This is a genomic window from Brevibacillus formosus, assembly GCF_003013405.1.
Classification (GTDB): Bacteria; Bacillota; Bacilli; order Brevibacillales; family Brevibacillaceae; genus Brevibacillus; species Brevibacillus formosus.
In genome coordinates this window covers 1-41,060 of sequence record NZ_PXZL01000015.1, presented here as the reverse complement: position 1 = coordinate 41,060, position 41,060 = coordinate 1, and the positions used below count along the sequence as shown (strand labels likewise).

At 47.4% G+C, this 41,060-nt stretch carries 37 protein-coding genes and 1 pseudogene; 19 read left to right on the top strand and 19 right to left on the bottom strand.

Annotation, left to right across the window (positions count from 1 at the left end; genetic code table 11):
• Positions 1 to 38 precede the first annotated feature (38 nt).
• The 3 genes from pcrB to C7R91_RS16410 form a co-directional block, all read right to left on the bottom strand.
• The gene (gene pcrB, locus C7R91_RS16420) at positions 39 to 734 is read right to left on the bottom strand and encodes a heptaprenylglyceryl phosphate synthase (RefSeq protein WP_047072252.1); all 696 of its coding nucleotides are present in this window, start codon (positions 732 to 734) and stop codon (positions 39 to 41) included.
• 17 nt (positions 735 to 751) lie between these two features.
• The gene (locus C7R91_RS16415) at positions 752 to 1,042 is read right to left on the bottom strand and encodes a YerC/YecD family TrpR-related protein (protein WP_047072253.1); all 291 of its coding nucleotides are present in this window, start codon (positions 1,040 to 1,042) and stop codon (positions 752 to 754) included.
• Between the two features lie 119 nt (positions 1,043 to 1,161).
• The gene (locus C7R91_RS16410; protein WP_047072466.1) at positions 1,162 to 2,217 is read right to left on the bottom strand and encodes a DUF3048 domain-containing protein; all 1,056 of its coding nucleotides are present in this window, start codon (positions 2,215 to 2,217) and stop codon (positions 1,162 to 1,164) included.
• Between the two features lie 179 nt (positions 2,218 to 2,396).
• On the opposite strand from C7R91_RS16410, the gene C7R91_RS16405 reads away from it, so the two are divergent.
• Both C7R91_RS16405 and C7R91_RS16400 read left to right on the top strand, forming a co-directional pair.
• Complete coding sequence (locus C7R91_RS16405; protein ID WP_047072254.1) at positions 2,397 to 3,098, top strand: response regulator transcription factor; 702 nt, start codon at positions 2,397 to 2,399, stop codon at positions 3,096 to 3,098.
• Positions 3,095 to 4,510 (top strand): HAMP domain-containing sensor histidine kinase, encoded by a 1,416-nt coding sequence (locus C7R91_RS16400; RefSeq protein WP_047072255.1) that lies wholly within the window; start codon positions 3,095 to 3,097, stop codon positions 4,508 to 4,510. Before C7R91_RS16405 ends, C7R91_RS16400 begins: the two co-directional genes overlap by 4 nt.
• Before the next feature lie 213 nt (positions 4,511 to 4,723).
• Here C7R91_RS16400 and C7R91_RS16395 read toward each other — a convergent pair whose 3' ends face one another.
• A complete protein-coding gene (locus C7R91_RS16395) occupies positions 4,724 to 5,518 on the bottom strand; it encodes a GNAT family N-acetyltransferase (RefSeq protein WP_236697943.1) in 795 nt (264 codons plus the stop codon).
• A 117-nt stretch (positions 5,519 to 5,635) separates the two neighbouring features.
• Here C7R91_RS16395 and C7R91_RS16390 point away from each other — a divergent pair, with 117 nt between their 5' ends.
• Positions 5,636 to 7,135, top strand: a complete 1,500-nt coding sequence (locus tag C7R91_RS16390) for an IMP dehydrogenase (protein WP_047072257.1) — start codon at positions 5,636 to 5,638, stop codon at positions 7,133 to 7,135.
• Between the two features lie 42 nt (positions 7,136 to 7,177).
• Here C7R91_RS16390 and C7R91_RS16385 read toward each other — a convergent pair whose 3' ends face one another.
• From C7R91_RS16385 to C7R91_RS16325, 14 genes are all read right to left on the bottom strand, one after another.
• Positions 7,178 to 8,326, bottom strand: coding sequence for a GerAB/ArcD/ProY family transporter (locus tag C7R91_RS16385; RefSeq protein WP_236697934.1), 1,149 nt, complete (start codon positions 8,324 to 8,326; stop codon positions 7,178 to 7,180).
• The gene (locus C7R91_RS16380; protein ID WP_047072258.1) at positions 8,310 to 8,543 is read right to left on the bottom strand and encodes a hypothetical protein; all 234 of its coding nucleotides are present in this window, start codon (positions 8,541 to 8,543) and stop codon (positions 8,310 to 8,312) included. Before C7R91_RS16380 ends, C7R91_RS16385 begins: the two co-directional genes overlap by 17 nt.
• Positions 8,544 to 8,611: 68 nt before the next feature.
• On the bottom strand, positions 8,612 to 9,814 hold the full coding sequence (locus C7R91_RS16375) for a Ger(x)C family spore germination protein (RefSeq protein WP_047072259.1): 1,203 nt from the start codon (positions 9,812 to 9,814) through the stop codon (positions 8,612 to 8,614).
• A 52-nt stretch (positions 9,815 to 9,866) separates the two neighbouring features.
• Entirely contained in the window at positions 9,867 to 11,378 is a 1,512-nt protein-coding gene (locus C7R91_RS16370; RefSeq protein ID WP_047072260.1) for a spore germination protein, read from the bottom strand.
• A 134-nt stretch (positions 11,379 to 11,512) separates the two neighbouring features.
• Positions 11,513 to 12,487 (bottom strand): aldo/keto reductase, encoded by a 975-nt coding sequence (locus C7R91_RS16365; RefSeq protein ID WP_047072261.1) that lies wholly within the window; start codon positions 12,485 to 12,487, stop codon positions 11,513 to 11,515.
• Positions 12,488 to 12,562: 75 nt separating this feature from the next.
• Positions 12,563 to 13,369: a sigma-70 family RNA polymerase sigma factor gene (locus C7R91_RS16360; protein WP_047072262.1), complete on the bottom strand. Its 807-nt coding sequence runs from the start codon at positions 13,367 to 13,369 to the stop codon at positions 12,563 to 12,565.
• Positions 13,370 to 13,391: 22 nt separating this feature from the next.
• On the bottom strand, positions 13,392 to 13,973 hold the full coding sequence (locus C7R91_RS16355) for a lytic transglycosylase domain-containing protein (protein ID WP_047072263.1): 582 nt from the start codon (positions 13,971 to 13,973) through the stop codon (positions 13,392 to 13,394).
• Positions 13,967 to 14,542 carry a dTMP kinase gene (locus C7R91_RS16350; protein ID WP_047072264.1) on the bottom strand — a complete coding sequence of 192 codons (576 nt, stop codon included), beginning with the start codon at positions 14,540 to 14,542 and terminating at the stop codon, positions 13,967 to 13,969. Before C7R91_RS16350 ends, C7R91_RS16355 begins: the two co-directional genes overlap by 7 nt.
• Before the next feature lie 4 nt (positions 14,543 to 14,546).
• Positions 14,547 to 14,966 carry a hypothetical protein gene (locus C7R91_RS16345; RefSeq protein ID WP_047072265.1) on the bottom strand — a complete coding sequence of 140 codons (420 nt, stop codon included), beginning with the start codon at positions 14,964 to 14,966 and terminating at the stop codon, positions 14,547 to 14,549.
• 37 nt (positions 14,967 to 15,003) lie between these two features.
• Complete coding sequence (locus C7R91_RS16340) at positions 15,004 to 15,558, bottom strand: RNA polymerase sigma factor (protein ID WP_047072266.1); 555 nt, start codon at positions 15,556 to 15,558, stop codon at positions 15,004 to 15,006.
• A 69-nt stretch (positions 15,559 to 15,627) separates the two neighbouring features.
• Positions 15,628 to 15,876 carry a hypothetical protein gene (locus C7R91_RS16335; RefSeq protein WP_047072267.1) on the bottom strand — a complete coding sequence of 83 codons (249 nt, stop codon included), beginning with the start codon at positions 15,874 to 15,876 and terminating at the stop codon, positions 15,628 to 15,630.
• A 1-nt stretch (position 15,877) separates the two neighbouring features.
• Entirely contained in the window at positions 15,878 to 16,045 is a 168-nt protein-coding gene (locus tag C7R91_RS29395; RefSeq protein ID WP_017249762.1) for a hypothetical protein, read from the bottom strand.
• A gap of 90 nt (positions 16,046 to 16,135) precedes the next feature.
• A complete protein-coding gene (locus C7R91_RS16330; protein WP_047072268.1) occupies positions 16,136 to 16,396 on the bottom strand; it encodes a hypothetical protein in 261 nt (86 codons plus the stop codon).
• Between the two features lie 93 nt (positions 16,397 to 16,489).
• Entirely contained in the window at positions 16,490 to 16,744 is a 255-nt protein-coding gene (locus C7R91_RS16325) for a hypothetical protein (RefSeq protein WP_047072269.1), read from the bottom strand.
• 134 nt (positions 16,745 to 16,878) lie between these two features.
• On the opposite strand from C7R91_RS16325, the gene C7R91_RS16320 reads away from it, so the two are divergent.
• The 13 genes from C7R91_RS16320 (at position 16,879) to C7R91_RS16260 (ending at position 34,726) form a co-directional block, all read left to right on the top strand.
• Positions 16,879 to 17,310: a hypothetical protein gene (locus C7R91_RS16320; protein WP_047072270.1), complete on the top strand. Its 432-nt coding sequence runs from the start codon at positions 16,879 to 16,881 to the stop codon at positions 17,308 to 17,310.
• A 104-nt stretch (positions 17,311 to 17,414) separates the two neighbouring features.
• A complete protein-coding gene (locus C7R91_RS16315) occupies positions 17,415 to 18,266 on the top strand; it encodes a YomU family phage tail tube protein (protein WP_047072271.1) in 852 nt (283 codons plus the stop codon).
• A gap of 167 nt (positions 18,267 to 18,433) precedes the next feature.
• A complete protein-coding gene (locus tag C7R91_RS16310) occupies positions 18,434 to 18,838 on the top strand; it encodes a hypothetical protein (protein WP_047072272.1) in 405 nt (134 codons plus the stop codon).
• A gap of 98 nt (positions 18,839 to 18,936) precedes the next feature.
• Positions 18,937 to 19,167, top strand: a complete 231-nt coding sequence (locus C7R91_RS16305; protein WP_236697935.1) for a hypothetical protein — start codon at positions 18,937 to 18,939, stop codon at positions 19,165 to 19,167.
• A 59-nt stretch (positions 19,168 to 19,226) separates the two neighbouring features.
• Positions 19,227 to 22,484: a hypothetical protein gene (locus C7R91_RS16300; protein ID WP_047072274.1), complete on the top strand. Its 3,258-nt coding sequence runs from the start codon at positions 19,227 to 19,229 to the stop codon at positions 22,482 to 22,484.
• Positions 22,485 to 22,496: 12 nt separating this feature from the next.
• Positions 22,497 to 23,108, top strand: coding sequence for an S-layer homology domain-containing protein (locus C7R91_RS16295; protein ID WP_047072275.1), 612 nt, complete (start codon positions 22,497 to 22,499; stop codon positions 23,106 to 23,108).
• Between the two features lie 48 nt (positions 23,109 to 23,156).
• A complete protein-coding gene (locus C7R91_RS16290; protein ID WP_047072276.1) occupies positions 23,157 to 24,572 on the top strand; it encodes a hypothetical protein in 1,416 nt (471 codons plus the stop codon).
• Positions 24,573 to 24,583: 11 nt separating this feature from the next.
• Complete coding sequence (locus C7R91_RS16285; RefSeq protein ID WP_047072278.1) at positions 24,584 to 27,619, top strand: M23 family metallopeptidase; 3,036 nt, start codon at positions 24,584 to 24,586, stop codon at positions 27,617 to 27,619.
• Entirely contained in the window at positions 27,619 to 28,038 is a 420-nt protein-coding gene (locus C7R91_RS16280) for a hypothetical protein (protein WP_047072280.1), read from the top strand. Before C7R91_RS16285 ends, C7R91_RS16280 begins: the two co-directional genes overlap by 1 nt.
• Positions 28,039 to 28,044: 6 nt before the next feature.
• Positions 28,045 to 28,464 (top strand): DUF8551 domain-containing protein, encoded by a 420-nt coding sequence (locus C7R91_RS16275; RefSeq protein ID WP_047072281.1) that lies wholly within the window; start codon positions 28,045 to 28,047, stop codon positions 28,462 to 28,464.
• A 13-nt stretch (positions 28,465 to 28,477) separates the two neighbouring features.
• Complete coding sequence (locus tag C7R91_RS16270; RefSeq protein ID WP_047072283.1) at positions 28,478 to 30,283, top strand: hypothetical protein; 1,806 nt, start codon at positions 28,478 to 28,480, stop codon at positions 30,281 to 30,283.
• Between the two features lie 14 nt (positions 30,284 to 30,297).
• Complete coding sequence (locus C7R91_RS16265; RefSeq protein ID WP_047072285.1) at positions 30,298 to 31,386, top strand: hypothetical protein; 1,089 nt, start codon at positions 30,298 to 30,300, stop codon at positions 31,384 to 31,386.
• A gap of 82 nt (positions 31,387 to 31,468) precedes the next feature.
• Positions 31,469 to 34,726 (top strand): 3-keto-alpha-glucoside-1,2-lyase-like domain-containing protein, encoded by a 3,258-nt coding sequence (locus C7R91_RS16260; protein ID WP_236697936.1) that lies wholly within the window; start codon positions 31,469 to 31,471, stop codon positions 34,724 to 34,726.
• A gap of 80 nt (positions 34,727 to 34,806) precedes the next feature.
• On the opposite strand, the gene C7R91_RS29715 is transcribed toward C7R91_RS16260, so the two are convergent.
• Positions 34,807 to 35,379 carry a hypothetical protein gene (locus tag C7R91_RS29715; protein WP_236697937.1) on the bottom strand — a complete coding sequence of 191 codons (573 nt, stop codon included), beginning with the start codon at positions 35,377 to 35,379 and terminating at the stop codon, positions 34,807 to 34,809.
• Positions 35,380 to 35,418: 39 nt separating this feature from the next.
• Here C7R91_RS29715 and C7R91_RS16255 point away from each other — a divergent pair, with 39 nt between their 5' ends.
• The 3 genes and pseudogenes from C7R91_RS16255 to C7R91_RS16245 all read left to right on the top strand — a co-directional run.
• A complete protein-coding gene (locus tag C7R91_RS16255) occupies positions 35,419 to 39,378 on the top strand; it encodes a hypothetical protein (RefSeq protein ID WP_236697938.1) in 3,960 nt (1,319 codons plus the stop codon).
• Between the two features lie 12 nt (positions 39,379 to 39,390).
• Entirely contained in the window at positions 39,391 to 40,539 is a 1,149-nt protein-coding gene (locus tag C7R91_RS16250) for a beta-xylosidase family glycoside hydrolase (RefSeq protein ID WP_047072291.1), read from the top strand.
• Between the two features lie 20 nt (positions 40,540 to 40,559).
• A pseudogene (locus C7R91_RS16245) lies at positions 40,560 to 41,060 on the top strand (discoidin domain-containing protein); the annotation flags it as partial.

The following is a 41,060-nucleotide window of genomic DNA, read 5'->3' as shown; positions in this document are numbered from 1 at the left end:
ACTAAACGGGGCCTTGACCAGTTGGGGAGGTGGCTTTTTTAGTTGCTTGTTCCCTTAACGGCCTTCACAGTAGCCAATGCAGCAGCGAGATCATCATAAATGACATTCCCTACAACAACCGTATCAGCAATCGCAGCCATTTCTGCCGCTTGCTCCGGGTTACGAATTCCGCCGCCATAAAAGAGGTGGGCTTCGCCCGCGCCTGCCTTGGCAGCCTTCACGATTGCCGGATCGCCGTATGTACCGCTGTACTCCATGTAGACAATCGGCAAGCGGCAAATGTTCGTCGCTACCTGCGCGTACGCTTTGGCCTGCGAGGCATCCGCAATCGGACGTGCTTTCGTCAGCTGTGCTACGCCCGCTTCCGGATTGGCGATGATATAGCCTTCTGTAATAATCTCATCCCAATGAATATAAGCGCCAAACGCTTGAAGCCCCGATACATGCGGAGCAAAAATCCAGTCTGGATCGCCAGCGTTCAATACGAGCGGGATCAAGTACGAATCAAATCCCGGCACGACCGCATCCAGCGAGGAAATCTCCAAGACAGCCGGTACTGCGTAACGACGCAATCGCGACATCAATTCGAGCGTATTGTCATAGGTCACACCGTACGTGCCGCCTACAATGATCGCATCTGTTCCGGACTCGCAAATCGCCTCCAAGGCCTCGTCATCGATTGTTTTATCCGGGTCTAGTTTAAATGTATGGCGCCAGCCACGATAGTCAATCAACGTTGCCTGCCTCCTAGCTATTTTCCGATCCGCTCAAGCGCCATCTGGTATCCGTCATTTCCATAGTTCAAACAGCGTTTGACGCGAGAAATAGTCGCCGTACTTGCGCCGGTCTCTGCTTCAATCTGATTGTAAGTAAAGCCTTTGCGGAGCATTCTCGCCACTTCCAGACGCTGTGCGAGCGACTGCATTTCGTTCACTGTGCACAGATCGTCAAAAAATTGATAGCACTCTTCCATCGTTTCCAGGGAAAGAATAGCTTCAAACAACTGCTCGAGCCCTTTTCCTTTTAATTTTTCCAATTGCATGTCTGTCACCTCTGTTATATAGTCCGTCTTTCGAGCGGTTTCTCACTGTACAATTTTTAAGCACTAAAGCTTCAACAATTATCTTAGAAGAAACCGCCTTCATCCGCAAGCCCTAATCCTTACTGGAACTGGAGGGACTTCGACAGACCCGGTGAGTTCGGCAATATGGACACCCAGGTATTTCCAGGCAGAAGCTGCACTTCTTGCGTCAAAGCCGCGTCCTCATAGGCACGGATGACTCCATTGCTTCGCTTCCATTTGATCTTGCGCGCTTTTCCTTGCTGGAACAAATAACCGTCCCCCGGACCGATTACATCGACAGATAGACGCCCTTCTTTATCCAGCACGCGGTGTTTGGCGGAGATGACCAACAGATTAGTCGTGGACAACTGTTTCTTGTCGCTCAAGTCCAAATGCGGCTTGCCTGCCGTAAAGCGCATGTATTTCTTTTGCTCGGCATCATATGTAAAAGCAGCTTTATTCAATGAGTGGAAAGTCAGATCTACCTGTGTTGCAGGCACGCCTTCCTTGATCTCGGCATTCTCCGGCAGGAACGTAAAGTGAGGCACCTCTGCCGTTTGACGCATCCCTTTATCCTGCATCGCTTTTTCCAAGAGCTCTGGCTTGGTGTACAGGTTATGTGGCATCTTGCGGAATTTTTCTCTCCAAAAGTATTGACCGTTCGGGATTTCATCCAGATGACTGAGGTCTTTTCGCGCCAAGGCTTCCAGCGCATCCGGACTTCCCCCCGCGTGAACGAGGACCGCATCAAAACCAGTCCCGATCTGGATAAAATAAGGACGGATACTGCGGACAGGTCCGATTACTTCCGGTTTTTGGCTTTGGAATATCGCTAGAAAGCGGGTCATTTCCCCTTCTGACAATACCTCATAAATCATGTCCGCTTTGTTGATGCCTGTTTGTGGACGTGCGGGCGGAGCGTTGTTGATCATCACCATGATCGGTCGTTTGCTCCCCAGGTTTTCGTGACTGCCAAGTCCTGTCATCGGTGCCTTATACGCGTATTCGATGGGCTGATTCGTTTCCGGTGGCGTTTGCACAATCGGCTCAGGTATCTGCGGACTCGGTTGGGTGTCCACCGGCTTTTGACCGCAGGCCGTCGTTAAGAGCATGAAGGCTAGTACCATGAGAGACGATTTGACTGTTCGTTTCATATGAATCGCTCCTTTCCATCTCTCGTTGTCTTTTTTTCCCTGTTTCTTTTTCCAGAAGGATACAGGGGAATCCTGCTTCCACACGTTTTCCACGATTCTCATACGTCCGTGCCACACATCTCGTTTTTGGCTATGCTACAATACTGATATAAAACAGATGCAAAGCGAGGCCAAAATCTATGAATACCCCCTACCTCGTCTATCTGGTGGACGATGAAACGAACCTGTTGGAGCTCTTGCAATCGTATTTGCAAAGTGCTGGATTGCAGGTGAAAGCGTTTTCCAGCGGCAAGGACGTCTTGCCGTTACTTGATGAAGAAACACAGCCACATTTATGGATATTGGACATCATGATGCCCGACATCGACGGCTATGAGCTCTTGCGTCTTATCCGCGAAAAGTCGAATGTTCCCATCATCTTCATCTCCGCTCGCGATCAGGATGTCGATAAAATCATCGGACTGGAACTAGGCAGCGACGACTACTTGGCGAAGCCATTTCTCCCTCGCGAACTGGTCATACGTGCGAAAAAGCTGCTCCAGCGCACCTATGAGAAGCCTGGTGCCGCTGCTTCCTCTACCCAAACCTTCCAAGACTGGGTAACGGTCGATCCTTATATGATCTCAGAAAAAGGCAGACAAGTAAAAGAAGGCGACGAACTCATTGATTTAACCACCAAAGAATTCGAGCTCATCGTCTACCTTTTGCACAATCAAGGTCTGGCCTTGAATCGTGAGCAGATTCTGACCTCTATCTGGGGAGAAGACTACATCGGCTCAGACAGAGCTGTCGATGACTTGGTGAAGCGCATCCGCAAGAAAATGCCCAAGTTTCCATTGGAGACGGTCTATGGCTTCGGCTACCGAATGACGCGTATATGAGCAAATTCCGACTAAAAAACCTGCCGATTTCCAGGCAAATCCTCATTTTGTTCATGATCCTGACAAGCGTCCTCGGGGTCGGCCTTGGCATCGGGTATCCGATGGCTGTCAAACAGTATCTGGTATCCAACACTTACTCGCTCTTGGAAGAAGAGTTTTACACCCTATCTGAGCATATCTCCTTCAACGAGCATAATGAGCTGCTGCCTGTCCCGGCTGCGGCCCCTTACTTTTTACAGCTCTTGCTCCAACGCTATGAGTACTCATTTGATATGATCGTCTATGCAGAGAACGGTCAGGAGCTGGGGCGCCGGAGCAATAGCAATGGCCGCATTCCGTATGAGGATTCCAAGGAGCTGTTCCTAAAAGCAGCCACATACCCAAGCCAAAAGCTGCAGCATGGCTCGCTGGATCGTGGAGACGAGAGCTATTTGTTCGTCAGCAAAAAAATGGATTACCACGGCTTCCCCTATTACATGGTACTGTTCTCCAAGGAACAGGAGCTCAACCAGATCAATTCGATTTTGACTCGTCAGTTTTTGCTCGTGTTTGGTCTGCTGCTGCTCGTCAGCTGGCTTTTGGCCGTGTGGTTTAGTGGATATTTGAGCAGACCGCTGCGAACACTGGAAGAGCTGTGTAAAAAAATCGCTCGTCGTCAGTTCGATATCCCGCTTGCGATGGATCGCGGAGATGAGATCGGACAGCTCGCCCGCTCATTCGATATGATGAAGAACCAACTGAAGGAATACGATGAGTCACAGCAGCATTTTGTCCAAAATATTTCCCATGAACTCAAAACACCGATCATGGCGATTCAAGGATACACGCAAGGACTCATAGAAGGCGTCTTCCAGGGCCCTCAGGCTGAAAAAGGGCTATCCATCATCATGGAGGAGAGCAAGCGCCTCGAAAAGGTCGTCGGACAGCTCTTGTATATCACGAAGATCGAGTCTGTCTCTCAAATGATGCAAGTCGACCGCGTCGACCTGTCAGAGATGATGCACCTGTTGAAGCAGCGGCTCTCCGTGCTCAATCCGCAAATCGAGTGGGAGTTAAATCTGGCAGCCGACTTGATCGTGGAGGGAGACGGCGAGCAATTGAGCACTGCGTTCGTCAATATCATGGAGAATCAACTGCGCTACGCCAAAAGCCGACTTACCATCACAGGGAGGCACGCGGGAAAAAGCGTCGTCGTCGCGATTTCCAATGATGGGCCACCTATTGAGGAGGCGCTGCTGCCGAACTTGTTCCAGCGTTTCCGCAAAGGAAAGTCGGGCAAGCATGGGCTTGGACTCGCTATTGCCCGTGCCGTCTTGGAAGCACATAAAGGGACGATTGATGCCCGCAACGATCCAGATGGACCTTGCTTTACGATGATCGTACCTGTTGAATTCAAAGGCCGATTGAACTGATAAAAGGTTGTTCAAAAAGTCGTCTTTTGATCACGAAGTAGTCCAGAAAGCATAATCGACATCGAATATGGCGTTCACCTCCGAAGTCCGGTGCTCATGTAGTTGACCACACTCCGCTCCTCCTTCGTTCGGTTCTCGCCATCTTCTCGGTACTGAAAAGCCAACTTTTTGAACACGCATTAGGAGAGGACACTTGTCCTCTCTTTTTCTATTCTAAAGGAGAAATTCAATAAAAGCGTAAGAAGATACCGTGACAAATCCGAGCTTCTCATATACGTGCATCGCAGCGGGATTATCCGTAAAGACCATCAAATAAACATTCGCAGACTTCTCCAAGCCAATCCGGGAAATATCTGAGCTGATTTGCGTACCCAACCCTTTTTGTCGATGATGAACTGATGTTCCAATGTTCCCGATTTCTACGTAGGCTTCGTCATAGACATGAAAGCCTGCTACGGCCATTGGCTCGCCACCTTCTGAAAAGAGCGCGATGTGTGGCATTTCTGCTACTTCCTCCGCCCGGAAACTAATCATGCCGAGCTCTGCCGCCATATTCTCCACGATCTGTGCTTCGGATAACTCCAGTATTCGTGATTCTCCCGCAGGTAAAAGATGCTCTGGATCTGTTAGTTTCATCAGATGCATGGTACGTGTGTCGATTGTATTCGGAATCTGTACGCGCGTCAGGAGAGGCTCTGCTAGTGCTATCACGCCCTTTTGTCCATCTGACAGGCTGCCATTTAGCACTTCTTTCATATAGGAGAGCATCGGCTCCACCTCGTAATTTTCATCCCCCTCTACCACATGAAGAGAAAATGCATGAAACGGCATTCCTTTCAAGTAAGACCCGATGGCGGTTACTTCTCCTTGGACGCTGTCCGTTACGACGACGCTCCTCTCCGTTCGCAAGTACATATTCCCGTACAAAATATACGAATCTTCTAACGAAATTTGCTCCAAAAGCTGAAGTTGTTCATGACCTGTTCGCAATATTAACAAAGAAATCACTCCTTCTATCAATTCCCTATTGACGTTGTCGAACTTCACGGTTACCATGGTAAAAATTTCTCTAATAAAGAGGCAGTTCAAAAAATGGAGACCAACTTCACCTAGGAGGAGAGAATCGTGGCTTTTTATTACACAGAACCATCTCGGACGTTTAATGAGTTTTTGCTGTTGCCAAATCTCACCACAAAAGAATGCACACCGAACAATGTGGACTTATCCACTCCGATTACCAAGTATAAAAAAGGTGAAAAGCCTGCCATCACACTAAACATACCGTTCTCATCCGCAGTCATGCAAGCAGTTTCCGACCATCATATGGCGGTCGCATTGGCTAGATGTGGCGGTATTTCGTTTATTTTTGGCTCCCAGTCCGTTGAGAGCCAAGCAACCATGGTTCGCAAAGCAAAAGGCTACAAGGCTGGTTTCGTCGTTAGCCGCTCCAACCTCACACCAAGCCATACGCTGAAAGACATTTTGGAATTGAAAGAGGCGACAGGCCACTCCACCGTTGCCATTACGGAAGATGGTACGGCAAAAGGCAAGCTGCTCGGAATCGTAACAGGTCGCGATTATCGCATCAGCCGCGACTCTCAGGACAAACTCGTCAGCGACATCATGACACCATTCTCGAAGCTGATCTATGGCAAATCCGGCATCACGCTCTCCGAAGCCAACGACCTGATCTGGGAGCACAAGCTCAACTGCTTGCCAATCGTAGACGAAAATCAAAATCTCGACTTCCTCGTTTTCCGCAAGGACTACGATTCCCGCAAAAACAATCCGCTGTCCCTTTTGGACGCGAACAAGAGCTATATCGTAGGTGCCGGTATCAATACAAAGGACTACAAGGAGCGCGTCCCTGCGTTGGTGGAAGCAGGCGTTGACATTCTGGTCATCGACTCCTCTGACGGCTTCAGCGAATGGCAACGCGAGACGGTTCAATATGTAAAAGAAAACTTCAATGTTCCGATCGGTGCAGGTAACGTCGTCGATAAGGAAGGCTTCCGCTACCTTGTGGAATCTGGCGCAGATTTCATTAAAGTAGGGATTGGCGGCGGCTCCATCTGCATTACCCGCGAACAAAAAGGAATTGGACGCGGCCAAGCCTCTTCCCTCATTGAAGTGGCAGCAGCTCGCGACGAGTACTTCAAGGAAACAGGCATTTACGTCCCGCTCTGCTCCGACGGCGGAATCGTACACGACTACCATGTGACACTGGCTTTGGCTATGGGTGCAGACTTTGTCATGCTGGGACGTTACTTCGCCCGCTTCGACGAAAGCCCGACCAAAAAAGTGAAGATCGGCAACAACTTCGTGAAAGAATACTGGGGAGAAGGCTCGAACCGCGCTCGCAACTGGCAACGCTATGACACTGGCGGCAAAAGCAGTCTCGTCTTTGAAGAAGGCGTAGACTCCTACGTACCATACGCGGGAAGCCTTCGCGAGAACATGGACCGCACCTTGAGCAAAATCAAATCGACCATGTGCAATTGCGGTTCGCTCTCCATCTCAGAGCTTCAGCAAAAAGCGCGAATCACCGTCATCTCTGCTACTAGCCTGGTAGAAGGCGGCGCACATGACGTTATCTTGAAAGAAAGCAGCATGGCTGCTGAGTAAAACAATTCATTCGTAGTCAGAAAAAAACAGTCTGCCGCAGTTCTAGCAGACTGTTTTTTTTCTTCTTAGGGCCCCCACACTCAATAGGAGAACGGGCAAGAACAAACCGTACGTTAGGGAATAAGGCATCCAAATTTCTGAAACGAAAGTATCAAAATAAGGGCGGTTAGGCATCGTTGCCAATGCCACCACGATCATGATCATTCCCAGCGGAAATGTCAATTGGCGGTAATCCCGCAACCCCAGCGTATATGCGATTCCACGGCTCGTCGCATAAAAGCAAATGGTAATTTTGACAAAGAGCGTAATAAACCAGATAACGGCCATCAACACTTCGATTCGCTCAAAAAAATTACCGATACTGATTTTTTGCGCAAGTGTGTAGCTTGGGTAGGCAAGCAGTACGGTAATATCAGCACCCAGGACCAAGATTGCCACAGAGGTAATCATCGTCAGGAAGAAATTAGAAAAAAGGCTGCCCAAGATATAGGCTTTGGCGGCACGCGCTGGCCGCTTTACCAAGGGAAACATCACGATTAGAATGACTGTCTCCAGCAAATAACCCATGTACCGGAAGTTCCCCCCAAATATAGGCGCCATGCCATGCGCAAGGACAGGCTTCACATTTTCTATTTGAATCTGGGGGGAGATAAATACGATTAAGACAAAGAACAGCAACAGAAAATACGGAAACAACAGCTCACTTACCCGAGAAAAGACTTCTGCTCCACTGCGAACCCCCATGACGATGATCACTGTAAAAAGGACAAGAATAATTTCGATGGGGGTCTCCTGCATAATCTGTGTCGTGACAAAATCGCCAATCTCCATCAGCATAAGCGAAGCGTCGATGAAGAAATAAGTGATAAACAGAATAGCCACCACTTTCCCCATCCATTTTCCCAATATATCCTCGCTGTACTGAAAGATCGACTTGTTCGGGTAGCGCATGCTAAGCGAAATATACAGATAGGTCAAAAGAAAGCCTTCCCCCCACCCTATGAGGGCGGAGATCCACGCATCTTGCTTGGCAGCGGTAGCAGTAAGGGAGGGAACGTACAAAATCGCGTCGCCAATCGCAAAAAGCGTCACGAGTATCATGAATTGCCTTGCGCTAATATGACCGTTGTTAATCAATCCCTCTCGCTCCCCCGCCTCACTGCTGGCTACTGCTTCATTCCACAATTCCATAAATGAAGTCGCTGAATGGTTTATAGACAAATGTGATCCAGTCCAACGGGTTCGGAATATTGACCTCAAGCGATTCGGCTATGCCAAGTCCCGTCCCGACTACAAGCAAAATGAAGAAAACCAGCATTTCCTTCTTCATCGCGTTCCTTCTCAAATAAGGCACCTCAACGAGGGCAATCAGTAGGCTGATCAGCAAAATCATTATGATGGTCCACATGCTATGCGGCGCACCTACTTTTTCGCTGGAATACCTTTACCATTTCCCCAGATGGAAAAAGTTATGCTCTAATCCTTTTTGATGAAAGGAATAAACGAATTGCCCACCTTTCCAGTCCGCCTGAGCCTGACGTCCACTTTTATCTTCACGTTCAGGTCGGTGAATTCGGAATCCCAATCTTCCTTTACCTTCTCCCAGCCTTTAGGGTCATTGTGGTAGATCGACTGCCCAAATCCAAAAACATCGGAATGGTATTGCTTTTGCGCTTTATGGATGGCACTTACGATTTTCTCCCTGATTCTCTTTTCCACATCCGCCTCCAATTTGTAAATGGTTTGGGGATTGGACAAATCTTTCGGACACGCCACCTCGCCTACATTCCCTTCTGCCGACACACTGATTTCTATTTGCGGGTTGCCATTCTTCACCTTCCCGTTGACTGTTGTTTTGCTCCGAATGATCTCAATATCGATTTTATGTTTTTTGTCACAAGGAATTTCTTCTACTGTACTGTCCACTTTGTCTGTGATATAGCTGAATCCGATGCTCTCCTCTTCGTTCAACCAACCCAGCAGCTTATCTTTTTTGAAGACCCCAATGTCCTGGTACTTCAACAGATTGGGCTGGCTATCTTTTTGGGAGCTTATATCGGTTGTACCCGTTTGTACCCTCCCTTTCAGCGTAGCGCCTACCAGAACCGGCTCTACACCTTCCCGGAGCAAATCAGCAATAACTTCATCCAATCTCATGGAGACAATCGACCCCCAAGCTTTCTCTCCCGTTTCCAAGCTTTTATAGAGCTTCGTAGCGGGAATTTTTTCCAACGGGTCGATCATGCTGAGGATTTGAAGAGCTGTTGTATCCTTCGCCAGAATGACATAAAAATCGGGTCGAACCTCATGATCACGAAACAACAAGTCCAGCGCTTCTTTTATCCCTTCTCTTGCTACCTGCTCCCCCAAAACCAGCACCTGGATATGGGAAAAATACAGCCTTCTAGGCGTTTCCGTCGTCATTCTCCGGATTCCCTCAAAAATGCTCGATCCCCGCATACTGTAAGTGGCAACAGCTGATTGGCTTATCTTCCCACTGTTTGTTGACGCTACCGCTCCAGGATTGACGATTTGGGCGGAAATCACGTACTCTCCGTTAATCTTGTCGATACCTGTCCCCATGACGATCGCCAAGTCATTCAATTCTCTGCGGTTCCAGCAGCCTGTCAAAAAAACGAGAAGAGTCAGGGTAAGGAGTAACACACCTTTTCGTTTCATGCCGTCTCCACCTCGGCTAATAATTTATCATCACATCGGCACGATACTTGCGCTATATTTTACTTTTTCGTTCTCTGACGCTGTTTTTCTGGCGCAAAAAATGGGGACGCGTATGCATCATCCAGATCGGAATCCGAAGCAGTGTGTCCTTTTGATCAGCCAGATTCATAGGGGCAAGCGGAGCCATATACGGGACACCAAACGAGCGCAAGGTGCACAGGTGAATGCACAAGGCGATCATCCCCACAAATATGCCGATAAAACCAAAGCTGGCGGCAAGCGCTATCAAGCCGAACCGCAACAGGCGAATCGGAATGGACATGGAAAAGGAAGGGAAGACAAAGCTGGTGATAGCCGTAATGGAAACGACGATGACGGTAGCGGGTGAAACCAGTCCTGCCTGCACGGCAGCTTCCCCCAGCACGAGTGCTCCCACGATGGAAATCGCGGACCCGACCGCCCTCGGCATGCGTACCCCTGCCTCTCGCAGCATTTCAAAAGTAAACTCCATTAACATCGCCTCTACTGCAGCAGGGAATGGCACTCCTTCACGTTGGGCAGCAATGCTCATGATCAGATTCGTTTGCAGCATTTCCTGATGAAAGGTGGTAATGGCAACATAAATGGATGGACCAAGCAAAGCGACAAAGAAAGAAATAAGCCGCAAAATACGCAGGATCCCAAAATCTGCACGCATGTAATAGTCCTCTGGGGACTGGAAAAATTGGACAAAGACAGCTGGTACCAACAAAACAATCGGTGTACCGTCCACCAGAATGGCGACGCGCCCTTCCAATAGCCCAGCTGCAACCGAGTCTGGACGCTCTGTATTGTAAACCGTCGGAAACGGAGTAAAGGTATGATCCTGTATTAATTCCTCGATGTTACCGCTCTCCAAAATACCGTCGATCTTGATCTGCCCAAGCCGCTCTCTCACTTCTGTCACTACGCTGTCCTGCACGACTCCTTTTATATACATCATCGCGACTTTGGTTTGGGTCATCTCCCCAACCTGTACGGTCTCCAACCATAGATTGCGATTATTGATCCGTCGGCGCACCAATGCCGTATTGGTCCGGAGGTTTTCCGAAAACGCTTCTCTAGAGCCGCGGACCACTGTCTGCACGGAAGGCTCTTGTACCCCACGATCTTCCCACTGCTTCGTATTGATGATAAAGCCGTATGTATATCCCTCTACCAGCATGACGGTATCCCCGGTCAGTATCGCATCATACAAATGATCAAAGTCATATACCTCTTCCACTCCGCCCATCGTCAGCAGGAAATCCTTCATTAGCATCAACGGCTCTACTTCCCGCTCGGCCTCTGTAGGGATAACCGTTTTTCTTGCATGGATCATGAGAGACTCCAGGAAGCTGCTAATCATATTTTTATCGACCAGACCCTCGGTGTACAAAATCCCCACCAGTAACTGATCGACTGCTTCTAGACGGACTTGCCGCGTCACGAGATCCGTGCTGTTGCCCAGCTCTTTCTTCACCTTTTCCAGATTTTCGTCCAACGAGCAATGAAAAAGCGCAGGTTGTTTTTCTGTATCCATCATTTCGAATCACTCTTTTTCCAGTTCGGGATATGTTTACTATCCCTCATGGCTCCGGGGTCTATGCTGACGCAAAAAAGCCCCCTATTCAAGGAGGCTTTGGAACTGAACATGCTAGTCGACAACTGTTCCCATTGTTATGGCAAACGATATACGGCAAATGGTTCCCCGTATCGATACGTGTCACTCAATCGGTCCAGCTCTGCCAAGGTCGCTTCATCCAGTGTCACCGCTGCACTTTGCAAATTATCCGTAAGCTGCCCTACACTGGTCGCGCCCACGATCACCGAAGAGACAGCCGGTTTGTGCATGAGCCAAGCCAAGGACAGCACACTGGAGGATACACCAAGCTCCGCCGCTACCTGAGTGATCTTGCGTCCAAACTCCAGCTTGTCTTCACTTAACAACCGGACGAAGCGCGGCTCCTTGTCCGCCCGCGAACCAGCTGGAGTCTGTTCTGCGGAGGTATATTTGCCTGTCAAAATTCCGCCAGCAAGCGGGAAGTACGGAATAATCCCCACCCCCTGGTCAAGACAAAGCGGTACGAGTTCACGCTCCGGTGTCCGATCTGCCAACGAGTAGCTCACCTGCGTCGATACGTATCGATTCAGCCCTTCCCGCTGACTGATGCCAATTGCCTTCATCAATTCCCAAGCCGCATAGTTGGAAGCCCCGATGTAACGCACCTTCCCGGATCGAACCATGTCATCAAGTGCACGGAGTGTTTCTTCCAAAGGCGTCTCTGGATCAAACGTATGAATTTGATATAAGTCCACATAATCGGTGCGCAAACGCTTCAAGCTGTTCTCCAGCTCCAGCATCAGGTGATAGCGTGATGAGCCTCTCTGATTCGGTCCTTCGCCTTTTACCAAACCAGCCTTCGTCGCCAAAACGACCTCGTGCCGCTTCCCTTCCAGCGCCAGCCCGATAATTCGCTCCGATTCTGTTTGCGTGTAAATATTTGCCGTATCAATAAAGGTAATCCCGTTTTCGATTGCGGTATGAATGATGCTTACTGACGTTTGCTCATCCGCACGCCCTCCGAATGAGTTCGTGCCTAATCCCAATGCTGATACCTTCAATCCACTGCCACCGAGTCGGTAGTATTTCATATTGTGATCGACCTCTTTTCATAATAGGAGTGCTCCTACATTATCTCCTATTTGGGTGGGGATTGAAAAATAAGATTAGGAAAGTTTATTTTTCGAAATATTCTGGATTTTCTTCATAGTTCTTGATACACACATTTGGGATACATTTAAAAAATCTGCTGTTTGCGTCTGATTGTAGCCTGCCATCCTTAGTTGCAGGACTTGCCATTCTTTTGATGAGATTTGATTTTGCAGTTGCGCAAGCAAAGCAGTAACATATAGCTTGTCCAGCACGTACTCTTCCACGTCTCGTCCTTCGTCCTTCAAGACATCCATAGCAGTGGCTGCTTCATGGCTCGAAGTGGGTGCCTTCAAGTATGGCTCTTGTAAATACTTCACAGGTCTACCGACGTCCAACGCTTTTTTGATCTGTTCCACATTTTCACCCAACAGTACGGACAATTCTTCATTTGACGGAAGATATCCCAGGTCTGCCTCTATTTTACTGATGTGATGGAGAATTGTTGTTGCCGTTCTAGTCGGCCGTACAATATTTCCGCTATCTCGCAAAAAGCAGTTGATCTCCCTCACAATCGTTATGACTGCAAAGGACGAAAACTTCACGCCTCTTGCTATATCAAAGGCTTTGATTGCCTTGATGATTCCCATTCTCCCCAATTGCAAGATATCCGCTTTTTCCAAACAATATTGCTTCACTAATGTCTCCGGCTTTCCGATATATTTGTGCACGGAATGCCAAATGAGCTCTTCATTTGCGAGTATAACTTCCCCAAGATACTCACTGTCTTCCTTGCAGCGGCGAATATTTTCCATGTTATACAAGGAATATTGTTCTTTTTTCTTGCCCAATCTCTGTTTTACGAACACGGCATGTTCACTCATAATACCTCCTCCCAGCCTATCTTTATGATTCTCTTAATAAGCCGTTCATTTTTTTGTAATGGGTCATGACTTTTGTATAGTAGCCATCGTGATATCGTTTTCGGTCGACATTTCCCTCACCTTGGTTGTAGGCGATGATACTTAAACGAAGGTTTCCATATTTCTTTTGCAAGAGATCCAAATACTTGATACCTGTTTGTAGATTGATCACTGGATCAAACAGGTCATCAGGGTGAACTCCCAGCCAGCTTCCTGTGCGCGGCATGATTTGTAATAATCCTCTTGCCCCCTTGCCGGAGATCGCGTCGTGCTGAAAACGGCTTTCCTGCCAGATCATCGCCATGATTAAAACCGGATCTATTTCGTATTGCTTGGATAGTTTAAAAATCGTTTCTGTATATAGCTCGACTGTAGCTTTATCAAGTCTCGGTGCAACCTGTGTGATTACGTTTGAAAGCTCCTTTTTTCTATGCAACTGCCTATCGGTGTCCCTGGCCAGTTTCATCACAGGATGAGCTTCCGACAGTCCCTTTTCTACGGCTGGCAGTACAGCATTTGCGGGAATGAACACTGCGGCAACAATAGCGATTAATTTTGTTAGCACGTAACTCGCTTTTTCAGATGTAGCTGATGGACTGCTTGCAGAATGTTTTTCTGCATTCTCTCCACTCCAATTGCCGTATCCAGCGCATAAACCGATCGGCGCGAAGCATCAGCAAGGGAAAGATAGGCTTCCTGCACCTTTTGCAGCATGGCATGATTCGCATCTACTTCGGTTCGCAGAAAAAAGGTTGCATCAGGTCGCTTCGTCAAATCACTCATCGTGGCATACCAGGAAAGAGGAGTATCTTTTATATAGAAGAAGTAATAATTGGACAGTTCGTAATGATCAATGATGATAAAATCAACATTATCCTTCGAAATCCTCGCCATTTCTCGCTGGTAGTCCAGAAAATCCGCTTCAAAAAGCTTACCTACCGCTTTCTCATCCAGCTCAATTTCGCAGCGAAGCCACATGCCAATGACCGCTCCGATTGGGGTATCTAAACGTGGAAACGATACTCTTTTCACTTTATATCCGAGGCATCGCAAATTTTCTTCCAGTAACGCCGCTTGGGCTTCCTTCGCGTTGGCGTCAATTCCTTCGAAAGCGACAATCGTGGGTTGTCTCATGGCGCTACATCGTCTCCTCTTTTGTCGAGATTTCCTCTGCTGCTTCGCGAAGCTTTTTCTCTGCTTCAAGTTCAGCAGCCTGAGTAGCCAAATGATCTGCCAGCATTTGCTCGAATTCTTCCTTTGTAATCTCGTAAATCTCGGAATGGAGTCGGTTCACTGTGTACCCCATACCGTCTGTCAGCAAAAAGTTTGTGTAGGTCAATGGCTCCTCACGAAACTCCTGCTTTTCGTAATCGAAGGCAATGACTGCTTTTTCAATGCCCGCTACACAACCGCCGAACCAAATATTTACCTCTTCTTCTCCACCTTCGGCTGTAGGCGTTGTATGCATATTGGTCGGAACGTGTACATATTTTCCAATGACCTGATGGGCAAGCTCCTCGGTCAATTCCTCATTCATCTTTTTCAACAAAACTGCCATGCTGGATCATTCCTTTTCATCGATTATTTGTGTATGTTCACAGCTCACCGTACTGCTTCAAAATCGCCTTGATGATTTGACACACTCTTTCCTTGCTGATATTGAATCTCTGGCCAATTTCCTCGTGGTAATAGCCTTCGCTTCTCATCTGGAGAATCAGTTTGTCTCGCGTGGACAGCTTCATATACTCCATAATGTCGATCATCATTTCTACTTCCTCATATCGAAACTCCTCAATCGGAGCAGCAATACGGCTGATCATTGTTTCCTCTTCATTCTCATCTCCATCAGAAACAAGAACTGCATTACTGTTTGTCAGGTTTTTTTGCGTGCCGGCTTTTCGCAAGCAGTCGCGAATTTTATTCGTAATCACATGATCGACAAAGGTAGTCACTCTGGCTTTTTCCTGGTCGTAATCCTTCATCGTGCGATATACCTTTAAGAGAACCTCCTGAACGACATCATCATGAGTCATTCCTGCAAACGTCATTCCGGTCAGCTTGGCTTCACAGTTTTCCTTTGCCTTCTGCAAAAAATCATCGACTTTCCCTGCGAAAAATAACTCGTCCATTTGGTGAAGTTGATCTGTCATGAACTTCATCCCCCTCCTCATGCTCCTATTCACAGTTGCTCTATCACACTAGGTAATTGGAGGAGGGTTTTAGCAACCAGCTTTCAAAATTTTTTTCGGACAAGTTTGCAAGGTACCAGCGGTGAATACTTTTCCATTCAAAATCTTCCATGAAGCACACTGACGCTTGATGTACCATTGGCAATCGCGGCAAATGTCATGAACCACACAACGACAAGTCATAGGCACGACATCCTGTTCCTTTGCTGACAACACGATGTCATTGACTGTCATTTTCTTTTGGCAGGCTTTTTCATAATCACATCCCTGACAGGCCATGCTACCCACCAATCCTGACGATCCCAATTCCTTTTAGGGACTCAGGATTCACTTGAACATGCTCGCGAAAGAACTCTTCCAAAACGGCTATGGGGGTGTCTTGGGTCGACGTATATTTCATGACCTGCACCTGCTCTCCATCTGCCGAAAAACTAATCTGATATAACATGGTTTCTCCCCTCCTTTTGCCTCTTGTCGAATCTATACGAAGCGATTTGCGATGAATTAAGCGGATTTTGAAATAAAAAAAACCAGCCGTTTATTCCAGCTGGTCCTCTACGTATAATTCCTCTATCATTTCCTCTGTGATATTCATCTTCCCAAATTCCTGACAAACTCTTTGAAATCCAAGCAGCAAGGAATCATTTTCTGTGAAAACCTCGTTCAGATCCATTCCCAGCATGCCAAGCGCATCACTGAGCTCCTCCCAACCTTCGCGATCGATATCCTCTCCTAGTAGAAATTCAGCTAATGCAGCAATAATTACGACATACAATACGGCTTTTTTGGAATCTCTCATTCTTATCCCCTCTATTCTTATTGTTTGAAATAGAATAGACAGTTTGGAATGAGTTTTCTCCCTATAAAAAGAAAAAGCCCGCTGTGGACGGGCTTACTTTACATCTGAGATGATTTTTTGAATCAAGCTTTCATCAATCAAATGGCTGGCTACTGTCAATGCCTTAGCCATTCGTTCCTTATCTCCATCCAAAACCTCGTGGATAATGTGACGCACACTTTCTTCATTCAGCATGAAGTTCTTGGCCATCGCCATAATCCCGACAACGGCTTCATGATCTTCAAGCGCCTTCGCAGAAACTTTTTCCTTCGTTTGTTGAATGATGATTTGTATCCTATCACTTCGCAATGTTATGACCTCCTGGCTTATTTACGACCGAATATGTATTCCAAGGGAGACTTCTTCCCCATCTGTCTAACCTATGAACGTAGAAGGAGCATCTTTTGTTCCAAAAAATCTCAGCTAAAGGGGGTGAATCATTCGTGGTTGTCGATCTCTATCATCATCTCTATGAATTACTTTCTACGGATAGCCAGTTGCTCGGATTACTCGGCATTGCTCCAGAAGACAAGGACTCCCTATCCAGGCAGATTATCAAGCAAAGAAAGCTCGCTCCGCTATCTGATGTTGCGAAGCCTCTCCTTTCCTTCTACGCAACTTCCGGAAAGCGCGACACCGATAATCCCCTCCTTCTCACCAGCTTTTTCCGATTGGATGTGATCACGCCTGGTGATATCGAGCTGGCGCATCAAATCGCGAACCATCTTTTCCATCTATTAGACGGCAAAAGCTTATCGATCAATGGAATAGAAGGTTTGGACACCTATGTTGTCTCCCAGCAGGAATCCGATACAGGCCATTCCTCTGCGTACTGTTTCACACTGGTTACGAAGTTTACTTTGCAAGTTTGTTAGACATTTCAAAACCCCGTCTATCCTATGACAAGCTGATCGCGGTTCCCTTTTCACACGATTCAGCAACAACACCCAAATCCCCTATCTAGAAGGAGTGACTTTCATTGTCTAAAAAAATGATTATCAAAGGTGTCGGTCAATTTCTTGCCAAACGCGCTTCCAAAGATGGAAATGGCGTCGAAGTCATTACGCTTGGTAATATGCAGGACCTGAAAATTGACATGAATGTTGAAATGGAGGATATCTTTGGCGGCGATGGACTCTTCGCCATTGACACTCTCGTCAAATCCAAAAGCATTGAGATTACCGCAACGGATGCCAAATTTGATCTGGCGGCTCTCGAGCTGATGATGGGCTCCAAGCTGCAAGAACAAAAGAGCGACTATGTGTATGTACTGGGTGAGCAAAAAGCAGTTACTGCTGGCAGCCTGGATCGCACAGCATCCACTGGCGACGCTGGTGTTTGTGAAGTCGAGTTTGGCGGCAAGCTCTTCAACGGTGGCGGATTTGCTGTTCGTCTAAAAAATAGCAATCGCCTTTTGAAACAAGTGAAGTTGAGCACGTCTGCTGCACCACAAGCTGATGAGTTCATGGTGGATACTTTCAATAACGGCAGCGATATCAAAACTCGTTTGATCTTCTCTCCTGCCCTGCTCAATGAAGATGTGGTCTTCAACTATCAGCGAATCGAAACCGTAGACGTGGTTGACATTTTGATGGATGAAGTGCCATTCCCGGTTCATGTCGTCCATCACGGCTCTTTCCTGCAAAAGGACGGAACCTATGCAGGCATTGAAACAGAGCTGTTCTCCTGCATGGCAAAAGGCAGCTTTTCGATCGATGCGGCACGCTCCACGGCCAGCACTTCCGCTATTTCCTTGTCCGTTATTGATCCAGAGCGAGCAGATGGCAAGCTAGGCAGTGTGAAACGCTTCGTATCGGCCAAAAAAGTGTAACTCTTTAGAGGTTAAGCAGGCTGAGTGGAGAGCCCGTGCTCTTCGCTCTTGCCTTGCTTTTTTCAAAGGGAATAACTTACAACGAATCATAGCGAACGACAACTCATTTTAGCAAGTAGATATATTTAACAAATACAATCTAGCATTGTTCAAGGAGGGATTCTTCCGTGCTAAACCACCAAGTAGATCTGGAAAAAAAACACGCAGAGATGATGAACCAAGAAGCTGTAGAGCGTATCAAAAAACAGCAGGAGGCTGATCTGGTAGAGGCTATTTTCTTTGAAGATGATAGTGAAATCATGCTGCGTGACGGCAAAACCTACCGTATTCCGCCTGTGACCTTAAAAGACGCCCGCATCCTGATGAAAAAGCTAGGAACCATCCATATCGACGCGATCATTCTCAATTTTCTCCCCTATGAAAACAAGGAAGAAGACCTATTCGATATCCTGCTTCTGGGCTTTCGCAACTACCCTACGGTTACTCGTGAGTACTTGGATGAACATTGTGATTTGGAGACGGCCAAAAAGCTTATTAACATTCTCATTGGTCTAAACGGCTTAAAAAAGTAGAGAGTGGCGAGGGTGACAGTTCCACCATTCGCGATACGGAATCTGGTGAGCCACTTGATTGGGGCGATCTATTTTTTCATCTCCATAAGGACTGTGGTTTGAAGAAATGGGATATTTGGGAGTACACCCTTCCCCAAGTAGCAGAATTAATGAAGAGAGTGAACAAATACATTCAATTTGAGGTAGAGACACGCATGGGACTTCCTTTCTTGAGAAGAAAGGGTACGAATTCTGCTGCCAGTTCTCCCCATGCATCTAGTTCGCAAGACTATCAGGAAATTTCCGAAGACGATATTGCCGTACTTGGCAAAGTGTTAGGTGGTCTATAACCCGTTTCTGTCTATTCTAAGACCAGAACGGGATTTTTCTTTTGAGGAAGGTGATATTCATGGAAGCTCAACGTTTGACCGATGCCCTCCGCTCTATAACGAGTGCTGCACGGAGTGTTGTAGAGCAGTCGGCATCCCCATTTCGAGCCGAGCAAGCTACCCCATTTTTTCAAGCAATGAATCAGCAACTGTATGAATTACGCCAGATGATACGCGACATTGAGTCGAAGCCGCTCAGCTTTTCCCGTAAGTATGAGTCTCAGCCTAGTTCCCATGCTGCTCCTGCTTCCCGGCTGTCCGTAAGCACTGGAGCCATTTCCCCGTTCCGCTTTGCTACTGTTGCTGATGCTCCCGTTAAAAGAACAGAAAAGTTCTACGGCAAAAGAAGCAACCTTCACCCAAAAGTATGGGAAGAGGCTGCCGTAAATATGTTGCGAAACATGATGAGCAGCGGCCTTCACACGCTTATTTCCTCGATGGACATCGAAAATTGGGAGTCAGCGAAATCTTTGAACCGCATGATAAAAAAAGCAGAACGCAATTTTTTGTTCAAAGATACAAACATGATGGATTTGGCTCAGACACGCGTTTCAGGACGAACGACGAATCAAAAACAAGTGGAAGAAGAAGCACTTGGTTTGCGCGAATACTTGCGATCAGGAGTCAAACAAGACCTGCGGGATATCGCGCTAACACATGCCGTCAGCCTTGAAGAAGTAACCAGAGCCTACTATACGTCTTCTCGCCAATCAAATGATCCGCATGTAACCGTAGCCGATATTCGAAAGAAAGCAGCCATGTTACCAAATGACCCTCTTGCTCCCCAAACCCGGATGCAAACCATCTGGCAGGCAGCCTCCCTTGAAGCCTTCAATATTTTTAAAAATCAGCCCGGTAGCTTTCCCTCGCTTTTGGTGCACCTGCTTCAGCGCATGAGAGAAAGCCAGAGCCAATTATCGCTCGCTGTTCGTCTGTTGAGAAGTGCTGTGGATCAATACGGAGGAAAAGCCGCCTACGTCAAAGCCCGGCGCAATCTTCATGAAGGAAGTGAGCAGCGAAGACAAGAGCATGTTACCACACTGCTTGGTCAATCCTCTTCTCCCTTTACACAAGAAGCGTTGGAAATCCAGTCCTGGCAATTGCAAAATCTATCTTCCTATCAGGCAGCCCGCACTCGATTGATTCGTAACAGGTTGGAACAGAAAAAGGTACAAGAGCTGTATCCTCACAATGATCGATTGCTAAAGGCATTGATTGCGGAAGAGAAAAAGCTGCTGAAACAGTTGCATCTGCTCTGGTTGAAGATGCGCGATGTAGAGCGTCAGGCACATTTGCTCGCCAGCCGAATTCATTTGGTTCAGCGCGCATTTGGTGGATTGCAGAGCACGATTACCACCTTGATTCCTGCCGTCTCCTCGCTGGACGAAAGACTGCGTGCTCTCTCTGATACATCCGTTGCTACTGATGAGCAAATCAAGAACATGACCAGTGACTTAGAAGAGCAAGAGAAACAACTCCAGAAAACACGGGAAGCCTTGAAGGAATTGACAGAAGCACTATCCACGGCTGTACCCAAACCTCCGACTGCCACAGCGGGTCCTCAGGCTGCTTCCTCAACTCCAGCCGCTAGCAGTTCATCCTCTGCCGCTAGCAGATTGACCCCTGTTGCTGCTCTCCTTTTTGAGGAATTCTCGGGGGATTTCAAGACGAAAATACGGGAAAAGTTCTTGAAAGGAAAAAAGAAGGAGGACAAGAAAGAATCGGACGATACGGCGGATGATACGGATGAGTCAAGCTCCACACCGGATATCCCAACAAGAGAGAGAGCAAACAGAGATTCAACGCCTCCCGATGATACAACCCAGAGAGTACCACTTTGGCGAAAAGGATTAAAAAACGCCGGGAAATTGTTAAAAGGTTTTGGTCTCATAGGCGTTGGCATCACGGCGCTAAATTTTGTGGATAGCCTTAACAAAGATTGGCTGCAACCTATGTTTATGTCCGATTCCCAGAGACAAAGCAGAGTGTTGGAAAATCAAAAAGGCCTCGTGGATGACTTCGTGAGTATTGACAAAATGCCTCCTGGTTTAAAGCATGCTTTTTTTGCATCGACATTTCTTACAGGTCTTGGAGATGGTTTGATCAACTTCATGGGTGGCACTGCTCCTTCATGGGGCGATTACTATAACGCTTTCGAAGCTGCTTACAAATATGATGGCAAAGACCTCAAAAATGAGTTAAATAAAACCTTCCAGCCAGACAGCAAGGAAGCTGACCTCGAACTCGAAAAACTCAAAGCAAAATATAAAAAAGACGATGAAAAAGAAAAGTACTCTCGGTTTATTGATATTGATGGAGACGGCTCCAAGCTGAACAATACCGCCGTTCCTTCATGGGATGAAGTCAAAACACTTGACCTTGGCAAGGAAGTAGTTGGTTATAATCTGGAATTACTCGACTTAAAGGACGCGATCCTTGAAGCCAATTTTAAGAAAAAAAAGGCTGAGCTATTGGCTCAGGGCAAAACGGAAGATTCACCAGAAATGCGAGCTATCAGAGAAGAGTACTACTCTGGTAAAGGGGAAAATAATAAAACATCCCGTTCTAAGCTTGACAAGCTCACATCGAACATCCCCGACAATACTGATGCCAAACTAGTAGGACAATTAGCACTCGCGGGCTTAGACGCTTCTCATGCACAAAATAATCTTGATAAAATCAACGAAAACGCTAGCGCCGAAATTGAATCTGCGATGAGCAAAGTGAGCTCTGACCTGGCAAATAAAGAGCATCAGTATTACATTGACCGAAGCGAAGCACTCTTAGCTGGTCACCGTCCCAATTCCGAATTCATTAAGAAACTCGAGGAAAAATATTTACGCAGTACGATTGAGTCGTTAGATGCAGGGAATTCTGACATGGATCGTCTTTTGGCCGAGTACCAAAACAACGAGACATTCAAGAAAAGCATTGAGGACTTTAAAAAAGGCCTCGAAAAAGCCAAGTACGACAATCTCGTATCTCTGCATATGTCCAAGCAGCCTACCAAAGGAACCTTCAACATGCCCGAAGGCTTGCAGCCACTTACCTACTGGGGCATGCAAACGGCCAATGGAACACACAGCACCTACGACTTTACCTATGGCGGCGACAGCAATGTGAACATTACCATCGCCAACATGAGCGGAACGGAAGCTGACCTCCAACGCCTCGGCTCGACCGTCAGCGAAGCCGTTCGCAGCACACAAGCAAGCCTTTCTACCGAATTAAGCCAACAAGTCCGCTCTGGAATCGCCACGAGCTACACGAGATTGTAAGGAGGTACAGAAATGACCCAACAATACGCCTTTGGCACTGCCAATCAGCGCTACAAAAAAAAGCTGTTCCTTGATACTGGCTTTGAGTTTATCGAAGTAAACGCCCGACTCATCGAGCCGTATTCTCCGCCAAGCCCCCAGCCTTCCTTGCGCGAAATCAAAATCATCAACGCTCCCTCGCACATCCACCACTCCGGTTTTAGCAGCTACCAGTGTTCATTGACCTTGCTTTTTCCAGACAAGGAATCGTATAACCAGTACTTGAGCTACGCAGGCTGGACCCACAAGTTTTACGATGAAAAGGGAAGCATTTTTCTGGGAAGCGCAGAATCTATTACCCCTCAAGTACTTGAGGCAGGACGGCGCTACAGCGTAACCGTCGATCTGATCCTCATCAAAAAAGACTCAATTGAGCGCGAATCACGCTTTCAGTTTCAAGATATTGAAGGGCATTGGGCGCAGAAAAACATCGAGGAAATGGCCGATCTTGGACTAATTACGGTTATTACCCGAGATGGGAAGCCCGTCATTTACTTCCGCCCCAATGATTTCGTGACGCGCGCCGAATTTATTGCTTTTTTGAATCGGACAAGGCGGCTGGTAGAGCGGATGATTCGGGAATAGCTGAGGCTGTTCCGGGTTTCTGTCTACTCTATATAGGAGGTGATGAAAATGATCAGCTGGGCTGATGTGAATGAAAAAGATTGGTTTTTTAATGAAGTAATGGAAGCCAGCAATTATTTGATGGCCGACGGAGAACCGTTCATTCAAGGAATTGCTTATGGCTCCTTTGAAAGCAATGCTCCTTACTTGTATGAGGAGCAAAAGGGCTCTACCGGACAAAAAGTATTTACGCTCGCAGCCAAATTGACACCGGGTGCAGATAACCCCCTCTTTGTCTATATTGACGGCACGCAAACCCTGTTCAAAGAAATTCGGCCGAATCAAACTGACCCGAACAAAACGGACGTCGAGCTGTATTACGCACCATCTGCCAACTCGGTTGTCGCTTTTTCCAGCTTCGGCAAGCCTGCCTTGGATCGTTTTGGCAAACCGATTCCTCCCAACTCCTCTTCCTTTGCTTACCCGAACAAACGCCTCGATAACGGAGACACGTATTTCTATAATCCCTTTAGCCGCCAATTCAACGAGTATTTGTACGCATATGGTCGCTCCTTGAAGCGAATTGATGTGCCAGAAGAGGAATGGAAATCGACACCTGCCCAAGACCTCGCCAAAAAATATATCGGACTCAAGCAAGACGTCTACATGGTCAGTCCTGCTCCGAGTGCAACGATTTATCTTCCTTACAATCTAAACGGCGTACAGGTGCGCTTCATCTACAACAGCTACGAAAACGGCGCTCTCTTTATGCGAGGCGGATATTTTTCAGTGAAAAGTCCTGGCGTATGGAGAAACGATCGCTTCTTTCCCAATGCCTACATCAATCGGGCAGAGGCTTTTCTGCTCATTGATCGGCTTCGGCGTTCTTTTTACCAACGCTTTACGGATTCACAGCCTCCCACACAGCGGCTGGATGAATCCCACATGGCATATGAGGGACAACGTGTTTTTCGTCTGAACGGTACCTATCCTGCGGGTAAAAAGCTGCTTACGGTCAAAGTGGATGGAAAAGTGGTGAACAGTTCCGACTATCAAGAATTTGATGATCATACGGTGCTGTTCAACATGCCGCTTGAGGCGGGCAAAAACGTTCATTTCCTCTATGTCAAAGAGACGAGCACCCGCTTTGAAGATGTCGGGCGCGAAAAATATATGTACAACAGCAACACCGGGGAAAAAATTGCGCTAAACGGCGGGATGACAGGCAGCAAGCCTTCATGGTGGGCACCATCCGTCCTCTCTATGGAAGACGAGCGGTTTGGCAACGGAGATTACCTGGTCGAGGGCATTGCGATCAACAATTTCGTCGATGGAGCGGCTGTCGTCAACCACATGTACGAGGTATCGTCATCCAACGCGGAAGAGAAAGAAAAATGGTTCATGCCTTACTCGCTGCTCACCCGGGCACAGGCCGTCTCCTTTTTGAATCGCTTTCGAAAATGGTCCCTGGAACGTTTTAAATAGGAGGTGCTTTCATGCAAACGATGTCCAATGAGCTGCGCAGAATTCTCTCCGAAAGACTCAAACTGGGAGAATTGTCAAAACCCGCATGCCGCGTCGAGATAGATCGACTCATCTTCGTGCCGGGCCGTACCGAAGAACTCGATTTCATTATGAGTGATCCGCAGGAAGAGAAAACATTGACCCGCACCATCATTCAAGATGGTTCAGGAGAAGGCGGAACTGCTCTATCCAAGATTTCTTTTGTCTTTCCCGTAGAGGGCAAAAGCATCCGAGATATTACCGCCTATATGGGCGACAATCGCAAACACCAAGGGATCGATATCGCTTGTCCGGTCGGTACGCCTATCAAAGCGACCTGGGCTGGCAAGGTAAGAAAAGTGAGTGTGTCTGAGAAATATAGAAGCTACGGCTTTCACGTAGAAATTCAGCATGCGGATGGCATGTGGACCCGCTACGCCCATATGAGCGAAATCCACGTCAAAACAGGGGATTATGTCACGCAGGGCACCACAATCGGAAAAAGCGGCAATACAGGCGATGTCCGCTCTGCCGGGGTTAAGACCATGGGCACCTATGACGATCCCAATTCCCCCCGTTCAAAAGGAAGAGGAGCTCATCTGCACTTTGAAGTCTGGAACGGACAAGCCGTCATCGATCCGTTTCCTTATATGAATGGCTCGAAGCATCTGTTCGCTGCCTCTTCCAATAACGGCGCAGGTGTCACAACCGATGCCACCTATGTTGGAACGCCAGGAGCAACTCTTTTTGATGAACGCTTTACCAATAATACGTGGCACACAAAATCTGTCTACAAAGTAGACGAGCTAACCAAAAAGCTATCCATGATCGAGAGAAGCTCGACGGAGCATAGCAACCTCACCTTTACCTTTGATCCCAAAGGGTACAAGACCGTCTTCCCATCCCCTACTGTAACAACAGGCATGAATCTCAAGCTGACCTCCGTTCACCCCGGCATTTTTAGCATGGGGTTCTCCACCAACTTCGGTGAAGGTGCCGGCGAGCTGCGCGTTTTTTTCAATGGAAAAATGCAAATCAAGGTCAACAAATTCTCCGGGACAGAAAACGTTGAGATTCGTGATATTCCTTTTCCCAATGGCGAAATGGAAATCCGCATCGAGCTGTTCTGGAATGGAAAACAAGTCAATCGCTTTTCCCTCCAATACATTCAGATCAAGGAATTGCAAGGGCGACCCGATCTGTACGGGAACAAAGATAAAGTCGATCCGACGATACAGCAGGAGTTTTTTGAGGAACGGGAAATTACGAGCACCTTCATGCCTGGTCAGCCCCGAAAAGTATCGCTTCAGGTCGGAAAGTTTGTCTATATGGACACCCTTACTCTGGACAATATTAACCATATCGAAATGGACGACCAGTTTGAAATGGAATCATGTGAGGCACGAATCACGATTTCAAACCCGGGCGGCTACTACAGCCCGGACTATAATCCGTTTTACTTTCCCGAAACCTACAAGGAAACCCCTTGGTCTTATTTTGTGAACGGATTCCATGTCGGTGTCCTCTCTGAAAATACTCCTGTTCGGATCTACATAGGTTACGGTCTGAATTTGATGCGAGTATTTACTGGGTTGATCGACAAGCTCGATTTGAATGGCGAGGAATCGACCATGACCATTTACTGCCGCGATATGTATAAAAAGATTTTGAACAAGGTCATTACCGAGGACAAGCAATATCCCCCAGACATCGGACATTCTGCCGCGCATGATACCAATGTTTTTTCCTCGATGTCTCGTCGGGACAAAATCATCTCGATGGCCAAAAAGCAGGCCAAGCAGCAGGGTCCAGAGCTCGATTATAAATTTCTGCTAGCCATTGCGGAGCACGAAACCAAAATGGGCACGTTGGGGAAAGGTCTGCCTCCAGGAGACTTCATTCTCGGGTATGGATGCTATACCGGTGAAAAATGCGATCCGCAATACCAAGGGATCGAACGACAGCTCTATCGCGGAGCCGTTCGCTATCGGGAAGCCATGGCGAGCAAAGAGTGGCGCTTCCAATCTGTCGACGACGTCAAATATTTTTGGCAAGGAGGAGATAAAGGAGCCTATCAATGGGCGAGCGATACGAATTGGTATAACAGCGTGTGGCAAATCTATCAAAAATTCCGTTCCAGCACGGAGTTTGATTCGATTCCTGAGTGGGAGGGTACCGCACCTGTCCCAACCGAACCAACTGCCAAAGCCGCCTACCTCAAATCAGCCATCGTACAAGACTTGATCGCCCATGCAGGAATGTATGGCTGGCGCAGCAATCCGCAAGACATTTACTACCCCTATGCCATCGTACAAGAGACGAGCTATACCCATGCGACGCAGGCAACAGGCAAGGTTTTCAAAGCTGTACCGGATAAAGAGGGCGAATTCGTAGAAGTCGATGCCGAATCCATTTTGACCCCAAAAGGTTGGAAAAATCCTTTTATTGAGCCGCCCGGACGCAAATTCGAATCGTATCAATACAAAGTGGGAGAAGCCATCTCGGAAATCATGAAAGATACAGAATTCCGTTCCTATTGTGACCGTTACGGTACGTATCGCTTGGAAGAGATTGATATGAATCGGCCGATTGTGGCTACTTATACGGAGCACGACAATTTGATCACAATTCATAAGACGATCGATTTTTCCCGTGGCAGAAGCCACCTAGTCATTTTGGACGAAGAAAATAAGGCTGGTCATTTCGTAGATACCGAGATTTTGATGGAGCTAAAAGGCGAGGTCCGCACAGGTGTGAGGCATGTTCCTTTTGCGAAGACAGACGAATTGAAGCGACTGGCCGCGCGAAGAACGTTTTTTGATATAAAACGCTTGTGCCGTACGCTGCAAATTTCCATCCCCGGCAACCCTGCCCTGGATGTTCTCGATCGCATTTACATTATCGACTCCAATACAACCACCCGCGAAGCGTATACGATCAAAGGAATCCGTACGATGTTTGATGCGCAGAACGGCTATATGCAAATCCTCGATTTATTTTGGAGCAACAACGAGGGGGCGATTGTGTAATGGCCGGGATTGCGAATGATTATTTGATTTATCCGATTCTCGATTTGATCCGTGATGAAGTCCACCGTATCACGACAGTCACAGCAGACCCGTTCGCCGAGGAACCCTCTGTTCGTCTGATCCGGGAGCATCCCCTCGATCCGGAAAAGGTCACGGGTGCCAAGCTGTTCTACGAGTCTGGCTACATGCTGGATATTTCCCTCACGTTTGGCTCTACAGACACTACCACCTTCCCCCTTGAAGTCGATCAGCTCCATCCAGACTGGGAGTACTATTCTCTATGGCGCTTGACCTCGGTTACCGCTGCGGGCTACGCACCTGACGGAAAAACGGTAGGATCTTACCTGATCCGTCTACTCTATGATACGAGGGGCCTCTTAACTGGCACCGATGTCCTTCGTATAGAGAAAGAGAGGTGAGTACAAGTGGGCTTCTCCGTTGTTTATTCTGGCGGGGGCGTGATCGACAAGGTACGTGAGCTCCCCTACCCGCACTTTTCCAAATTTACCGAGCCCTTCATTCGCGGACGCATGATTGATGTGACTGCGTCCAAGCAAGTCTTTTCCGATACCTATGCCCTTCCCTATCCGACAGAATTTTTATCCGTGGCGTTTGCTACCAATAACTACTGCGTCGGCGATTACTGGGAGCTGAGTCTGGACGGCGTGAAGGTCTGTGAGACGATTTATACCAAAGAGCTCCCGGAGTCAGTCTCGATGGGAAACAGCTTTGGGATCGTCTATCCGTTGAAGCCAAATGCGCAGGTCCGCTTTGACTTCCACAACATTTCAGGTACGGAAAAGAAAGTTTGGTACAATGTGAAATTTTTACGCAAGAAACTGTAAAGGAGGCGTATGGATGCCTAGTAAACAAGTAGCTTGGATCGAGGGCGAGGTCACAGCCGATTTGCTCATCAACAAGCTGGCTGATGAAATCGTCAATGCCAAAATCCCGGAGACTAAGAACCGCTGGGAAAAGGTGTTTGAGGTTAATGAAGATAAGTGGGTTACGTATACGAAGACGATTGTTGCAGATACGCAAGGGACGTACAAGCATACGGATGGGAAGACATATCCGGTTTATGTGTTGCCGGATTTGCGGGAGTTACGAGGCAATGGAGGGACTCTGCTCGTTGATAACAATGGTTATATCTTTGAAACGATTAATACAGAGAATGTGAAATCAAGTAAAAAAATTCAGGTAAAAGAGTTTGTCTATAAAAATGATGCAGGGAACGATATCACCCTATCTGTTCCCGGTCTGCTAGTGGTGAATGTCGATGATACCGACCCTGCTAACACCGTCAGGAAGAAATGCTATGTAGTGCAACAGGGCAAGTATGAGTTGGATGGGGTAACATTCACCCCTGGAAAAGAGTGGGATGAGTATAAACTCATTACACAAATGCCCTCTGATTGGAACGATCTTCTTTCAAAAGGTCAATGGTCGGTATTTTACTACTCTTGGGAATGGACTTATGTCCGTCCTACCCTCTACAAATTCGGAATGGTCAAATACATTGCCAACCCCGTTCATCACTATGACCGCACTGTCGTCCTAAAAGCCGTTCCTGACGTACCTTCCGGCCAAACGCCTAACGATTATTTCGTCATGCTGAAGCATCCCATCCAGCAATACAACTACTTGGATGTGTCCTACGGCAAAGGCTTCACAGGCAAAAATCCGGTTGGAAACTCTGCCGATACGTACCAGCTTGCCTGCGACAAGAGCACCGTCATCCCCGGTAAAGTCCCGGTCGTCCTCGACCAAAAACAGGCCGAACTCCAATACAACAAATGGAACAATCCTGACTACACCGACAAATACACCCCGCCTCACGAAGCATGGGCACACGATTACGACGACAAGGTCGAAATCAAAAGCCCTTCCTCCCACTTTTTCTACGGCGCTGACTCTGTCGTCTCTTGGGTACCAAACAAGAAACGTCGCCCAGACTATTGGGTCGAATACAACCTCTCCGTCAGCAATGATCGTGTAGCAATCGTGATTGAGGGCGATCCATCGCCTGATATGGATGCCTACTACAGCAGCTTTGCTTATATCGGTAAAACTATTCCTTTTGCTGACTATGACCACAAAGGCAATTTCGGAATCACAGTCGGCATGGGCGATTTGACAAAGGAAAAATCAGGCTTCCTTCCAGCCGACATCAAGCAGGACACCAATCCTAACTATTCGGGCTGGGGACGTTATACCTCCAACGGCATGTACTCCTTCTCCATGCTGCAAACCCGAAGCTCCGTCTACTTCCAAGCGTACTACCCTGCCTTCATTACCCAGCTCCCCAAATACGATGGAGTGGGCACAATCCCTCCTGAGCTGTCCAAAATGGTACTGGAAGCAAACGGCTTCCAAAGCTCGAAATGGACGAAGAAATATCATGCATCGCCGATCTATCTGGTACACCAGTTCGAAGGCTATCGTGGCTACCTCGACAGCGTCGTAGCAATCGAGGACCATAATCTGATCAACAAGGACGAGCTCGTCGTAGATACAGAGGAACCAAAAGATCCGAAGAACCCCGCTGCCGGAACTTGGACAGAGGTATACAAGTTCTTCCGAATCAATACCCCTGTTAATTTCTTTAAGTACTCCCCCAACCCTACCGATTGCACCATCGCCATCTTAAAAGAAGTATATTAAAGGAGGATTTTCACATGGCCAATTTTAAATACATTGAAAAAATTACCACTTCTAAAGAGCTTCTGGATACGATTAAATCCGAAATCGAACAAATCACTAACTATCCGCATAATGCATCTGCTGGTGAAACACAGGAGAAATCGACCTGGACGGTCATCACAGATCTCACCAAAAAAGATTCCGCTTCCGGCAAAACCTCCGAGCTTGTCTTGAAGGGCATCTCCAATATTAACAACGTGACCAAAGAGTTTTATGTCAAATTCGTCAACCCAGGCTTCACTAACCCGAAGGAACACAGCTCCTTGACGGTTCAAGTTTTGGAAGGATACAACGCGACTGCCAAAACCTTCACAACAGAAGGACATCCAGTCAATTTCGAATGGGCTGACGAGAAATTCGTCGTAAATGGCAAACCAACAGATCGCACGATTGATAAACCTGTCTACCTGTACATGAACGTGATGAATAATCGCCTTTCTCTGGTAGCTGTTGGCGATCCGGCTGTTCACTTTGAAGATTATCGCAAGAGCTTCCTGTACGTAGGCGCACTCAAGCCTTTCAAGTACAACATGGATGATGTGGTTGGAAACATCATGCTGACCGCTGGAGCTGTCGCTGCTGAGCCTGCTGCTCCAATCGCCCCACACGATTATGGTCAATACACCTCTTTTGGCAACAACACCTTGCAAATGCTCGCGACAAAATCCGGCATTCGCTTCCAAAAGCACTACCCTGCCTTCATTACCCAAGCTCCACAGCCGGGCAAGGCGTATTCCGACAGCAAGCTCGGGGACACGGGTCTTCTTCTGGAGCCACAAGGCTTTAACGCATCTGCTTGGACACGCCGTTACCATTTGAGCCCGATTTATGTCGTGCATGGCTACGATGGATACCGCGGCAGCTTGGATGCATGCATTGCCGTTTCGAAAAACAACATTCTCCACTTGGATGAATTGATCATTGATGTCGATCCGAGCGACACGACCAAGAAACACAAGCAGGAAGTATACCGCTATTTCGACCACAATACCGAGCAGAATTTCATGAACTACTCCGCCAACGTAAAAATGGGGGTCGCTTTCCTGAAGGAAGTTCGCTACTAAAAGAAGTCCCTCTAAAACCGTATAGCTAGCAAAAGGGGGAAAACTAGAACGCATCTCTGGTGTTCCCCCTTCTTTTTGGGAGGTGAACCATTTGACCGGGATTTCTTCTCTAACAGCCTATCAATTCAGACTTGCAGACCACTACGCTTCTATTCGCAACTATATCGGAAAAGTAACTTTCACGACTTCGCCCTCCCGTAAGTACTCCTTCGTCTATATTCCCTACGGGCAAAGTGCCAGTATGGTCATGCTGGATTATTTGCTCGCAAATCGGAAATCATTTTCCGCTGACCATCAAGATTCTTTGCAGGATATGATCCGGAATGAGACTAGCATGGCCAATCCCATGGAGTTGGTCGTGGTTTCCGATCGCTCGCCGTTTAAAGAGAGCTTGCTTCAGGACGATGCCTTGGATGCAGACCGGATCATTAAGCAACCGTTACAAGTCATTCGTCGTGTACATTTATCAGATCGGATCAAAACAGCAGGAATGGCAAAGCTCAATCCGGCCCAAATGTCCGTGCGTGTGAATAAGGATGAGCTGCATATTGATTTACCTCCAGCATCCGCCAGCCGTTCTATTTTTGCAGATGCGACCGTCAGGAAAGATCACTCTAGCGCAACACGGACTGAACGATTCGCCGGAAAAAAGATAAACGAGTGGCTCACGGGAGAGCGTACTTCCACGTTCGATTTATTCGTCAACACCGAAAGAAGCTTGGCTGAGCGAAAGTTTTGGGCTTCTCTCTTTGTGCAGATAGAAAGAGAAAACGCAACCAGATCAGTCACTCACAACCTATCTATTGAGAACAGCCTACCTCTTTCCAACCGCGATAACAGACAGACCATGTTTACGGATTGGTCTCATTCCATTGGCGAGCGCCATTTTTCCTTCGATATGATCCGACATTTCGTGCAAGCCTTCCACCGGATTAAAACAAAGCCGACGAAGGTGCTTCGCGACATGGACTGGGCTTACCTTAAAGCCCGTCAGTATGACGCCTTGCTGCACTTCCTTCATCGCGCAAGCAGGATTGCTGCGCAAAACTTAGCTATCCATCGAGCTTCTACAGGTTTTCGTACCATGCGTCAAGATGGTTCCCTTTTACAGAAGCACGACTGGGGCTATCGGGATTTCACGCGTCTTCTCTCCCTAGATTCCTTTTCACCAACAGCCTTCCGTCCGTACCAGAATGACTTGTACATTAATCGCTCTCGACTCCATGCTGCTCGTCCCTATCAATCACTAGGCACACTCATGATGGAATATGCAATTGGCAATCGGGACGTGGTTTCAGACCTCGCTATTCTCTTGTCACAACTTTCTGGAACCCGTTTGATTCAAACTGATGCTTCACTTTTGACGCATCTTGAACAAGCCACTCGACAAAACAGACACCATCTGTTTATCCCAAATCCCCTCTCTGATTCTCGGCGCGAAAAAGTCAATCTACTCTGGGTTCCCCAACATTTTGAGCTCGGAAAGAAACACCTTTCCCGCCCCACTTCCATTATGACGGATGACCTTCGCGCAAATCGCCAGCTCGTACATGCTGCTCATCTTTGGGAAAAGGAACGCGCGATCGATCTTAGTGGGGGCAAAGCACCTAAGCCATCCTTTTATCAGGATGAGAATGACATTTTCGCCAATCTGGAAAATGTACGCCCAAGTCTCCTGGCAGAGGATATGATCTTCGCGACCATCTTACGATTACTGCCCGCTCATCTTTTGGAAGACATCCTCGCTTCCAAAGAATTTCCTTCCCACCTGATGGACGACATGATTTTTGCCTCGCGCCTGACAGACGGCCAAAGCATTCTGGAGGCACTCATGGAATGGGCGCTGACCAACAAGACTTTCGATGCTTATGTAGATGAGGAATTTTTGGAGGGTGTGCGAACGCGGGTTCAGGCATTGATCGAATCTGAGGTCATTTTCAGTAAAACGTTGCAAGACAGAGCCGGCATTCTTTCCTTTGATACATCGGAATCCACCCGCCCGAATGAGGTTCTCTCGCATCTGGAGGAGGACAGTGTTGCAGGAAACCGGGAAGTATTACTCTCTTCCACGGTTGAAGGGGTCGAAATCACTAGTCAAATGGAGGTAGCCCCTTCATCCATTACAGAGGCACTTGTCGGCGAAGATGTATTCCGCCCAGCTGAGCTGCAAATTGAGCATCCTTTTGGTTACGTGGAACCTGATCCGTCCTTTTTGTTCGAAGAGCATACAGCCCGTAAATCCGCTCACGCCAGCGATCTTGACGAGTTGCCAGTCACTGCACTGTTGCGCAGCAGAATCACGGAATTGTGCAGCGGCTATCTCTTCGCTACCTCCCCGCATGAACGAGCCAGTTACCTCGTCGATTTATACGATGTGGCAGAAAAAAGCACGCGTGATGGAGAGCTCCAAGACGATGAATGGCGAAAGTATGCCAAGCTCGCGCTGGAACAAACGGTATTGCATGAGCAACTGATTGCCTATCAGCCGGAAGCAGCTGCTCATTTGATCGAATCTATCCTCAGTTACAAACAACCAGATCAAGCAGTTATCAACGCAGATTGGGTCGCTTCAAACCAAGAGCACGCTACCTCGCTGCTCACCCAAATCATGGGTAAAAAAGAACTCGCAGACGCCGTCATCCTGGAATACTTGGCTGGCCAATTGGATCATAGAAAAGGTCATATCGAGAAACCATTACTTTCTGTTCGCGACTACAAGAAAGCATGGGCAGATCGTATAGAAGAAATAGGACAAGGTTTGGTCTACGACTACTCTAACGATGTACTCGAGGCTGAGCATAATCCCGAGCATTGGTCAGGTGGTTTTTCTGTTCCAGAGGCATACGATCCTCACGATCCATTCAATGCATACTATCCATGGACGACGGATATGAATGCACTCGCGATGGGGCAAGACAACTGGACACGTTTTGGCTCTGGCACTTGGGAGCATAATCGCAACCAAGGCACTTTTACCCATACCAAGGGCTCTAGTGGCATGAGCGGCTACATTCGAAATGACTTTACCTATTCAGACTATCAGTTTGAGGTCGATTTCAAAGTAGATGAGCCCGCAGATGGAGACAGCGCTGGCATCGTGTTCAAATATCACAACGACCAGAACTACTGGATGTTCGTCGTCAGTGACGGAAGCGCCAGCGGTATGCCGCGGCCCATGCAGCTTTTCAAAGTAGAGAATGGTAGATCAACTATGTACTCTACCCCGATGAACCCGTTTGCCTGGGAAAAAGAGAAATGGTACACGCTGCGTGTTTTGGTTACGGGAAACCGCATCCGCGTCTGGGTAGATCATAACCTGCAATACGATTTTACGGATTAGAGGTGATCATTTTGGGTCATACGTTTGGCATTTTTTCTAAATCAGTGGGCAACGTCACATTCGGAAAAATGCGCTCCTCATTAGTAGAGGGCGCATTCCACCCGAATCATCCGGACAATCCGGACAGCCCCAATCGTCCTCGTGCAGAGGATCGGTACGCTGGGTATCAGAATCCGCTTTTGGGCGATCCCGGCAAGGGTCAAATTGGTCGTTGGCAGACGGTCAATCTCGACTCTCTCGAAAGCATGATCGATCAGATGATTGAGCAATTTGTCCGGGACAAAAATTGGTATGCCAAGGTTCGTTGCCGCGAAGCGCTTTGGAACATGTACCGTCGCCTGGAATGGTGGGTCAACCAGCAAATCGATCCGCAAAAAAACGACTACCAGCGCGCCTTGCTCATGGTTCGAGATTGCATTTACAAAATCCTGAAAAACGCCGAGCAACCGGATGGAACCCATCAAAATGTTTCGCTGCCAGTTTGTCCGGCTCCTTATTATCATCACTTTAGCGGTTACTATCTCAATCATTACGATGCCATCGATAAAGAAGTCCCTACATTTGATATGCGTACTCTCCCGCTGTCCGATAAGTTTCACGGCTTGTTCCGATATGTCTCCTCCACCGAGGATCAAGAATGGAAGATGGTTCACTCTGTCGGCTCCAATGAGATGGCGGGGAGTGAAAACATCATGAAGCTGGATGTGACCACACTCAAGCACGGTAATTCCAGCAAAGTGACTTTTCAATGGCGCTTTAAAAAGCAAGGATTTATTCGTTTCAAGTACATGGCTAGCACCGCTCCTGGCGATGGGTTGCTGTTTTTTATTAACAACAATCAGGTTGGCGGGGAATGGAATCAAAGCAACAGCTGGCAGGAAGCAAAGTTTCACGTCAAGCCAGGGCAGACGTACAAGTTTGATTGGTTTGTGCGGCGGATGAGTGATCGGCGGTTTGGGAAAAATGCGGTTTATGTCAAAGATGTGGAGTGTGTTGAGGTGGTGCAGAGCTTGGATGAGCAGACGCCGCCGGATGTGGATACATTGGGGAACAAGGCTTTTGCTGATCCCAAATGGCAATGGCTTACCAGATCAAGCAAAAGCATTATGACGACTTACTATAACGGTGAAGTGACCGAGGAGATCAATGGGAGAGAAGTCTCCATCTCACTAGACAACGAATGTGACGGTGTTTTTTCTTGGAGTCATAAAATGGGGAGAGTAACTCCACCCTATCAATTTGATGTTAATACTTTTTTTGATGACACTTTTCAACAAAGCATTATGCATGGTAGCGGACTATATGGAAGTTATGCTTCTTCTCATCATGGTCCTCCATGGTCACTTGATCCCTACGAGCACTACTCTGAGACCACATCCGGTGATGCTAACATTACTTACGATGTTCGCATCGGAGATAAGACCACGGTCAATGTAAAGGGCGAAGTAGAATTAATCTGCCCTCCTCTGTCGATTGATCATTACAATCCACAAGTTATCTCAGATTTGGACGCAGATACAGCACACTTCTCTTTTTCCGGCGTAAACGTTTGGAAAAGATGGTCTCATCCTGATTTCAATATGCAAGCATTGGTAATGGAAGACCCCATACGCCAAGGTACTGGCGATGCATCCACTACCGTTACTCTTTTTGACGATGGCTGGTTTGAATTTGATTATGCTTGTGATTTTCGCCCTTCTGAAACACTTGAGGTGCTGGTAGACGGGGAGCAGGTGCTTGTGTCAGCCTCTACCACAGAGATCCAATCGGCAAAAATCCCTCTTACCAAAGGCACTCATACGATTACTTTTCGAGTGACAGACAGTTATACGGAAGAGCCTTTTCGAGCTGAAAAGGACACGGACTTTGATTACGATGATGATTCCGAAAAAATACGTGGCCGCTTCGGAAGCTATATTTCTGTAGATCGCCCTAATGATTGGGACTACAGCCGCACCAAAAAGATGGCAACTACAACCGAGAATAGAGCAGAAATAGATTATCAAGTGAAACTGAACCCAGGTGCTTCACTGAATTTTACAGAGAAGGTTTTACTGGAGCCTGTCATTGATGTAACAGACTTTGACCCGGATCGTTCCAAATACGTTCGTGTCTTTTCAGAGGACTTCAATTCAGGTGACGAACGTTGGAGCAGAGATATAGATGTCCGGGATAACTGGAAATGGGTAGACATTTACCAACTCTATCATCCTGAATCGAATACTGGAGATATTGATGATGGTGTTCTGATGGTCAAGGATCAGGATGGAACTACAAATCGCGTTTATTTACGTGATATTGAATTGAAAAATCCTGGCTTTGTCCGCTTTGAATATGGAGGAAAGTACAGCCGTTATGAATCGTTGAAGTTATATGATAACGGCAAACTGATTTGGGAAGGAAACGAAAATCACGAATCAGCCGTAGGTCTTTATCGGGAAGTTGCACTCCCTGCTGGAAAACATTCTTTGAAATGGGTCTACGAGGATTTGGAAGAGATCGAAGTAGAGGTAGGATCTGGTTCAGGGGCTGGAGGCAGTGGTTCAGGAGGTACTGACGAACCTGAAGAACTTACCCCGGAGGAAGGGGGGCAAAAATGTTACAAGGCTGGGATTAAGAATCATGACATAGATTATTCCCTTTACGATAGTGGATTACCTAGTAGTATCACAGGAAGAATGTTTTATAAGGGACATGAGCAATCAAAAAATGGCGGAATTGTCACTCGGGAAGTGACTGCTCCTAGTTTTGCCTCTTATACGTATTCCGAGAAGCTTAAAGTATTTGGGGGAACAGGCATACCGAATAACGCCCCTTCAAAATCTGATCTAGATTATAGCGGATTGAAACTAAATTCAAATCTGAAAATGATAAACGGATATCCCGTTTTATTTACAGATTCAATCGTTCCAGGTAACACGGTTAAACACGTCATCAGTTTTACTGGTGGGGGTATCATAACATTACGTTGTAAATTCGCTTCTTTAGTAAGAGATCTGGATAAAAGTAAAGAACCAAAAATAGGGATAGAGTATAAAGGCTATCGAGCATCCTTTCAGATGGTGTTATCCTCCACCCCACAAGGTAGCGGTGATTTAGTATGGTCCTGGACCCAAAATGCAGGTAGTTCTCGTGACTATAAAAATATTGATTGGTCAAAAGCGAAGGATGTTTTCGTTAAGCTAGATGATTATGGCAGACTATTCCCAGTAAGAAAGTGGTATTTACAGCTTATTTTTAAGGATGAATACCCTGATAATGATAGGGTAGATAGTAATCTTCAGTTTGCCGCTATCAATAATTTAGTAATAACCACCACACAGCGGGATAACGAAGGAGAAGATCTTTATGACACGACAGAAGTAAAAATGGAAGTCATCGATAAATCCACAGGAAAATCTATAGGTAAACCATACCCAGCCTACTATAACGGTGTAAGCCAATACAATAAAGCAGAGCGGGAGCATCCGATACAGCTAGTCATTCCACCAGGTAAAACCTATCAAATCCGATATACACTTGTAAAAGGCCCTGGAACGAAAGGCGGATTACACGGTAATGGCGGATCATTTCGATTGTCTGAAGGAAAATTCAAAGAGAAATGGGAAGATTATTGTCATGACTCTACCGGACATTACTACCCCAAAAAAGAAACGCCTTATACGGGAACTCCCCCAACCCCACCTGCTACAGAATGGGTAATCCCTCCCGATTCATGGTGCTGGCTAGATGCCATCGAAGTATGGGAAAGCCCTGATCCGGTTCGTTTATGCAAAGACACGAGATTGCGTGTCAGAGTCTATGACGAGGATTCCGACGAATTGATCTCCGAGGATGAATACGATGGTGATGACGAGCAATTAATCGAAGTTGCATTAAACAACAATACCCCAGAAGCAAAAAGGTACAGAGTGAATTACCGATTCTTAACGAAATGCGACGACATGGTTTCCCTATCGGACGCACATGTGCAATTGGAAGACGTGAAGCCTCTCAAAAAGTCATCCTGTACCGTCAGTGGGTTCAAGGTCACCGAAAATACGGCTATTTGGATGGGGGGATGCAACGGAAGCAAGATGCATTTGAACGTGTATGGACAAAACGGAGCTTTGATTCATTCACAAACCTTTCTGGAAGAAGGGCGGCAATCCTTTGGCCTCGCTTCTCTCCTACCTACCTCCTCCCCCTCCTATCGCTTTGAATTCATCACTGAGCAAAAAGGCACAACCAGCGCCGTAACTGGCAAAGAGTACAAAACAACATTCCGAATGAGGGATTTCCAAGCCATAGAAACATGGGAACTGATTCCCGAACCTTTCAATTCCAAGCTCGAATTTTATATCGACAACGTATTAATGGACACTTTCACGCAACAAGGCGGCTTCTATGATCACTACTACCCTGTCGAAGCAGGCAAACACACGTATAAGTGGAAATTCATCGCGCAAAGCAGCGGACAAGTCTGGGATGGTTGCGAAATAGACTACATCAAACTAACCAACTGGATCTGCGACAAGGTCCTCGTCACCCCCTACTGCGATCCCGGCAGCGGAGACAAATGCGTCGAAGCACTGATCAAATGCTTGCTCGCGATCTGGAAACAACGCCCTGAGGCATGTGTGATTGGCAAACGAATATGGCTATTTACGTAAGGAGGTACTTCTATGAGTGTAGTTTCTCGGCGTAAATCGGGGTTTCTCTTCGAGGATTCTTTCGATTCTCTTACCCTCGATTCCAAGTGGAACATGACACCAAATGACTCTTCAAGGTGGTCGCTATCAGACGCTCCAAGCTCGCTCCGTTTAAAAGGCGGAGCCGAGCCGCTTCAACTCTTTTTAGACACACTTACACCCGTGAAACAATTCGTCCTCGATATGAAAAATTCATACAATCCGAAAGCTTCCGGAAGCACAGGCGGATTGACTGTCTTCATTAACCACAATGACTTTTTCCACGTCGAAGAATACTACGATGCATCGCAAGGCACTGCAAAAACCTTCCCCTGGCTTCGATTAATACGCGACTACAATACCTACACCGCGTATTGGTCCAAGGACGGAGCCATCTGGCACATCATCGGTTCGGAGGAATTCAATCGCCTTGCTCCCAAAATCGGTATATTTCTCAACAGCAGCGCTACAGACGACTATCTGGACATGGAACACGTCCGCGTTTTCTCCCTCCCCACTCTCACAGTCTCAAACCTCTCCCCCGGCATCCGCGTGGAGCTGCTCGATTCTACAGGAACCGTTGTCGACTCCAAAACGTGCCGGACAAGCCAAACATCCATTCAATTTGATATGACTCAGCATCCTATTCCTTTCACTGGCTCCCTACGTTTTGCGGAAGCAGACGGAAAAACAACCATTAGTTCCAGCGACCAGATGGAAATGTGGGGCGGAGACGAATACGACTTTTCCCCCTCTCTCACCCTCTTTTTTATCGATGGCGAAGGAAATGAGGTCCACCTGCAAGACAACACGGAGGAGTTTCTCGGTCATATGCTCCAAGGCCAGTATAGGGAAGTGAAAATGATCGCTCGAAATACGATGCATCATGGGACTTTTACAGGTATCCAAGGGGTTCTCACCTCTTATGCAGGTACCGATCAGTACAAACGGCTTGTAGATGTCGCTACAGACAAAAATGGCGTGCCTGGTACGTGGGGCGACTCCTTCACCCTGCCAGATACTGCGGCAGGAAATGAACAAGTTTTCTGGACGCGGATTTCTCGAGAAACTGATCCATCTCTCGTAGATAAAACGACGCATGTCCATTTTGGGATCAATTTCTCCGCCGTTTATACCAAATAAATCGAAAAGGAGCTGAACGTATGTCGGTCAGAATCACCCGAACAGGCACCGAAGTCGTCCTCGATCATAATGAGTTGGCCAACAAGGGAAAACGTACCCACGCCGAAATCGACTCCTACCTCCAGGAGCTGGATGATGCCAGAGAGAATAAACCGAGCTTACAGGATAAATTCCTTGAGCTAAAAGACAAAGACGATGAACAGGATCGTCAGCTTGATGCCGTGAAAGGTGCTGTTTCTACCTTTCAAACGGGGCTGAATACGTTATCGTCAACGGTCAGTGCGGCAGAAGCGAAAAATCAGACACAAGATCTCCGTCTTTCACAAGTCGAACAAAAAAACGCACAGCAAGACCAAGCCATTTTAAAGCTGCAAAGCGATGTCTCCTCTAACCCGAACGCCGAGGTGGTTGCTGCACGCAGGGATCGGGATGGGAGAACTTTTCCCAGTCTAAAAGCTCGGTTGGATGATATGCAGGGGAAGATTGGTTCTGGGGGTGGCGGGGGAAACAATGGGGGAGCC

Coding starts and splice junctions, on each gene's coding strand:
- C7R91_RS16400 (WP_047072255.1), top strand. CDS start 3,095: ATGAGCAAATTCCGACTAAAAAACCTGCCGATTTCCAGGCAAATCCTC.
- C7R91_RS16350 (WP_047072264.1), bottom strand. CDS start 14,542: ATGAGACAACCCACGATTGTCGCTTTCGAAGGAATTGACGCCAACGCG.
- C7R91_RS16265 (WP_047072285.1), top strand. CDS start 30,298: ATGGCCAATTTTAAATACATTGAAAAAATTACCACTTCTAAAGAGCTT.
- C7R91_RS16405 (WP_047072254.1), top strand. CDS start 2,397: ATGAATACCCCCTACCTCGTCTATCTGGTGGACGATGAAACGAACCTG.
- C7R91_RS16290 (WP_047072276.1), top strand. CDS start 23,157: ATGATCAGCTGGGCTGATGTGAATGAAAAAGATTGGTTTTTTAATGAA.
- C7R91_RS16280 (WP_047072280.1), top strand. CDS start 27,619: ATGGCCGGGATTGCGAATGATTATTTGATTTATCCGATTCTCGATTTG.
- C7R91_RS16410 (WP_047072466.1), bottom strand. CDS start 2,217: ATGAAACGAACAGTCAAATCGTCTCTCATGGTACTAGCCTTCATGCTC.
- C7R91_RS16330 (WP_047072268.1), bottom strand. CDS start 16,396: ATGAGAGATTCCAAAAAAGCCGTATTGTATGTCGTAATTATTGCTGCA.
- C7R91_RS16300 (WP_047072274.1), top strand. CDS start 19,227: ATGGAAGCTCAACGTTTGACCGATGCCCTCCGCTCTATAACGAGTGCT.
- C7R91_RS16250 (WP_047072291.1), top strand. CDS start 39,391: ATGAGTGTAGTTTCTCGGCGTAAATCGGGGTTTCTCTTCGAGGATTCT.
- C7R91_RS16285 (WP_047072278.1), top strand. CDS start 24,584: ATGCAAACGATGTCCAATGAGCTGCGCAGAATTCTCTCCGAAAGACTC.
- C7R91_RS16370 (WP_047072260.1), bottom strand. CDS start 11,378: ATGATGGATACAGAAAAACAACCTGCGCTTTTTCATTGCTCGTTGGAC.
- C7R91_RS16360 (WP_047072262.1), bottom strand. CDS start 13,369: ATGAGTGAACATGCCGTGTTCGTAAAACAGAGATTGGGCAAGAAAAAA.
- C7R91_RS16335 (WP_047072267.1), bottom strand. CDS start 15,876: ATGGCCTGTCAGGGATGTGATTATGAAAAAGCCTGCCAAAAGAAAATG.
- C7R91_RS16345 (WP_047072265.1), bottom strand. CDS start 14,966: ATGGCAGTTTTGTTGAAAAAGATGAATGAGGAATTGACCGAGGAGCTT.
- C7R91_RS16365 (WP_047072261.1), bottom strand. CDS start 12,487: ATGAAATACTACCGACTCGGTGGCAGTGGATTGAAGGTATCAGCATTG.
- C7R91_RS16385 (WP_236697934.1), bottom strand. CDS start 8,326: ATGGAATTGTGGAATGAAGCAGTAGCCAGCAGTGAGGCGGGGGAGCGA.
- C7R91_RS16380 (WP_047072258.1), bottom strand. CDS start 8,543: ATGTGGACCATCATAATGATTTTGCTGATCAGCCTACTGATTGCCCTC.
- C7R91_RS16340 (WP_047072266.1), bottom strand. CDS start 15,558: ATGACAGATCAACTTCACCAAATGGACGAGTTATTTTTCGCAGGGAAA.
- C7R91_RS16255 (WP_236697938.1), top strand. CDS start 35,419: ATGAAGCTGGATGTGACCACACTCAAGCACGGTAATTCCAGCAAAGTG.
- C7R91_RS16270 (WP_047072283.1), top strand. CDS start 28,478: ATGCCTAGTAAACAAGTAGCTTGGATCGAGGGCGAGGTCACAGCCGAT.
- C7R91_RS16375 (WP_047072259.1), bottom strand. CDS start 9,814: ATGAAACGAAAAGGTGTGTTACTCCTTACCCTGACTCTTCTCGTTTTT.
- C7R91_RS29395 (WP_017249762.1), bottom strand. CDS start 16,045: ATGTTATATCAGATTAGTTTTTCGGCAGATGGAGAGCAGGTGCAGGTC.
- C7R91_RS16295 (WP_047072275.1), top strand. CDS start 22,497: ATGACCCAACAATACGCCTTTGGCACTGCCAATCAGCGCTACAAAAAA.
- C7R91_RS16415 (WP_047072253.1), bottom strand. CDS start 1,042: ATGCAATTGGAAAAATTAAAAGGAAAAGGGCTCGAGCAGTTGTTTGAA.